Origin of the sequence: Pseudomonas sp. 3-2, assembly GCF_019710535.1 — a bacterium.
Taxonomy (GTDB): domain Bacteria; phylum Pseudomonadota; class Gammaproteobacteria; order Pseudomonadales; family Pseudomonadaceae; genus Aquipseudomonas; species Aquipseudomonas pharyngis.
In genome coordinates, this window is sequence record NZ_CP081200.1 from 2767501 (window position 1) to 2825171 (window position 57671).

At 61.3% G+C, this 57671-nt stretch carries 38 protein-coding genes, 2 rRNA genes and 1 pseudogene (1 of these 41 running past the window's edge); 23 read left to right on the top strand and 18 right to left on the bottom strand.

Features of this window, described 5'->3' with window-relative positions; genetic code table 11:
- Positions 1-44: 44 nt before the first annotated feature.
- The 4 genes from K3819_RS12515 to K3819_RS12530 all read left to right on the top strand — a co-directional run bounded on the left by K3819_RS12515 (position 45) and on the right by K3819_RS12530 (position 6678).
- Positions 45-2935: ribosomal RNA gene (locus K3819_RS12515) — 23S ribosomal RNA — on the top strand.
- Between the two features lie 157 nt (positions 2936-3092).
- Positions 3093-3208, top strand: a 5S ribosomal RNA gene (gene rrf, locus K3819_RS12520).
- Between the two features lie 214 nt (positions 3209-3422).
- Entirely contained in the window at positions 3423-4967 is a 1545-nt protein-coding gene (locus tag K3819_RS12525) for a class I SAM-dependent methyltransferase (RefSeq protein WP_221399423.1), read from the top strand.
- A gap of 178 nt (positions 4968-5145) precedes the next feature.
- The gene (locus K3819_RS12530; protein WP_085610180.1) at positions 5146-6678 is read left to right on the top strand and encodes a sensor domain-containing diguanylate cyclase; all 1533 of its coding nucleotides are present in this window, start codon (positions 5146-5148) and stop codon (positions 6676-6678) included.
- Here the strand turns inward: K3819_RS12530 and K3819_RS12535 are convergent.
- Entirely contained in the window at positions 6657-7781 is a 1125-nt protein-coding gene (locus K3819_RS12535) for an alkene reductase (protein WP_221399424.1), read from the bottom strand. The genes K3819_RS12530 and K3819_RS12535 overlap by 22 nt on opposite strands.
- A 116-nt stretch (positions 7782-7897) precedes the next feature.
- On the bottom strand, positions 7898-8575 hold the full coding sequence (locus K3819_RS12540) for a type 1 glutamine amidotransferase domain-containing protein (RefSeq protein ID WP_085610184.1): 678 nt from the start codon (positions 8573-8575) through the stop codon (positions 7898-7900).
- Between the two features lie 209 nt (positions 8576-8784).
- Between K3819_RS12540 and K3819_RS12545 the strand changes: the two genes are divergently transcribed.
- The gene (locus tag K3819_RS12545; RefSeq protein ID WP_221399425.1) at positions 8785-9369 is read left to right on the top strand and encodes a TetR/AcrR family transcriptional regulator; all 585 of its coding nucleotides are present in this window, start codon (positions 8785-8787) and stop codon (positions 9367-9369) included.
- Between the two features lie 144 nt (positions 9370-9513).
- Complete coding sequence (locus K3819_RS12550) at positions 9514-11640, top strand: TonB-dependent siderophore receptor (protein ID WP_221399426.1); 2127 nt, start codon at positions 9514-9516, stop codon at positions 11638-11640.
- Positions 11641-11692: 52 nt separating this feature from the next.
- Here the strand turns inward: K3819_RS12550 and K3819_RS12555 are convergent, their stop codons facing one another.
- The 4 genes from K3819_RS12555 to K3819_RS12570 form a co-directional block, all read right to left on the bottom strand.
- Entirely contained in the window at positions 11693-12649 is a 957-nt protein-coding gene (locus tag K3819_RS12555; RefSeq protein WP_221399427.1) for a 2-hydroxyacid dehydrogenase, read from the bottom strand.
- Between the two features lie 32 nt (positions 12650-12681).
- Positions 12682-13446, bottom strand: a complete 765-nt coding sequence (locus K3819_RS12560) for an SDR family oxidoreductase (RefSeq protein ID WP_085610192.1) — start codon at positions 13444-13446, stop codon at positions 12682-12684.
- Between the two features lie 39 nt (positions 13447-13485).
- Positions 13486-14178 (bottom strand): fumarylacetoacetate hydrolase family protein, encoded by a 693-nt coding sequence (locus K3819_RS12565; protein WP_039771001.1) that lies wholly within the window; start codon positions 14176-14178, stop codon positions 13486-13488.
- Between the two features lie 99 nt (positions 14179-14277).
- Entirely contained in the window at positions 14278-15627 is a 1350-nt protein-coding gene (locus K3819_RS12570) for an MFS transporter (protein WP_064595597.1), read from the bottom strand.
- Between the two features lie 588 nt (positions 15628-16215).
- Between K3819_RS12570 and K3819_RS12575 the strand changes: the two genes are divergently transcribed.
- Positions 16216-17148, top strand: a complete 933-nt coding sequence (locus K3819_RS12575; protein ID WP_221399428.1) for an AraC family transcriptional regulator — start codon at positions 16216-16218, stop codon at positions 17146-17148.
- Between the two features lie 4 nt (positions 17149-17152).
- Here the strand turns inward: K3819_RS12575 and K3819_RS12580 are convergent, their stop codons facing one another.
- Entirely contained in the window at positions 17153-18091 is a 939-nt protein-coding gene (locus tag K3819_RS12580) for an AraC family transcriptional regulator (protein WP_221399429.1), read from the bottom strand.
- Between the two features lie 21 nt (positions 18092-18112).
- Entirely contained in the window at positions 18113-18946 is an 834-nt protein-coding gene (locus K3819_RS12585) for an oxidoreductase (protein WP_221399430.1), read from the bottom strand.
- A 206-nt stretch (positions 18947-19152) separates the two neighbouring features.
- Between K3819_RS12585 and K3819_RS12590 the strand changes: the two genes are divergently transcribed.
- A complete protein-coding gene (locus tag K3819_RS12590) occupies positions 19153-20121 on the top strand; it encodes an alpha/beta hydrolase (protein WP_221399683.1) in 969 nt (322 codons plus the stop codon).
- Between the two features lie 11 nt (positions 20122-20132).
- Here the strand turns inward: K3819_RS12590 and K3819_RS12595 are convergent, their stop codons facing one another.
- The gene (locus K3819_RS12595; protein WP_064595608.1) at positions 20133-21011 is read right to left on the bottom strand and encodes a LysR substrate-binding domain-containing protein; all 879 of its coding nucleotides are present in this window, start codon (positions 21009-21011) and stop codon (positions 20133-20135) included.
- 104 nt (positions 21012-21115) lie between these two features.
- Between K3819_RS12595 and K3819_RS12600 the strand changes: the two genes are divergently transcribed.
- The 4 genes from K3819_RS12600 (at position 21116) to K3819_RS12615 (ending at position 24581) form a co-directional block, all read left to right on the top strand.
- Positions 21116-21541, top strand: coding sequence for a VOC family protein (locus K3819_RS12600; protein WP_011333668.1), 426 nt, complete (start codon positions 21116-21118; stop codon positions 21539-21541).
- A gap of 113 nt (positions 21542-21654) precedes the next feature.
- Positions 21655-22914, top strand: a complete 1260-nt coding sequence (locus K3819_RS12605; protein WP_221399431.1) for a cation:dicarboxylate symporter family transporter — start codon at positions 21655-21657, stop codon at positions 22912-22914.
- 109 nt (positions 22915-23023) lie between these two features.
- Positions 23024-24127, top strand: a complete 1104-nt coding sequence (locus K3819_RS12610; protein WP_085649170.1) for an alkene reductase — start codon at positions 23024-23026, stop codon at positions 24125-24127.
- 73 nt (positions 24128-24200) lie between these two features.
- Entirely contained in the window at positions 24201-24581 is a 381-nt protein-coding gene (locus K3819_RS12615; protein ID WP_039771019.1) for a nuclear transport factor 2 family protein, read from the top strand.
- 40 nt (positions 24582-24621) lie between these two features.
- Here K3819_RS12615 and K3819_RS12620 read toward each other — a convergent pair whose 3' ends face one another.
- Positions 24622-26481, bottom strand: coding sequence for an ABC transporter ATP-binding protein (locus tag K3819_RS12620; protein ID WP_085610205.1), 1860 nt, complete (start codon positions 26479-26481; stop codon positions 24622-24624).
- Between the two features lie 195 nt (positions 26482-26676).
- Between K3819_RS12620 and K3819_RS12625 the strand changes: the two genes are divergently transcribed.
- The gene (locus tag K3819_RS12625; RefSeq protein ID WP_221399432.1) at positions 26677-29559 is read left to right on the top strand and encodes a winged helix-turn-helix domain-containing protein; all 2883 of its coding nucleotides are present in this window, start codon (positions 26677-26679) and stop codon (positions 29557-29559) included.
- Here the strand turns inward: K3819_RS12625 and K3819_RS12630 are convergent.
- The 3 genes from K3819_RS12630 to K3819_RS12640 all read right to left on the bottom strand — a co-directional run bounded on the left by K3819_RS12630 (position 29546) and on the right by K3819_RS12640 (position 32571).
- Positions 29546-30160: a response regulator transcription factor gene (locus K3819_RS12630; protein WP_085610207.1), complete on the bottom strand. Its 615-nt coding sequence runs from the start codon at positions 30158-30160 to the stop codon at positions 29546-29548. The genes K3819_RS12625 and K3819_RS12630 overlap by 14 nt on opposite strands.
- A gap of 78 nt (positions 30161-30238) precedes the next feature.
- On the bottom strand, positions 30239-30610 hold the full coding sequence (locus K3819_RS12635) for a response regulator (protein ID WP_039771030.1): 372 nt from the start codon (positions 30608-30610) through the stop codon (positions 30239-30241).
- The gene (locus K3819_RS12640) at positions 30610-32571 is read right to left on the bottom strand and encodes a PAS domain-containing sensor histidine kinase (protein WP_235375911.1); all 1962 of its coding nucleotides are present in this window, start codon (positions 32569-32571) and stop codon (positions 30610-30612) included. The genes K3819_RS12635 and K3819_RS12640 overlap by 1 nt, the downstream gene beginning before the upstream one ends.
- Before the next feature lie 338 nt (positions 32572-32909).
- Between K3819_RS12640 and K3819_RS12645 the strand changes: the two genes are divergently transcribed.
- Positions 32910-33875 (top strand): quinone oxidoreductase, encoded by a 966-nt coding sequence (locus K3819_RS12645; protein WP_260329053.1) that lies wholly within the window; start codon positions 32910-32912, stop codon positions 33873-33875.
- Here the strand turns inward: K3819_RS12645 and K3819_RS12650 are convergent.
- On the bottom strand, positions 33862-35091 hold the full coding sequence (locus K3819_RS12650) for an MFS transporter (RefSeq protein ID WP_221399434.1): 1230 nt from the start codon (positions 35089-35091) through the stop codon (positions 33862-33864). The two genes, K3819_RS12645 and K3819_RS12650, sit on opposite strands and share 14 nt — an antisense overlap.
- Positions 35092-35307: 216 nt before the next feature.
- Between K3819_RS12650 and K3819_RS12655 the strand changes: the two genes are divergently transcribed.
- From K3819_RS12655 to K3819_RS12670, 4 genes are all read left to right on the top strand, one after another.
- A complete protein-coding gene (locus K3819_RS12655) occupies positions 35308-36654 on the top strand; it encodes an epoxide hydrolase family protein (protein WP_221399435.1) in 1347 nt (448 codons plus the stop codon).
- A gap of 86 nt (positions 36655-36740) precedes the next feature.
- On the top strand, positions 36741-37784 hold the full coding sequence (locus tag K3819_RS12660; RefSeq protein WP_221399436.1) for an alpha/beta fold hydrolase: 1044 nt from the start codon (positions 36741-36743) through the stop codon (positions 37782-37784).
- Between the two features lie 24 nt (positions 37785-37808).
- Entirely contained in the window at positions 37809-38318 is a 510-nt protein-coding gene (locus K3819_RS12665; protein WP_221399437.1) for a cytochrome P460 family protein, read from the top strand.
- 24 nt (positions 38319-38342) lie between these two features.
- On the top strand, positions 38343-39119 hold the full coding sequence (locus K3819_RS12670) for an alpha/beta fold hydrolase (RefSeq protein ID WP_064382021.1): 777 nt from the start codon (positions 38343-38345) through the stop codon (positions 39117-39119).
- A 46-nt stretch (positions 39120-39165) separates the two neighbouring features.
- On the opposite strand, the gene K3819_RS12675 is transcribed toward K3819_RS12670, so the two are convergent.
- Positions 39166-40380, bottom strand: coding sequence for a CynX/NimT family MFS transporter (locus K3819_RS12675; protein WP_221399438.1), 1215 nt, complete (start codon positions 40378-40380; stop codon positions 39166-39168).
- 133 nt (positions 40381-40513) lie between these two features.
- Between K3819_RS12675 and K3819_RS12680 the strand changes: the two genes are divergently transcribed.
- The 3 genes and pseudogenes from K3819_RS12680 (at position 40514) to K3819_RS12690 (ending at position 43698) form a co-directional block, all read left to right on the top strand.
- The gene (locus tag K3819_RS12680; RefSeq protein WP_064595641.1) at positions 40514-41329 is read left to right on the top strand and encodes a helix-turn-helix transcriptional regulator; all 816 of its coding nucleotides are present in this window, start codon (positions 40514-40516) and stop codon (positions 41327-41329) included.
- Between the two features lie 134 nt (positions 41330-41463).
- A pseudogene (locus tag K3819_RS12685) lies at positions 41464-42214 on the top strand (creatininase family protein).
- 65 nt (positions 42215-42279) lie between these two features.
- Complete coding sequence (locus K3819_RS12690; RefSeq protein WP_221399439.1) at positions 42280-43698, top strand: aldehyde dehydrogenase family protein; 1419 nt, start codon at positions 42280-42282, stop codon at positions 43696-43698.
- Between the two features lie 57 nt (positions 43699-43755).
- On the opposite strand, the gene K3819_RS12695 is transcribed toward K3819_RS12690, so the two are convergent.
- The 3 genes from K3819_RS12695 to K3819_RS12705 form a co-directional block, all read right to left on the bottom strand.
- Positions 43756-45189, bottom strand: a complete 1434-nt coding sequence (locus K3819_RS12695) for a catalase (RefSeq protein WP_221399440.1) — start codon at positions 45187-45189, stop codon at positions 43756-43758.
- A 136-nt stretch (positions 45190-45325) separates the two neighbouring features.
- A complete protein-coding gene (locus K3819_RS12700) occupies positions 45326-45742 on the bottom strand; it encodes an organic hydroperoxide resistance protein (RefSeq protein WP_085610216.1) in 417 nt (138 codons plus the stop codon).
- Positions 45743-45782: 40 nt separating this feature from the next.
- Positions 45783-46187, bottom strand: coding sequence for a hypothetical protein (locus tag K3819_RS12705; protein ID WP_221399441.1), 405 nt, complete (start codon positions 46185-46187; stop codon positions 45783-45785).
- 812 nt (positions 46188-46999) lie between these two features.
- On the opposite strand from K3819_RS12705, the gene K3819_RS12710 reads away from it, so the two are divergent.
- Together K3819_RS12710 and K3819_RS12715 are read left to right on the top strand one after the other, a co-directional pair.
- Positions 47000-56005 (top strand): non-ribosomal peptide synthetase, encoded by a 9006-nt coding sequence (locus K3819_RS12710; RefSeq protein WP_221399442.1) that lies wholly within the window; start codon positions 47000-47002, stop codon positions 56003-56005.
- On the top strand, positions 56002-57671 hold the beginning of the coding sequence (locus tag K3819_RS12715) for a non-ribosomal peptide synthetase (RefSeq protein WP_221399443.1). It continues 2443 nt past the right edge of the window; only the first 1670 of its 4113 coding nucleotides appear in the window; it begins with the start codon at positions 56002-56004; the stop codon falls past the right edge of the window. The genes K3819_RS12710 and K3819_RS12715 overlap by 4 nt, the downstream gene beginning before the upstream one ends.

Below are 57671 nucleotides of genomic sequence, written 5' to 3' on the forward strand. Positions count from 1 at the left end.
CGAATGTCGTCTTCACAGTATAACCAGATTGCTTGGGGTTATATGGTCAAGTGAAGAAGCGCATACGGTGGATGCCTTGGCAGTCAGAGGCGATGAAAGACGTGGTAGCCTGCGAAAAGCTTCGGGGAGTCGGCAAACAGACTTTGATCCGGAGATGTCTGAATGGGGGAACCCAGCCATCACAAGATGGTTATCTTGTACTGAATACATAGGTGCAAGAGGCGAACCAGGGGAACTGAAACATCTAAGTACCCTGAGGAAAAGAAATCAACCGAGATTCCCTTAGTAGTGGCGAGCGAACGGGGACTAGCCCTTAAGTGGCTTTGAGATTAGCGGAACGCTCTGGAAAGTGCGGCCATAGTGGGTGATAGCCCTGTACGCGAAAGTCTCTTAGTCATGAAATCGAGTAGGACGGAGCACGAGAAACTTTGTCTGAATATGGGGGGACCATCCTCCAAGGCTAAATACTACTGACTGACCGATAGTGAACTAGTACCGTGAGGGAAAGGCGAAAAGAACCCCGGAGAGGGGAGTGAAATAGATCCTGAAACCGTATGCGTACAAGCAGTGGGAGCAGACTTTGTTCTGTGACTGCGTACCTTTTGTATAATGGGTCAGCGACTTATTTTCAGTGGCGAGCTTAACCGAATAGGGGAGGCGTAGCGAAAGCGAGTCTTAATAGGGCGTCTAGTCGCTGGGAATAGACCCGAAACCGGGCGATCTATCCATGGGCAGGTTGAAGGTTAGGTAACACTGACTGGAGGACCGAACCGACTACCGTTGAAAAGTTAGCGGATGACCTGTGGATCGGAGTGAAAGGCTAATCAAGCTCGGAGATAGCTGGTTCTCCTCGAAAGCTATTTAGGTAGCGCCTCATGTATCACTGTAGGGGGTAGAGCACTGTTTCGGCTAGGGGGTCATCCCGACTTACCAAACCGATGCAAACTCCGAATACCTACAAGTGCCGAGCATGGGAGACACACGGCGGGTGCTAACGTCCGTCGTGAAAAGGGAAACAACCCAGACCGTCAGCTAAGGTCCCAAAGTTATGGTTAAGTGGGAAACGATGTGGGAAGGCTTAGACAGCTAGGAGGTTGGCTTAGAAGCAGCCACCCTTTAAAGAAAGCGTAATAGCTCACTAGTCGAGTCGGCCTGCGCGGAAGATGTAACGGGGCTCAAACCATACACCGAAGCTACGGGTATCACGCAAGTGATGCGGTAGAGGAGCGTTCTGTAAGCCTGTGAAGGTGAGTTGAGAAGCTTGCTGGAGGTATCAGAAGTGCGAATGCTGACATGAGTAACGACAATGGGTGTGAAAAACACCCACGCCGAAAGACCAAGGTTTCCTGCGCAACGTTAATCGACGCAGGGTTAGTCGGTCCCTAAGGCGAGGCTGAAAAGCGTAGTCGATGGAAAACAGGTTAATATTCCTGTACTTCTGGTTATTGCGATGGAGGGACGGAGAAGGCTAGGCCAGCTTGGCGTTGGTTGTCCAAGTTTAAGGTGGTAGGCTGAAATCTTAGGTAAATCCGGGGTTTCAAGGCCGAGAGCTGATGACGAGTTGCCTTTAGGCGACGAAGTGGTTGATGCCATGCTTCCAAGAAAAGCTTCTAAGCTTCAGATAACCAGGAACCGTACCCCAAACCGACACAGGTGGTTGGGTAGAGAATACCAAGGCGCTTGAGAGAACTCGGGTGAAGGAACTAGGCAAAATGGCACCGTAACTTCGGGAGAAGGTGCGCCGGTGAGGGTGAAGCACTTGCTGCGTAAGCCCACGCCGGTCGAAGATACCAGGCCGCTGCGACTGTTTATTAAAAACACAGCACTCTGCAAACACGAAAGTGGACGTATAGGGTGTGACGCCTGCCCGGTGCCGGAAGGTTAATTGATGGGGTTAGCTAACGCGAAGCTCTTGATCGAAGCCCCGGTAAACGGCGGCCGTAACTATAACGGTCCTAAGGTAGCGAAATTCCTTGTCGGGTAAGTTCCGACCTGCACGAATGGCGTAACGATGGCGGCGCTGTCTCCACCCGAGACTCAGTGAAATTGAAATCGCTGTGAAGATGCAGTGTATCCGCGGCTAGACGGAAAGACCCCGTGAACCTTTACTATAGCTTTGCACTGGACTTTGAATTTGCTTGTGTAGGATAGGTGGGAGGCTTTGAAGCGTGGACGCCAGTTCGCGTGGAGCCATCCTTGAAATACCACCCTGGCAACTTTGAGGTTCTAACTCAGGTCCGTTATCCGGATCGAGGACAGTGTATGGTGGGTAGTTTGACTGGGGCGGTCTCCTCCTAAAGAGTAACGGAGGAGTACGAAGGTGCGCTCAGACCGGTCGGAAATCGGTCGTAGAGTATAAAGGCAAAAGCGCGCTTGACTGCGAGACAGACACGTCGAGCAGGTACGAAAGTAGGTCTTAGTGATCCGGTGGTTCTGTATGGAAGGGCCATCGCTCAACGGATAAAAGGTACTCCGGGGATAACAGGCTGATACCGCCCAAGAGTTCATATCGACGGCGGTGTTTGGCACCTCGATGTCGGCTCATCACATCCTGGGGCTGAAGCCGGTCCCAAGGGTATGGCTGTTCGCCATTTAAAGTGGTACGCGAGCTGGGTTTAGAACGTCGTGAGACAGTTCGGTCCCTATCTGCCGTGGACGTTTGAGATTTGAGAGGGGCTGCTCCTAGTACGAGAGGACCGGAGTGGACGAACCTCTGGTGTTCCGGTTGTCACGCCAGTGGCATTGCCGGGTAGCTATGTTCGGGAAAGATAACCGCTGAAAGCATCTAAGCGGGAAACTTGCCTCAAGATGAGATCTCACTGGAACCTTGAGTTCCCTGAAGGGCCGTCGAAGACTACGACGTTGATAGGTTGGGTGTGTAAGCGCTGTGAGGCGTTGAGCTAACCAATACTAATTGCCCGTGAGGCTTGACCATATAACACCCAAGCAATCTGTAGACTCGAAAGAGACCAGATTGCGGTGTGTGAAGACGAAAATGAACCGAAAGTTCGACGCTCACAAAACACCGACAGCTGTCACATACCCAATTTGCTGAAGCGAGACCATCCGGTCACGAGTCAGTACCCGAATTTCTTGACGACCATAGAGCGTTGGAACCACCTGATCCCATCCCGAACTCAGAAGTGAAACGATGCATCGCCGATGGTAGTGTGGGGTTTCCCCATGTGAGAGTAGGTCATCGTCAAGATTAAATTCCGAAACCCCAATTGCGAAAGCAGTTGGGGTTTTGTTTTGCCTGCAGGAAAAGGCTCGGCCATTTCTCGATTTAGATTCTTGAGGAAGCGACGCTGCAGGTGTTTATCCAGGAGGGCGTTTGCCTGATCACTTTCCTCTTGTGATACGCCATGGCTACCCCGTATAAGAGCGACTTTCACTTCCGATATAAGAAAAAGGGTGCACGCATGAGCAATGCTTGGAACGAGGGATATTTCACGGACGAAGGCTACACCTACAGTTATAGCCGGGAAATCAATCCGGTTTTCCAGCGTTATTGTCTGCTGTTGCGCGGATTCGCCACGCTGGAGAGTAGCGACGGCTACCACTGTGAGCTTGGTTTTGGTCAGGGTGTTTCGATCAACATCCATGCGGCGGGTAATCCGGGCTCTTATGTCGGCACCGACTTTCACCCAGGCCAGGCGTCCCATGCCATTGCTCTGGCCAGCGACTGGGGCAGCGATGCGCGACTGTATGACGACAGCTTCGAGCAGTTGCTAGCCCGTCATGATTTGCCTCAGTTCGACAGTATCAGCCTGCATGGCATCTGGACTTGGGTCAGCCGCGATAACCACAAGTTGATCGTCGAATTCGCCCGTCGTCATCTCAAGCCTGGTGGCCTGCTGTACGTCAGCTACAACTGCTTCCCGGGCTGGTCGCCCCAGGCACCCTTGCGCCAACTGTTCAGTCTGCACGACCGTTTCGCCAGCCAGGCCTCTGCACGTCCTGATCAACGTATCGACGCTGCGCTGCAGTTTTCCGAAGCGCTGCTGGCTGCAAATCCTAAATATGCCAACTCGGCGCCAGGGTTGGACGCCAAGCTGCAGAGCATCAAGGGCCAGGATCGCCAGTACGTCGCCCATGAGTACTTCAACCGCGATTGGAACTGCATGTATTTCACCGACGTGGTGGATGCCCTGGCCCCCGCCAAGCTTGATTACGTTACGACAGCCGTGCCGCTGGACTCCGTCGATCCGCTCAACCTGACCGCCGAAGGCATGGACTTTCTGGAAGGCATTGAGCACCCGGTCATGCGTGAGCAGGCGCGCGACTATTTTGTGAACCAGAGTTTCCGCCGGGACCTTTATGTGCGCGGCGCCAACAGACTATCTGCTACCGAGCACCGCGAGCGTATGCTCAGCACGCGCTTCGTCCTGTTGCAGGCAGCCGACAGCGTGCCGGCCAACGTCACCGGTCCGGCAGGCGCAGCGACGCTGCAGGCAGAGATTTATGGCCCGGTACTCGCAGCACTGGCGGATGACGCCTATGTGCCGAAGACCTTGCGGCATTTGCTGGATCTTTTGACCTCGCTGGCTTATGGCGATGTGGAACAGGCTCTCAACGTATTGATCGGCATGGGGGCCGTGGCGCCGTGTCAGAGCGAAGCAGCCGAAAAACTGGTGCAGGCCCGCTGCAATACCCTCAACCTGCAGCTTTGCAAGCGTTCGTTGTATGGCCACAAGATTCAGACCCTGGCGAGTCCGGTGACCGGAGGTGGGGTGACGGTCAGTCGCTTCCAGCAGCTGTTTCTGATATCGATCAAGCAGGGCAAAAAGCACCCGGCTGAATGGGCGCAGTTGGCATGGGGCATCATCGGCGGCCAGGGCGAAGGTCTCCTCAAGGACGGCAGGGCCCTGACCACCGCGGAAGAAAACCTTGCCGAATTGACCGCGCAGGCTCAAGCGTTTGCCGAGAGTACGCTGGTGATTCTCAAGGCTTTGAAAATCGTCTAGAGACGAGGGACGGCAAGACACCCTCGCGTTGCCTGCCGTCGTCCGGGGCATTTCGGATTCTTGCGCAAAACCAGAGCGACAGCACCGCGGCTGACGTGCTGACAAGGACGCGCGGTCGATGTAATGCCCCGATCAAATAATAGCGGTGACGGAAACCGGACTTTCCATAGGTACTGAAGTGAAGCGTGATACTCACCTTGTAATGCTCTTGCTGTTGGTAATCGGCTGTTCCCTGGCATCGCTGACCATCTGGAAGATACTGGGCTCTCGGGATCGAGCACTGGATGAAGTCAATGTCCACGGGTTGAACCTGACGCAGGCACTTGCGACGTATTCCGAGGGCATTGTCCGGCAGAGCTCGCTGCTTCTGCTCGGACTCGTCGAACGTCTGGAAACCGAAGGCAGTGGCCCAGCGCAAATCGAACGGCTCAAGACTTTGATCAACCGGCAGCGACCGCTGATGCCGCAGCTCAGTGGCATCACTATTTACGACAACAAAGGTCACTGGTTGATGTCATCCAACCGGCCGATTCCTGTCGGTGCCAACAGCAGTGACCGAGCCTATTTCATTCATCACCGTGACGATCCATCTCGCGAGCCCTTCATCGGCCCGCCCATCCGCAGTCGTTCGAATCAGGAGTGGGTGATCACGATCAGCCGGCGTTTCAATGACGATCGCGGAGAGTTTGCCGGTGTGGTGTCGGTCACCCTTGGGGTGGAAAACTTTCTGCGTCTGTTCGGCCAGCTCGATATAGGGCAGGAGGGCGCCATTGGCTTGTCCTACACCGATGGCACGCTGCTGGTCCGTTACCCTTTCCGTGAACAGGACATGGGGCGCAACTTCTCCAATTCGCCGATCTATGCGAAGTACCTGGTGGACAAATCGGTTGGCACTGCATCCTTCACGTCCAGTCTCGACGGCGTGGAACGGCTCTATGCCTTTCGCAAGAGTGAAACGCTGCCGCTGATCACTACGGTTGCGCTCGGTAAGCGCGAAGCCCTGGCGGCGTGGCGATTTGAAGCGCTGTTGTCGATCGGTGTGGTTACCACATTGCTGGGTCTCACCGGTGTTATCGGCTGGTTTTTGATTCTGGATATTCGTCGCCGGACGCAGGTGGAAGGTGAGTTGCGCGATACTCAACAACAGCTGCTCGGCACGAACCGGCAACTTGAGCTGTTGGCAATGAAGGATGCGCTGACAGGCCTGGCCAATCGGCGATGTTTCGATCAGACCCTGGCGATGGAAGCGCGCCGGGCGAAGCGTGACGCAACTTCGTTGGCGTTGCTGATGATTGATCTCGACTATTTCAAACTGTTCAACGACGCCGAAGGGCACATTGCCGGCGATGCCTGTCTGCAGCAGGTGGCCAAGGTGCTTGAGACCTGCGTGCGCAGACCATCGGACCTGGTGGCGCGTTACGGGGGGGAAGAAATGGCGGTGATCATGCCCGATACCGACAGTGACGGCGCAGCGGTCGTGGCGCAAATGATCCTGAAACGCTTGGCGCAAGAGCCTATCGCTCACCGGACCAGTCCATTCGGCCGAGTGAGTGTGAGTATCGGCATCGCGGCCGCCACCGGATCGCAACTGGACACGGTACAAGGCCTGATCGCTGCGGCAGATCAGGCGCTGTATCAAGCCAAAGGGGCGGGCCGCAATCAGCTCGCCAAAAGTGTCGCCAGCGAGAGCTACTCTCCGTACACCGGGTAATCCACATAGCCTTCGGCATGGCCGCCATACACCGTGGCCGGGTTCAGCGAATTCAGCGGCCAGCCATTGGCGATCCGCGCGGGCAGGTCCGGGTTGGCCATGAACGGGCGACCGAAAGCCACGAGGTCCGCCAGTCCGGATTCAAGCAACCGCGCACCGCTTTCGGCGTTGTAGCGGCCCGCGTAGATGATCGCGCCGCTGAAGGTGTCGCGTACTGCTCGACGGAAGGTTTCCGGCATCACTGGCGCGTCGTCCCAGTCGGCTTCGGCGATGGACAGGTAGGCGATGCCGACGTCTTGCAGCACCTTGATCGCTTCGATGTAGGTGGTGTGAGGGTCTTCCTCGACCATACCCAGATAAGTCCGCGCTTCATCGGTGGTGGTGAACAGCGGCGCGAAGCGCACGCCGACCTTTTCCTTGCCGATGCATTCGGCGACGCCGCCCACCACTTCGCGCAGAAAGCGCAGACGGTTATGCAGCGAACCGCCGTATTGATCGGTGCGCAGGTTGCTGTGGGCGGAGATGAACTGGTTCACCAAGTAGCCATTGGCGCAGTGCAACTCGATACCGTCGAAACCGGCATCCATGGCATTGCGCGCCGCCCGGATGTACAGCTGAACCAGTTCCTGGACTTCATCGGTGGTCAGCGCTCGAGGCGCGGACGGCGGAACCAGAGCGCCCACACCGGGCGCGGTTTCGATGAACACACTGACCCGGTCGGTGGCGATGGCGGAGGCCGACACCGGGGCGTCGCCATTGGGTTGCAGGGCATTATGGGAGACGCGACCGACATGCCATAACTGCGCGAAAATCACGCCGTCACTGGCGTGGACAGCCTCGGTGACCTTGCGCCAACCGGCAATTTGCTCAGGTGTATGAATGCCCGGGGTCCAGGCGTAACCCTGGCCACGGGGTTCGATCTGGGTGCCTTCAGTCACCAGCAAACCGGCACCGGCACGTTGCTGGTAATACTCGGCCATCAATTCATTGGCGACATTGCCCGGTTGGGTGCTGCGCTGGCGGGTGAGGGGCGGCAGGACTATGCGGTTTTTCAGAGTGTGGTGGCCAAGGGTGGCCGGGGTGAAGAAACGGCTGTTGTTCATGGATGCATCCTGTCCACGGGTTTATTAGACCAGTCGACTATTTGGTGGGCGAAAAAAAGAACACCGTGCAACACGCACACGGTGTTCGAATCAAGCTGAAGGAGCGGAGTGACGCCTCAGCCGAGCAGTTTCAACAGTTGTTCGGCGACAGCCGCCGAGCTGGCAGGATTCTGGCCGGTGACCAGTTTTCCATCAGTCACCACATGAACCTGCCAATCCGCAACTTTGGAATAGCGACCGCCAAGACGCTGGAACTCGTCTTCGATCAGGAACGGCACTACGTCCGTCAAACCGACGGCTGCTTCTTCGGAATTGGTGAAACCGGTCACTTCGCGGTGCTGGATCAGCGGTTTACCTTCTGCGTCGACGACATGACGCAGCACCCCCGGCGCATGGCAGACGAAGCCATGGGGCTTGTTGCTGCGCGCGAAGGCTTCGATCAGGGCAATCGAATGCTTGTCTTCGGCCAGGTCCCAGAGCGGGCCATGGCCACCTGGATAAAACACGGCATCGAAATCTTCGGCGCGGACATCGGCCAAGCGGCCGGTGTTCGCCAGTGCCTGCTGGGCCGCAGGATCCTGGCGGAAGCGATCGGTTTCAGCCGTCTGAGCATCGGGCTCGTCGCTCTTCGGATCCAGCGGTGGCTGACCGCCGGCGGGCGAAACCAGGGTGACGTCGGCGCCGGCGTCCTTGAAGGCGTAGTAGGGGGCGGCGAACTCTTCGAGCCAGAAGCCGGTTTTCTTGCCGGTGTTGCCGAGTTGATCGTGGGAAGTCAAAACCATCAAGATTTTCATAGAGCACCCTGGGTAGGTCTGGCGGCGTTCATGAGCAAGGGATTCGCGCAGGATCGACACCGGGAAAAGGTTTGTCGGGGCGCAGCATAGTTTCCAATTAGACCAGTCGTCTAGTAATTTTTTCTCTAAAGCTTTTTCATGGACAGGTGTGGCAAACTCGCGTTCCTTTGAGATAAACGACTGGTCTATTGCCTGGTAATTCGTGCCCCATGAAACCGACCTACGACGACACCCGCCAACATTTGCTCGACACCGGCCACCGGATGATGGCCGAGAAAGGCTTCACCAGTGTTGGCCTGAACGAGATCCTGCAGACCGCCGGCGTGCCCAAGGGCTCGTTCTATCACTACTTCAAATCCAAGGAACTGTACGGCCAGGCCTTGCTCGAGGATTACTTCGTCAACTATCTGGCCGACATGGAGCGACGCCTGACGCTGCCCGGCCTGAGCGCCCACGAACGGCTGATGGATTACTGGCAGGGCTGGCAGGATCGCTGCACCCTGGAAGGCCATGGCGACGAATGCCTGGTGGTGAAACTCAGTGCCGAGGTGGCTGACCTTTCCGAAACCATGCGCCTGACCTTGCGTGATGGTGCCGAGCGAGTGGTGGCGCGCATCACCGAGTGCATCGAACAGGGCCAGGTCGAAAAAAGCCTGCCACAGGGCGATGCCCGACAACTGGCCGAAACGCTGTATCAGCTGTGGCTGGGGGCCAGTTTGCTGAACAAACTGCAACGCACAGGACAGTCGTTGAGTACGTCGATGGCGACTACGAAACGCCTGTTGAGCGTGTGAGAAAGCAATAGACGCAAGCGGTCGAGAGTCAGTTGCACAAACGAATGGGAATGCCTATCAATTGCGCGGCGGGTGGTATACCATCCGCCGCGTTTTGCTGGCAGTTATCCCCTTCGTTCTGGCCTATCTGTAAGGTTCTCCCCCATGCGTCGAACTCTGCTGTCCATCTGTGTGTTGCAAACGTTGTCTCCCTTTGCGTGGGCCGAGCCATCCGATTCAACGGCGTCAGTGCTGGAGCTGGAGGCAACCGATGTGGTCGGTACCGCGGATTACGAAAGAGCGGACGGCCCGGTACACGGATATCGCGCGACCCGTTCGGCCAGTGCCACGCGGACCGATACCTCGATCCATGAAACCCCGCAGTCGATCAGTGTCGTCACCAAAGATGCGGTCGAAGACATCGGCGCCACTCGGCTGCAGGACGCACTGGATTACGCGGGCGGAGTAGGGCGAGCCAACAATTTCGGCGGCCAGGGACTGACCACGTTCACCGTGCGCGGATTCACCACCGGCGAGTTCTACCGCAATGGTTTCCCGATCAACCGCGGTTATCCGAACATGCCGGATGCCAACACCATCGAGCGTCTTGAGGTCCTGCGCGGGCCGGCGACCATGCTCTACGGTCGTGGCGATCCGGGCGGGACCTTCAATGTCGTTTCCAAACAACCGTTGCCCGAGCGCACGGTCACACTCGGCAGCCAGTTGAATGACCAAGGCATGCGGCGGGGTACGCTGGATGCTTCCGGCCCGCTTGATGAAGAGGGGCGTCTGGCCTATCGCCTGAACGTGGTGGGCGAGGGCGGCGATACCTTCCGCGATCACGTCGAAACCGAACGCTACGGCGTGACCCCGGTACTGACCTGGCAAGCCAGCGATGACACCCGAGTGATCTTCGAGGGTGACTTCATGCGCAACAACCATCCGCTGGACCGGGGCGCGACGCGTTATCCACGGCAGATCGGCACCGCCTCCCGCGACACCTTTTTCGGTGAACCGGACGCTGGCAAGTTGCACAACGACAACAACATGGCGCAATTGCGCTTCGAGCATGTGCTCAATGAAGACTGGACGCTTGGCGGTGGCTTCCAGTGGCTCGACGGAACCTTGCAGGGCAATGCCATCGAAGCCAACGGCATTGCCGCCGACGGCCGGACCCTGGGACGAAATTTCAACTACCGCAAGCTGGAGTGGACGGACAAGGACACCCAACTCAACCTGACCGGTCACTTCTCCACGGGCGGCCTGCAGCACACATTGCTGACCGGTATCGAATACGAGGACTACGACTACCAGTCGATCATCCAGCGCTCCAGCGGCGCGGTAAGTGCGTATCCGATCGACATCTTCAATCCGGTCTATGGGCAGCCTCGTCCGGCACTGACGCGCACCCCGACCCACGACAAGGAAAATCTCAAGACCTACGCCGCGTTCGTACAGGACCAGGTGGCCCTGACCGATCGGCTGAAAGTTCTGGCCGGCGCACGTTTCGAACGCTTCGAACACGACTACGAAACCTACGTGCCCGGCGGCAAGAACTGGCAGGCCAGTGACAATGCCGTCACGCCCCGCGTCGGTGTGACCTACGACCTGACCGACGCCCTCGCGGTCTACGCGGACACCGCGCGTTCTTTCAAACCCAATACCGGCGCGAGTCGCCAGGGTGGCGGCTTTGAACCGGAGAAAGGCAAATCCTGGGAGATGGGGATCAAATGGGAGGCGCTGGATCATCAGTTGAGCGTCGACGCGGCGATCTATCAGATTGAAAAGCGCAATGTCCTGACCACTGACCCGGTGGACTCGACTTTCAGCGTGGCTGCCGGGGAAGTGCGCAGCCGAGGATTTGACCTCAATGTCGCCGGCAACCTGACCCCCGAGTGGCGTGTCATCGGGGGGTACGCCTACGTCGATGCCGAGGTGACCAAGGACAACGTGATCCGCTCCGGCACGCGACTGATGAACATCCCGAAAAACAGCTTCAGCCTGCTCAATGTCTATGAGTTCCAGGACGGTGCCCTCAGTGGTCTGGGTCTGGGAACAGGCCTCAAATATGTCGATGAGCGCGCGGGGCAAACGGCGAACACCGCGTTCTCGATGGGGAGCTATACCGTTGTCGACCTGCTGAGCTACTACAAGGTCAATGACAAGGTACGTGTCAATCTCGACCTGAAGAACCTCTTTGACCGGGACTACGACGAGGGCGCATTCGGTAACGTCTACGCCTATCCGGGGGCACCGAGAACGGTGCAGGTCGGCATTTCTTACACGTTGTAGTTGGGGGCTGGAATCTGTCATCGGGGGCTGCGGCCCCCGATGACTGTAAGGCTCAGCCGGTCACACACCCTTGCGGAGTCTTTCCGGCAAAACTGTCCACCAGGCTCGCCACGACCATCTCGCCCATGCGGGTGCGGGTCTGCAGGGTCGCGCTGGCGCGATGCGGTTGCAGCACCACTTGTTCCTGGGCAAACAAGGCTTCAGGCACGTTGGGCTCGTCGACGAAAACATCCAGTGCCGCACCCGCGATCTCACCGGCCGTCAGGGCCGCCACCAGATCGGTTTCGTTGACCAGTTTTCCTCGGGCGACGTTGATCAGGTAGCCGCCCTTGCCCAGGGCCTGCAGCACGGAGGCATCGATGATGGCTTCGGCCTTGTCGGCGGCCGCCGCGAGAATCAGCGCATCACTGTTGCGGGCCAGTTGCTTGAGGTCGGCGATGAAGGTGTGGCTGACATCGCTCATCGGTTGCAGATCGGTGTAGCTGATCGGACAGCCAAACGCGGCCGCCCGGGTGGCGACCGCTCGGCCGACCCGACCCATGCCCACGATGCCGATCCGCATGCCGGACACCTGCCGCGCCAAAGGCAGCGGGGCCAGTGGCGTCGGGCTCTGCGGCCACTGGCCCGAGCGCACGTAACGGTCACTGGTACACAGCCCACGGCACACAGCGATCAGCAAGCCGATGGCCAGGTCGGCCACGTCTTCGGTCAGTGCGCCGATGGTCGCGGTCACGCGGATTCCGCGATCCCTGGCGTAGGCCAGATCAACCGCATCGGTGCCGACACCGTTGACCGCCACCACTTCCAGTTTGGGTAATTGCGCCATCAACGCCTGGCTGATGCCCGTGTGCCCACCCGTGATGACGCCGCGAATGTTGGCGCCGTGTTCCTGCAAATACGCCGCTTTGTCGGCCTGCTCGAAATAACGCCTGATCGTGAACAGTTCGCCGAGACGGGCATTGATTTGCGGAATCAGGATCGGGCTCAGCTGCAAGACTTCTGGCTTCATGTAAACCTCACTTACGCAATAAAAAAGCCGGCTTAACCGCGGCCGGCAAACGGCATGGCAGTGGCCATGACGGTCATGTTCAGGACGTTGGCCGACAGGGGCAGCCCGGCGATGTAGCGCACGGCGTCGGCGACATGCTTGACGTCGACCATCGGCTCCACGGCGATGCTGCCATTGGCCTGGCGCACGCCTTTGGTCATGCGCACCGACATTTCGGTCAAGGCATTGCCGATATCGATCTGGCTGCAGGCGATATTGAATTCCCGACCATCCAGCGCCAGTGATTTGGTCAATCCCAATACCGCGTGTTTGCTGGCGGTGTATGCGCTGCTGAAAGGACGCGGGGTGTGTGCCGAAATCGAACCGTTGTTGATGATGCGTCCGCCTTGGGGCTGTTGCCGGCGCATGAGCCCGAACGCGCCACGGGCGCAGAGAAAAACCCCGTTGAGGTTGGTGTCGATCACGTTTCGCCACTGCTCGAACGTCAGTTCATCCAGCGGCACGGCAGGGGCATTGACCCCGGCGTTGTTGAAGACCACGTCCAGGCGTCCGTAGACTTCGGCAATGGTTGCAAACAGCTGATCGACACTGGCGGGGTCGCGTACATCGGTGGGAACCGCCAGCGCTTCGCGGCCTTCGCTGGCCGCCAGATCAACCAAGGCCTGCAAGGGTTCGGGCCGGCGCCCGGCCAGCACCAGGGTGTATCCGTCGGCCAGCAGGCCCAGGGCTACGGAACGGCCGATCCCGCTGCCGGCGCCGGTCACCAGGGCAACTTTCAAAGATTGAGTGTCAGACATCTTGTTGTTCTCCTTTTTTCCAATCACTTAAGGACAGACTCAAGGCCGTGGGCCGACGCGCATTTCGAGTTGGCCAATGCCGTCGATCCCGGCGCTGATGACGTCGCCGGGTTGCAAGACATCGACGCCGGCGGGGCTGCCGGTCATGATCAGGTCGCCGGCCTTGAGTGTTACGGATTGCGAGATACGGCTGATGACTTCACTCACCGACCAGATCTGGCTGTCGAGACGATCGCGCTGGCGTTCTTCACCGTTCACGCTCAACCATAATTCCCCTTCGAGCCGACCGGTCCGGGTGACCGGCACAATGGCGGTCATCGGTGCGGCGCCGTCAAACACCTTGGCACCTTCCCATGGCAAGCCGTCGCGCTTGGCCAGGCGCTGTACGTCACGACGGGTCAGGTCCAGTCCGGCGGCGTAGCCCCAGACATAGGCCAGCGCCTGGCTCTCTGGGATCTGCGCGCCGCCTTCGCCGATGGCCACGACCAGCTCGATTTCATGGGCAAACTCTTCGGTCAGTGACGGGAAGATCACTTCGCCGGCAGCGTCCACCACGCTGCTTGCCGGTTTCATGAAGAACACCGGTGGCTGGCGCGGCTGGCCCAGGGTGTCCGGCCACGGGTAGTTGCGGCCGACGCAGAACACGCGTCCGACGGGAAAGCGTTGCTCGCTGCCGACAATCGGCAAGGTCACTGGCAGATCCGGGGTAAAGACGTATTCGGTCATGTTCATCCTGCTGGAAGTCCTGTGTGAGAGTGCAGCGTACGGCGGCAATCGCTGGCGAAGTTGGACGAAAGCCGCCTCCAATTGGAGAAAACAGTTGTTCTGGCTTCAGCGCGTTTTCAACTCGATGCGGTACAGGCGACCGAGCAGCAATGAGTAGGAGAGAGTGCCGATCAGCGCCACGGCACCGATGAACCAGAACGCCCAGGCGAACGAGCCGGTGGCGTGGACGATGGCGCCGATCACGATCGGGGTCACAATGCCGCCGATGTTGGCGGCCAGGCTGGTGATCCCGCCGGTCAGCCCGATCAGTTCCTTGGGCGCCACCTCCGACACCGCCGCCCACGAAGACGACGCGATGCCCTGAGCGAAAAAGGCAATGGTCAGCACGGCGATGCAGATGACGTTCGAGTCAGTGAAGTTCACCAGCACGATCGACATGCCCAGCATCGACCCGACCACCAGCGGCAATTTCCGGGCGAAAGACATTGAATAACCACGACGGATCAACAGGTCGGACACGATGCCGGCGAGCAGGATGCCGACCGTTGCGCCCACGAAGGGCATCACGGCAAAGATCCCGGCCTTGATCGTGGTCAGATGGCGTTCTTCAATCAGATAGGTCGGGAACCAGGTGAGGAAGAAGTACAGCGCCGAGGTGCTGGCGAACTTGCCGATGCAAATGGCCCAGACCTGGCGATAGCTGAACAGCTCGGCGATCTGCCGCCAGTTGAAACGGGTGCGTTCCTGGCTGCTCTTGACCAGCCCGCCGCCGGCCTCGATGTATTTCAACTCTTCTTTGCTGACCTTCTTGCAGTTCAGCGGATCGCGATACAGATACAGCCACAGCACACCAAAGACGATGCCAAGCGCGCCGGTGCTGTAGAAGACATGGCGCCAGTCAAAGGTTGTGGCCAGCCACAGCAGGGCACCGGTAAACAGTGCCGTGCCCAGGTACTGCCCGCAGACGTAAATGCTGCTGGCCAGGCCCCGTTCCCGCGCCGGGAACCACACAGTCACCGCACGGCTGTTGGCCGGAAATGCCGGCGCTTCCATCGCCCCGACGGCCAGGCGCAGGCCGAACAGCGAAGCGAATCCCGTGGCGAAGCCTTGAAACACCGTGACGGTCGACCAACTGATCAGTGAAACCCCATAGGTGAAGCGTGAGCCGAAGCGGTCGGCGATAAATCCGGCCGGCACCAGAGCGAGTGCGTAGGTCCAGGCAAAGGCAGAGAAGATCAGCCCCATTTCAATCTTGTCCAGGCCCAGGTCCTTGGCCATGAACGGGGCGGCGATCGAGATGTTCACCCGGTCGATGTAATTGATGATCGTCGCAATCAGCAGCAGCGAGAGCATGAACCAGCGTCGCCGCGTCGGCAGTCGCCGGGATGACACGGCGTCCCTGTCGGCGGCAATCAAAGGGGGCGCGGTGGTTTGAGAGGTGTGCGAATTCGACATGAGTGGACCTCGTTATTGTTAGAAGTGTCGAGTTGTTTTCGGACAGCCGACGCCGTTGCCCGCTGTCCGCAGGCAAGGCAATCGAAAGTTGAAACGAATGGCACAAAACGGCCAGGGTCAGACGTTCAGGGACGTCTTCCGGCTGGCATCGTCGGTAAAGGCTGGGGAGGGGCGGCGGGGAGCAATAGCGGATTCATGACGTGCGCACCTTCTGTTGTTTTTGAAAGAGGTTGGGCGTGGGAAATACAGTGGTCGTACAACCTCTCGAAATCAATCAAGGTGTTAGATCATTTTTTCCGGAGAAGGGCGCGTCGGATAAACCTGTCCAAAAAAATCCACACAGTGAATTTTCCAGATGCTCTCTGGTTTGCCTTCTATCCGACTGTTTTTAAACGGAAAAAACAATGACTTTGCGGTCGCGTTTTTTGGACAGGGATCATTGGCAGTGGCGGTGTAGAAAAAACACTGAGTCTGGTGTCATCGTATGACTGCTTGAAGGGCCGGCGCCGAACCTTCAAGATGGACCTCGCCGATAACTCGGTAACGCCAGGAAAACCTGCCCAAGTACCTGTCGAGGATGCTCAACAAATGACGTCACAATGCCGTGTGCCCACCTACGTCATGCAGCAACGCAGCGAGATGATGGATTTCTACATTCGTGACAAAAAAGGTCGCCGCGCCGAGACTGGCCCGCACCGACACGAATACTTCCAGATCCAGATCAACCTCGGTGGCGACACGGTGCAGCACATTGGCAACGCGGTTCGTCCGTTTCCGCGTAACGCACTGGCATTCATCCTGCCGCACCGTGTGCACGTGATCCCGCATCCGGTGGACAGCAATTTCATGGTGATCAACTTTTCCCAGACCTTTCTGTTGCCGCATTTGCAGTGCGACCCGATGGATCTGGAGGAGGTATCGATTCTCCTGGCGCCAGAACTGTCGCCGTTCCGCTTTCAGGAACATCTGGATTTCATTCTGGGGAGTGAGGATTTCAACGAGGTCTGTGACTTGATCGAACAGATGCGCAGACTGGACGAGAATCGTCAGTTCGGTACACGCGAAGTGCTCAAGGGATTGCTGCTGCAACTGGTGGGCAAGGTGTGCGTCCTGTATGCCGAACCGCTCAAGCGCCTGGCGGAAGAAAACGCAGCACAGGCCAGTCGACGGGATGCACTGAGCCGGATGTTCGAGTATCTGCGCAAGAACATTGCCGACCCCGATCTCAATCTGATCAAGGTGGCGGCGGCGACCTTTCTGTCACCGACCTATCTCACGCACTGGCTGCGCAAGGAAATCGGCAAGACCTTCACCGAGCTGGTGCTGGAACGCAGAATGCACGCGGCGCGCAATTACCTGCTCAATGGAACCCGGCCAGTGGGCGAGGTGGCGAGGCTGTGTGGTTTTGCGGATGAAGCTTACTTCTCCCGGCGTTTTCGCCAGATTCACGGCCAGCCACCTGGACAGTTCCGCCGTCGGCAACTGGACCCCGACAGCCCGCAGTCACCTGTAGAGGCTTGATCGGCTAATGCGACGAAACATAATCCGAGGCCGACGTCGGCGCAGGCAACGCATACGTTGCCTTCATCCACTCGATCTCTGCTTGCGGCGTTCGGCCGAAAAAACGTTTGAACTCGCGGCTGAACTGCGAAGCGCTTTCATAGCCGACACTGAACGCCGCCGCTGACGCAGTCATGGCGTGGCGCAACATCAGCAGACGCGCCTGATGCAGGCGCGTCGACTTCAGGTATTGCATGGGCGAGGCGTCCGTCACGCTGCGAAAATGCAGGTGAAAACTGGGCACGCTCATGCTCGCTTCGCGGGCCAGTTGCTCGACGTCAAGACGCTCCTGATAGCTGCTGTGGATCTTGCGGATCGCCCGCGTCACCTTGCCGAAGTGCCCTTGCCGATTGAGTGCGGCGCGCATCGAGCCGCCTTGTTCGCCGGTCAGGATGCGGTAGTAGATTTCCCGCAACAGCGACGGCCCCAATATCTGCGCCTCACCCGCAATACTCATGGCTTCGAGAAAGCGCAGTGTCGATGCGCGCAGGCGGTCGCCCATCGGCGAGGCGAACATGCCTTTTGGTTGAGCATCGCTCGGGCCGTGAACCTCATCCACTTGCTGCATCAACTCGCTGGCCACCTGGAAATCGAGTTGCATATAAATCGCGAGCATCGGTTCGGCTTCCGAGGCATCGGTCTCCATGGTGAAGGGAATCGGAACCGACACCACCAGGTAGTGCTGGGCGTCATAGACGTAGATGTCATCGCCCAGATACCCGCGTTTCTGTCCCTGACAGAGAATCACGATGCCGGGGTCGTACAGCACCGGCGTGCGGGTCAGTGGTCGGTTCGAGCGCAGGAAGCGCACGCCCTCCAACGCACTGAGGTTATAGCCTTCGACCGGTGCCAGCGTCTCCATGAGCTGCACCATGCGCGACGTGCCTGGGTCGGCCTGTTTCATCGGGTTCTCTCTGTGGGCCGTTCAATGGTCGGTGGAGCGGCTCAGCGTTTCCCATTGATTGATCTCGCTGGCGGCACGTTTCAGCTTGTCGCGCACCAGGTTCAATGCATCGCTGCCCAGCAACAGATGCGCTGGCGGAGCAGGGCTGGCGATGATCTGCAACATCGCCAGCGCCGCTTTGCGCGGATCACCGAGTTGCTTGCCGCTTTTGTCTTCGCGGGCCTTGCGCACCGGATCGAAACTGGCGTCATAGTCGGCGATGCTGCGCGGCGTGCGCTGCATCGAACGACCGGCCCAGTCGGTCCGAAATGAACCCGGTGCGACGGCGGTCACGAAGATATTGAACGGCGCCAGTTCCTTGCTCAGGGTATCGGAGATGCCTTCGAGCGCAAACTTGCTGCCGCAGTAGTACGCGATACCCGGCATGGTGATTGTGCCGCCCATCGACGTGATATTGAGAATATGGCCCGCCCGCCGCTGGCGAAAGAACGGCACAAACGCCTTGGTCACCGCGACCGCGCCGAACACATTCACGTCGAACTGGCGGCGCATGTCCTCCAGTGGCGACTCCTCGAAAATGCCTTCGTGGCCGTAGCCGGCGTTGTTGATCAGCACATCGACCGGACCGTGGGTCGCTTCCACAGTCGCCACGACACCCTCAATCCGGTCGAAGTCCGTGACATCCAGCAGCACGCCGTACGCGTTGCCGCTGGACAGCGCCTGAAAGGCTTGCAGGTCGGCTTCGTTGCGCACGGTGCCGATGACGCGGTGGCCGGCAGCCAGCGCTTCCTTGGCCAGCGCGTGGCCGAAGCCGCTGCTGACGCCGGTGATGAAGAGGGTTTTGGTGGTGGTCATGACGGGCTCCAGTGAATGCGGTTTCAGCTCATGGTATCCATCGAAGAAACACTCACCTATGTCGGTTTGTCTTTGATCATTGCCTATTCCTATCAACAGGGCGAGATGACGGCCGATGAACTTTTTGCGTAGCTCCAGGCATCCAGGCTGGAACAGACTGCAACCGCTGATATCCTGCGCAACAACCGCCGATGAGCCAGGACGAAATGAAGACATCAACCCGTTGGCCCGCAGACGATAACGAGTTGGCGCAATTGCGCGCGTTCAACCGCAAGCTTGCCCGGCTGCCGCGATTTCGCATCCGCAATCGCATCACGCCACGGGCGATTCAGTTGCTGTTGCGCCTAAGCCAATTGGGCGGCGCAAGAAAGTTGCTCAAGCACGGGCTCGAGGCCGAACGAAAAGTGGTGGGTGTCGACGGCGCATCAGTGCCGGTGCGGATTATTCGGCCAAAGACAAAGGCCAAAGGCGTAGTGCTGGATTTCCATGGCGGCGGCTGGGTCATCGGCAACGCGCAGATGAACGACCCCCTCAATATCGCCATGGTGAAAGCCTGCGACGTGGCAGTGGTCTCGGTCGATTATCGGCTTGTGGTCTCGACTCCGATCGAGGGCGTCATGCAGGACTGCCTCACGGCGGCCCGCTGGCTGCTGAGCGATGACTGCCGCGAGTTTGCGAACCTGCCCGTCATCGTCGTGGGCGAGTCGGCAGGCGGCCACCTCGCCGCCGCGACCCTGCTGCAACTCAAACAGTGGCCGGACCTGCTCGAACGGGTGAGCGGGGCGCTGCTGTATTACGGCGTCTACGACCTGAGCGGAACCCCCAGCGTACGCAACGCCGGGCCCGATACCTTGCTGCTGGACGGGCCGGGGATGGTTGAAGCGCTGCAAATGCTCACTCCGGGATTGAACGATGAAGAACGCCGGCAGGCGCCGTTGTCACCGCTGTACGGTGACTTCACCGGTTTTCCGCCAGCGTTGATGTTTGCTGCGCAACTGGATCCGCTCAGGGATGACACGCTTGAGTTGGCTGAGCGTTGGGGCAGGGCGGCGGAAGTGGAGGTGCATCTGTTGCCGGAAACCGCACATGGGGTGATTCATTTTCCGCTGGGGTTGGCGGGGAAAGTGCTTGGGTATAGTCGTGCGTGGGTTGCGGGGCGGGTTGTTGAGGGGTGAGCCATCGACCCTCACTCAGCCGCCACCTTGAATTGCTCGAGAATAAGTTCAGCCAATGTCCTGACAGGCTCGGTGAAACTTCGCCGAGGCCTGTGCACCAGTCCGATATCACGATGGAAGGTGTGTTGGCCGAGATCAAGCGCCCGCACACCTGACGGCCATTGCTGATGGGTGGCCGTCTGCGGCACGAGCGCGACCCCTACGCCATTTTCCACCAGCCTGATGATGGCCTCCAGCTCATCCAGCTCAGAGACTTCACGCAAAGTGAAATGCATCTGTCGCAGGAAACGATCGACCTGCCTGCCGCCGAAGGAGGAGCGGTCATAGCGAATGAACGGCAGGCTTGAGAGCAGTTCGATCCAGTCTTCTCCCGGTACGTCCTTGGGCACGATCAGACGGTAGGGCTCAAGCGCCAGCGTGGTCCAGCGCAGATCGCTTTGAAGCGAGAAGGGCGGCCGAATGATCGCCGCCATGTCGATTTCGCCAGTATCCACCAGGTTCACCAGCTCCATGGAAAGACCGGGCACGACACGCGTTCGGCATTCCGGGCACTGCTGGTGAAACCTGGCGAGTGCGTCCGGGAGAAACGATCGCTGGACTGAGGCGATTGCGCCGACGTTGACCAGAATGCTGGTGGAAAGACCGACGGTGGTCGATCCCAGGTTGTCGTAAAGACGAAGCAGCTCCTGCGCCTGAAGCAGGACTTGCTGGCCCATCCTGTTGAGGTGGGCCGAACGTCCTTTTCTGTCGAATATTTCAAAGCCAAGTTCGGCTTCCAGACGTTGAATCTGGGCACTCACCGCTGCCTGGGTGAGGCCGATCCGGTTGCCGGCCGCAGCGAAAGTGCCTTCCCGGGCGACGGCAATAAGGGTCTTGAGTTCTTTGATCATTCACAAATATTAGTTGTGTTTCTGAGAAATATATATTGATTTTTTTGCTGTCAGTGTCGCCCTACGATGTGCTCATCAACCACAAAAAACGTATCGGAGTCCTGATGAGCCTTTCACCCTTTCACCTCGCCATCCCCGTTTACAACCTGGCCGCAGCCCGCACTTTTTACGGTGAAGTCTTCGGCCTGGAAGAGGGGCGTTCCAGCAACCAGTGGGTCGACTTCAACTTTTACGGGCACCAACTGGTGATTCACGAGCACCCGAAAACCGCGTCTCAGGAAAGCGTTCACAGCAACCCGGTCGACGGGCACGACGTTCCTGTTCCTCACTTCGGCATCATCCTGGGATGGGAAGAGTGGGAAGCGCTGGCAGAGCGCCTCAAGTCTTTCGGTACCGAATTTGTGATCGAACCTTACATTCGATTCAAAGGACAGGTTGGCGAGCAAGCCACCATGTTCCTGTTCGACCCTTGCGGCAATGCCCTCGAATTCAAGGCCTTCAAAGATATGAGTCAGCTCTTCGCCAAGTAAGAAACGCAATGGCACAACGGCGTTGTGCCATTTGATCTCAAGTGAGCTGGAAGCTCATGACTCTAGCAACTGCCGATTGATGCAGTCCTTTCATTCCAACAAGAAGGCTAGACATGAAACGTATTCCCCTGGTGTGGCAAATCGTTGCCGGGCTGTTGCTTGGCGTGCTCGTTGGTTGGTACTTCAATACCCATCCGCAGTATCAGTCGTGGGTCAGCACGGAGATCCTGAAACCGCTTGGCGATATCTTCATCAAGATGATGAAGATGGTGGTCGTGCCTATCGTGTTCTGTTGCATGATCCTGGGTATCGCCGGAGGCGGGGATAACAAGTCGTTCGGCCGGATGGGCATCAAGTCGCTGGGCTATTTCTTTGCGATCACCGGTCTGGCCATCGTGATCGGCCTGTGTTTCGCGAACCTTTTCGAACCCGGTACGGGCACCGATATTTCGGGCATCGCACACGGTGCTGCCGCCATCACGATGGAGCCTTCGAAGGGCGCGCTCGTGATTATGCAAAACATCGTTCCGGATAACGTTCTGGTGGCGATGTCCGAGGCGAAGTTGCTTTCGGTGCTGTTCTTCGCGGTGTTGTTCGGTGTCGCGCTCAACGCATTGCCCAGGGAGAAAAGTGCACCTGTGGTTGCGCTGGTCCAAGGCATTTCAGATGCGATGTTCAGGATCGTCTCGATCGTCATGGCCTATGCCCCGATAGGGGTGTTCGGCATGATCGGTGCGACCGTCGCGACCTTCGGCTTTGCCTCTTTGCTGCCCTTGCTCAAGTTGATTGGAGTGGTCTATCTGGCGCTGATCGTCTTTGCATTGGTGGTACTCGGAGGAATCAGTTACCTGATCGGCGAGAACATCTTCAAGTTGATCAGGTATTTCCGCGACGAGTTGATTCTTGCGTTCTCCAGTGCTGCCTCTGCAGCGGTCATGCCGCAGTTGATGAGCAAGCTGGAGAACTACGGCGTACCACGGCGCATTGTCAGTTTTGTGGTGCCAGTGGGGTACGCGTTCAACCTCGATGGCGCGTCGATCTTCCTCGGCGTGGCGACAATTTTCATCGCCCAGCTTTATGGAATCGATCTGTCGCTTTCTCAGGAAATTCTGCTGGTGGTGACCATGGTGCTGACCTCTAAAGGTGCTGCCGGGGTGCCTGGATTCGCCATCGTCATCCTGTCGGCCACGTTGGCGTCTGCCGGTCTCCCGCTGGAGGGCGTGGCACTGATCGCCGGTATCTTCAGGATTATCGACAGCGGCACCACCACCCTGAATGTGTTGGGCAATGCGATTGCGCCCCTGGTGATCGCCAAGTGGGAGAGGGTGACTCTTGAGCCTTCGCGTACCCGCCCGGACGTACAAAAGGCCTGACGATCACAAGGAGCACTGACGGCGCTGCACGAGTAAACGCCTGCTGATGTACAGGCGATTTTTTTCATCAAGTTACTAGACGACCGGTCTGATATTGAAGGTATGCAACATGATTGATAACAGTCGCAACACGGATCTTTTTTCTCCCATGCAAATGGGCGCCCTGCAATTGGCCAACCGGATTGTCATGGCGCCCGTGACTCGCAGCCGGATGGCTGAAGACGGTGTTCCGAACGAACTGCACGCTACTTACTACGCACAGCGCGCGAGTGCCGGCTTGATCATTGCCGAAGCTACAAACATTTCGGCGCAGGGGCGCGGCTACGCCATGACGCCGGGGATCTGGTCGGACGCGCAGGTGGCGGGCTGGAGAAAAGTCACGGACGCCGTCCATGCCGCAGGTGGCAGGATTGTCAGCCAGTTGTGGCACGTGGGGCGTTTTTCCAGCGTCGAGTTACAGCCCGACGGTGCCGCTCCCGTTGCGCCCTCGGCAATCAAGGCAGAAGGCAGCACCTACACCGAGAACGGCTTTGTCGAAGTGTCGACGCCCCGGGCGCTGGAGACTTCGGAGATTCCCGGCATCATTGAGCAATACAAGCGCGCCGCTGAAAATGCCAGGCGTGCCGGTTTCGATGGCGTGGAGGTTCATTCGGCGAACAGCTATCTGCTCGACCAGTTTCTGCGTGACTCGACCAATCAGCGCACTGACCGGTACGGCGGCACCATTGAGAACCGCGCCCGACTGACCCTTGAAGTCACTGAAGCGGTGATTTCGATCTGGGGCAGCGACCGCGTCGGCATTCGTCTTTCGCCGGTCACGCCCGATGCCGGAAACACGCCTCCCGACAGCAATGTCATGGCGACTTACGGATATCTGATTCAGCAGCTCAACCGACTCAATCTGGCCTATCTGCACTTCGTCGAAGGCGCCACCGCGACCTCGCGTACGGTTCCTGATGGCGTTGATCTGGATGCATTGAGCGCGCAGTTCGAAGGCCCCTTCATAGGCAATAACAACTACGACCTCGAGATGGCATTGAAGCGCCGGGCGCAGGGCCGGATTGACGCGGTGGCGTTCGGGCGCCTGTTCATTTCCAACCCCGACCTCGTGGAGCGCCTGCGTCGGGGCACCGAACTGACCATCGCGCCACGCGAGAGCTACTACGGCGGCGGCGCCAAGGGCTACACCGACTGGCCAACGGCTGACCATTGATTTGTGCGCCCTGAACCGGATCGGCGCAGGGCGGATTGATTGAAAAAACATTCACAGCAAACAGGAGTTCATCATGAGTCATCCAACTTACGTGCAGGAATACAACGCAATCGTCGAAGTGCTCAGCCAGTACAACGAAGGTGGAGCAAAGGCTGACAGCGCCTTGATGAAGCCCGCGTTCAATGCGCAGGCGACCATGTTCGGGGTTGACGACGGCAAGCTCGTCGGCGGCGCGATCCAGAATCTGTATGACGTCATCGACAGCGCGTTCCGTCCATCCCCCGAAGCCGAAGCCGCCATCGTTCGCATCGATATCGTCGGCACGGCTGCGAGTGCCCGGGTCGATACCGACAACGTGTCGGGGTTCCGTTTCACCGACTTCTTCAACCTGCTGAAGGTAGACGGTAAGTGGACGATCGTCAGCAAGATCTACCACACCCACCCGAGCGCCTGAGCCCTCGTCTTCTGCCCCGGCAGTACCGGGGCAGCACCGTTTACGCCTGATCCATCGCCTCGGTCAGCCCCTGATCCTCACCCAGAAACCCGCCACTCTGATGCTGCCAAAGTCGCGCATAGGTGCCGTTTTTGGCCAGCAGTTCGGTGTGGGTGCCTTGCTCGATGATGCGCCCTTCATCCATGACAATCAGTCGATCCATCGCCGCAATCGTCGACAGTCGATGGGCGATGGCGATGACAGTCTTGCCCTGCATCATTTCATCGAGGCTTTCCTGAATGGCGACTTCGACTTCGGAATCCAGGGCGCTTGTCGCTTCGTCCAGTAGAAGGATCGGCGCGTTTTTGAGCATCACCCGGGCGATGGCGATGCGTTGGCGCTGACCACCGGAAAGCTTGATGCCGCGTTCGCCCACCAGCGTGTCATAGCCGGTGTGGCCCTGGCGGTCGCTGAGCTGGTTGATGAAGCCGGCGGCCTGGGCGTTCGACGCAGCACGCTGGATCTGTTCGTCGGTCGCGTCCGGTCGGCCGTAGGCGATGTTGTCGCGGATGGAGCGATGCAGCAGGGACGTGTCCTGAGTGACCATGCCGATCGCGCTGCGCAGACTGTCCTGGGTTACTTGCGCGATGTTCTGGCCGTCGATGCGAATCTCGCCGCGATCCACGTCATAGAAGCGCAGCAGCAGGTTGATCAGCGTGGATTTACCGGCACCGGAACGGCCCACCAGACCGATTTTTTCCCCCGGTCGGATGCTCAGGCTCAAGCCGTCGAGCACCTGGCGTTCGCCGTTGTAGTTGAAGCTAACGTTGTCGAATTCCACGGCACCGCCGGAAGGTACCAGCACCCCGGCGTCCGGCGCATCCTGCACCTTGGGGCCACGGGTCAGGGTGCCCATGCCGTCCTGCACCGTGCCGATGTTTTCGAACAGCGACGTCATCTGCCACATGATCCAGTGCGACATGCCGTTGATGCGCAGCGCCATGGCCGTGATCGCCGCCACGGCCCCGGTGCCGACTTCGCCCTGATGCCACAGCCACAAGGCGTAGCCGCCGGCGCCCATGATCAGCCCGACCACCAGCGCCTGATTGACGATCTCGAACTGGCTGACCAGACGCATCTGGCGGAAACCGGTCTGCTTGAAATCCTCCATCGCCGCCCGCGCAAAGTGCGCTTCACGTTTGGAGTGGGAGAACAGTTTGACGGTGGTGATGTTGGTGTAGGCGTCCGAAACCCGGCCCGTCATCGACGACCGCGCATGGGCCTGCTCTTGTCCGACCTGGCCCAGGCGCGGTACGAAATACAGCATCGCCAGCCCGAACAGCGCGACCCAGGCAATGAACGGCAGCATGAGTTTCAGGGCGAAACCGCCGGCCAGGGCGATGATCGCAATGAAATAGACGCCAATGCCCGGTGCGATCTCGATGACGGTGAACAGCACTTCGCGCACCGCCAGTGCGGTCTGCATCACCTTGGTCGTGACCCGGCCGGAAAACTCGTCGGAAAAGAATGAAAGGCTCTGCCGCAGCATCAGCCGATGAAAATCCCAGCGCAGACGCAACGGCAAATTGATCGCCAAGACCTGATGCTGAACCATGGTGCGCAGCGCCACCAGCCCGACACTGGTCAGCAGCACGAGGCCGATGCCCCACAGCACGCGGCTCTCCTGGCCATTTGCATCGCCGCCGGCCTGCCAGGTCGAGAGCAGATCCACGACCTGACCCAGAAAGGAAAACAACCAGGCTTCGTAGATCGACACACCGGCACTGAGCAGCGCCAGCGCGAGGATATAACCGCGAGCGCCGCGGGTGCAGGCCCACAGGAACCGCGCCAGACCGACCGGCGGTGGCGGCGCTTCGTCGGGCGGGAAGGGGTCGAGCCGTTGTTCAAACAGGCGAAGCATTGGGGGTCTCCGAATTCATCAGTTGCGGGGATTCTGCCACTTATCGATCACATTGAGGGGCTGCAGGTTCAGGTCAATCACCGAGCGCCGCTCATCGCGCTTGAACGACCATGCAAAACTCCTATCATGCAAAGGGCCTGCGTCGGTGGCTTGTAACCGGCGCCGCCCCCTACGTTTTTAGAGAGATCGATCCTCGTGGAGTCTTTTCCGGACGCATTGCACGAATCCCTCACGACCCAATTCATTTTCGGTCCGTTCTGTGTCGTTCCAGGCAAACGGCTGCTGACCCGCAACGGGGTGGCGGTCGAGATCGGCGGGCGGGCGCTGGATCTGCTGATCGCCTTGCTCGAGCAACCGGGGCGGGTGCTGTCCAAGTACGACCTGATCGACAAGGTTTGGCCCGACAGCGTGGTGGCCGAAGGCAGCCTGCGCTTTCACATGACCGGCCTGCGGCGGATTCTCGGCGATGGCGAGGAACAGGCGCGTTACATCGCGACCCAGGTGGGCGTGGGTTATGCCTTCGTCGCGCCGCTGGAAAGAAAACAGACTGCTGTGCCACCGGCGCCCATCGCGACCCGAACTGCCGAGGGCGTCTGCAGTCTGCCGCCCCGGGCGAAACTGATCGGCCGCGAGACCGACCTGCAACTGGTCATCGACCATATGCAGCAACCGAGGCTGTTCACCATCGTCGGCCCCGGCGGCGTCGGCAAGACCAGCCTGGCCATCGAAGTGGCGCACCGCATCGCCGCCCAGGGCTATGAGCGCGTCAGTTTCGTCGATCTGGCGCAAGTGGAAGACTGCGCGCTGGTACCGTCGGCGCTGGCCCGATCGCTGGACATCCCGGTGCAGGCGGAAGACCCGCTGTTTGTCCTGCTCGCGCATTTGCGTGAGCAGCGGCTGATGCTGGTGATCGACAACTGCGAACACCTGATCGACGCGGTGTCGACCCTCCTGGAGCAGATCAGCGACACCGCGCCGGAGGTCGGGGTTCTGGCCACCAGTCGCGAGCCGCTGCGGGTGCGTGGCGAATACGTGCACTGGCTCAATCCGCTGGAATTTCCCCGTGAGCCGCAACACCTCTCGGTTGCGGAGTTGCTGGCATTCCCGGCCATCAAGCTGTTTGTCGAACGCGCGTCGTCGAGCAATGCCGCGCTCTTGCTGGAAGCGGGCGGAGGGCAAATGATTGCGGACATTTGCCAGCGGCTGGAGGGCATGGCGCTGCCGATCGAACTGGCGGCGATGCGGGTCGCCAGCCACGGATTGAAGGCCACCCACGCGCTGCTTGGCGAGCGCTTCTCGCTGGGCTGGTCGGGGCGCAGAACTGCCGTGCCACGGCATCAGACCCTGCGCGCCATGCTCGACTGGAGCTATGACCTGCTGTCGCCGCAGGAGCGTCTGGCGCTGGAGCGGTTTTCGGTCTTCGTCGGGCCGTTTTCCCAGGAAGCCGCCGCTCAGGTGGTGGCCGAATCGCAACACGAGAGCGCAGCGGCGGCTGCGATTCTCGATGATCTGGTGTGCAAGGGGCTGGTCACGGTCGATCACAGCGACTCGACGGATTCGTATCGCTTGCTGGAGATGACGCGTGCCTACGCCCGGGAAAAACTGGCGGCTCGGGGAGAAGCCGAGGTCAATGCGCTGGCGTTCCGGCACGCGGCGTTTTACATGGATTTGCTCGGCCATCTGGGGACTGCGCCCGACGAAATTTTCCGCCACTCGGCGCGTCTGGCCAGCCAGTTGGGCAACGTTCGCGGTGCGCTGGAATGGAGCTTCGGCCCCCACGGCGATCCGGGACTGGCGTTGCCGCTGGCGGCTGCGAGCGCGCCGTTGTTCCTGCATTTTTCCTTGCTGGTCGAGTGCCGCACCTGGTGTTCCCGGGCGGTGGAACTGCTGGAGCTGGGGTACTACGGCACGCCCACCGAAATGGAACTGCAAGCCGCGCTCGGTCTGGTGCTGATGTTCACCCGAGGCAACAGTGAAGCCGCGGAAAAAGCCTTGCTCCGAGCCCAAGACATTGCAGTCGCGTTGAACGACTACGGCTCACAATTGCGGCTGCTGGGCCGCTTGCAGATTTTCTACGAGCGCATCGGTGATTTCCCGTCGTCGCTGGCCTGGGCGGAGCAGGCCGCGGTGGTCGGCAACATCCTCAACGAGCCCGCCGCCATCGCGATTGCCGCATCGCTGACCGGCATCTCCCATCATCTGCTCGGCAATCAGCGTCTGGCCCGCCAGGAACTGGAAAGTTCGTTGCGCAACAGTTTGCCGTCCCATCCCAGCAACACGATTTATTACGGCTTCGATCACCGTAATCGCACGGGGCTGGCGCTGGCGCGGTCACTCTGGCTGCAGGGCTATCCCGATCAGGCCCGGCGCTTGGCCGAGCAGATCGAGGCCGAAGCATTCGCGCTGCAGCATCCGGTCACTTACTGCATCGCCATGGTCTGGATCTTGTGCATCTATATCTGGACCGGCGATCTTGCCAAGGCAACTGCCAGTCTCGAACGGTTCAGTGCTGTCGCCGAAACCAACGCACTGGGCCCCTACATTGCCGCCTGCCACGGGTTGCGCGCGGCGATCGCCATCCGCGCCGAGGAGCCCGGCGAAGCAGTTGCCATGCTGGAGGAAAGTCTGGCGCGGTTGCGGGGCATGCGTTACGAGCTGCTGACGACCTCATTTGAAATCGCACTGGCCGAAGGCCTGATGCTGGTGGGTCAACACCCAAAGGCACTGACCCTGGTCGACGGCACCATCGATCACTGCCGCCGAAGCGGTGATGCCTTTGCGCTGCCGGAGTTGTTGCGAATCAAGGCCGGTATTCTCAAGGTTATCCAGGCCGATGATGAGCAGGCCATGTTGGCGGTTCTTGAGGATTCCATTGCGCTGAGTCGCGAGCAGGGCGCCTGGGCGTGGGAGTTGCGGTCATCGATGGATCTGGCCCGGTTCTGGCTTGAACAGGGTCAACCGGATCAGGCCCGGGCGTTGCTCGGTGCCTGCCGCGAGCGGGCGTCGGAAGGCTTCGACAGCCTTGATCTGCGTCGGCTGGAAAGCTTCTGGCAGAGCCTGCCCGCTACTCCGGCGTAATGAGCGCGGCCATTTTCACCAGATCCGCCAGCGAGCGGGCCTTCATTTTGCGCATGACCTTGCCGCGATGGGCCTTGACGGTGATTTCGCTGATGTTGAGGTCGGCGGCAATCAGTTTGTTCAGCCGCCCGCTGACCACCGAAGCCATGATCTCCTGCTCGCGCGGCGTCAGGGTCTTGTAGGCCGCGAGCAGTGCGCGCAGATTCTTTTCCCCCTCAAGCGCCACACGGCTGCTTTGCAGCGCATCGGCCATGGCGCTGAGGATCACCTCGTCGTTGAACGGCTTGGTCAGAAACTCCACCGCACCGGCCTTCAGGGCCCGCACCGTGCGCGGAATATCGCCGTAGCCGGTGATGAAGATGATCGGCATGTTGTGGCGCTCATCGGCCAGCGCGGTCTGCAGATCCAGGCCGTTCAGGTCGGGCAGGTTGATGTCCAGCACCAGACAACTGGGCACCAGCGCCCGGGGCGCGTCGAGAAAATCCTGCGCGGACTCGAACAGCCGTGGCTGCCAACCGGCGAAGCGGATCATCAGCTCCAGCGACTCGCGCACGGAAATGTCGTCATCGACAACGAATACGACGGGCGTGACATCACTCATCGGTAATGCTCCACGGGAAGGGGCGATTGCGTTGTTCGCGTTCAACATGTCGTTTCCTTGTTCTGTTCGGCTTCACGCTCAATCGAGGGGCAGGGCGGCACTCAGGGCCTTGAGCAATTGGGCTTCGCTGAACGGTTTGAACAGGCACTCCACGGCGCCACTGTTCAGCAGCTTCGCCTGTTCGCTGGCATCGCCGTGCGCGGTGATGAAAATCACCGGAATGCGATAGTCACGCCGAAGCAGCTCCCGTTGCAGATCAGGTCCCGACATGCCGGGCATGGCCACGTCGAGAATCAGGCAATGGGTCAGGTCCAGATAGGGCGATGCCAGAAACGCCTGCGCCGAGGCAAACGCCTGGACGGCGAAGCCGAACTCCTTGATCAGGTCAGGTAGTGATTCACGAACCGATTCGTCGTCATCGACCACCGATACGAGCAAATGCGTACCCATCAATCATTCTCCACGGTGCGATCGGCGAGGTCGCGGTTATCGGTTTGCGGCAAGTCCGTCGAATGCGGGATGGCAAAGGTAAACGTCGTACCCGGGCCGTCGTTGGCGCTGGCCCACAGCTTCCCATCGTGGCGCTCGATGATCGAGCGACTGATGGACAGACCGACCCCCATGCCCGAGCTTTTGGTGGTGTAGAACGCATTGAAAATGCGCTCGATGTCCTGCGGATCGACGCCGTTGCCGCTGTCCTTCACCGCCAGGTAAACGCTCTCGTCCGAGCCCAGACCGGTGCTGACGATCAATTGCCGGGGCCGGCCGTGGATCGCACTCATGGCCTCGGCGGCATTCATGATCAGGTTAAGGATCACCTGTTGAAGCTGAACCCGATCACCTCTGACCAGCGGCAGGGCCTCGGCAAATTGCGGATGCAGCACCACGCCGTTGCGTTGCAGCTCGCCCAGCAGCATGGCGATGACTTCCCGTGCCGCGTCATTCAGATTGACGTTTTCAAGGGTGATGCTTTTTTTCGAGAACAACGCCCGCAGTCGATTGATCACATCGGCCGCACGGTTGCCGTCGCGAATGGTGCGGCGCGCGGTTTCCCTGGCGCCGTCGACATTCGGCGGATCCGCACCGAGCATGCGCAGGCAGGTGCTGGCGTTGGTGATGATGCCGGCCAGCGGTTGATTGACCTCGTGGGCAATCGACGCCGTGACCGCGCCAAGGCTGGCGACCCTGGCCAGGTGCGTCAGTTCCGAGCGCGCCTTGCTCAGGACCTCTTCGGCGAGCCGGCGCTGGGTGATGTCCTGCAGGGCGGCGATGTATTCGAAGCCGTCCGGCGCATGGGCGATCGAGTGCGCCACCAGCCGCACGTATTTCACCGTGCCGTCGGGCATCAGCAGTCGATGTTCGTGTTCGAAGTCACGCCCCTTGCGGCGTTGGCGCTTGATCATTTCCCGATGGCTGGAGATGTCGTCCGGATGCACGCGGCGATAGATCGCCTCGAAGCCGGGCGGCGTGTCCGGGTCCAGTTCGAGGATGCGGTAGACCTCGTCCGACCAGGTGATCTCGTCGGTGCTCACCCGCCAGGAAAACGTACCGGTGGCGCTCAGGCGTTGGGCCTTGGCCAAAAAGACTTCCGCCCGTTTGCGGTCTTCGATGTCGGTGTTTTCGCCATACCAGCGCACGATCCGCCCCGTGTCATCACGCTGGGGCACGGCGCGGATCAGGAACCAGCGGTAAACGCCATCGAAGCGCTTCAGTCGGGCCTCGTACTCGCCAGCGCTGCCCGATTGCAGAATCCCTTGCCAATAAACCGCCAGGCCCGGCGCGTCGTCGGGGTGGATGGACGCCGTCCAGCCGTCACCGCAGGCTTGTTCGACGGACATGCCGGTGTAGTCGCACCAGCGCTGATTGACGAAGCCGACGTTGCCTTCCGGCGAGGCGCTCCAGACAAAACCGGGGACGGCGTCGATGATCCCGCGCAGACGTTCTTCCGACGCGCTGACTTCAGCCAGGGCACTGGCGATCAAGGCCTTGTCCCGGCGGCGCTCATCGATATCGACCTGCAGCACGCACCAGCGGGTGATGGTGCCTTCGCTGTCTCTGATCGGCAGGCCGCGCACATGGAACCAGCGATAGACACCGTCGGCGCGGCGAATCCGGTGCTCGTTCTCATAGGGCGTGCCGGTACTGACCGAGTGCATCCAGGCAGCGATGACCGAGGGCAGGTCGTCCGGGTGCACGGTCTCGCTGGCCTGCCAGTTTTTCAGTTCATGCAGCGGGGCGCCGATGTACTCCATGATTTGCCGGTTCACCTGTTCCAGCTCACCGGACGGCGTCATGAAGGCGACCATGGCCGGGATGCTGTCGATGATCGAGTCGATCCCCGGCGCCGGCATGACCGCGTCACCCGCGCGGCCTGGACCGTCCTCGATGACGCGCTCCTGCTCGTTCGTCATACCGATTCTCATTGTGTGCAGTCACCGTTGAACAAAGATGCGCCTTCGGATGGCACTCGCCCATCATACTTTGGTGTCGCCCGTGGCGAATATCGGCCGACATTGCACACTGCGATGGGCATCACAGTGGCGCTTTTGTAAGCCACTGTATCTACGGCCCCTCTAGCCATACAAGCATGCACAGCGCCGGGTTGGCGAAACCGCCGGGATACATCCGCCGCGCAGCCTTGGCCCTGGTTTCAACGTCCTTCGACGTTGAGTGAAAGCAACGTGACGTCCGCGCTCCTGCCACCCGAAAGGCAGCAGGACCGGTCGTCCCGATGACAGGGCAGAACATTATGAGAGCAGTGGTTATACAGGCCTTTGGCGGGCCCGAAGTGTTGACGGTGCAGGACATTCAACTGGGAGAACCGGGGCCCGGACAAGTCCTGGTCAAGGTCATGGCGGCGGGTATCAATTTCATGGACACCGGTGCCCGACGCGGGCTCGGCGCTGCCTGGGAGCTACCGCTGACGCTGGGTGCAGAAGGCGCCGGCGTCGTCCTGGCCAGTGGCCCGCAGGTGACGGAATTCGCTGTCGGTGACCGCGTGGCCTGGCATTACGTACCGGGCAGCTACGCCGAACAGGTGATCGCCCCGGTCAGCCAGTTGGTGCCGCTGCCGGACGATATCGACTTCGCCACCGCCGCCAGCCTGATGATGCAGGGCCTGACCGCCAGCAATCTGGTGGACAAGGTGCATGCGATCCAGCCGGGCGACGTAGCCTTGGTGCATGCGGCGGCCGGGGGCGTGGGGCTGATGCTGACCCAGTTGATCAAGCTGCTGGGCGGCAAGGTCATTGGCCGGGTGTCTCATGCCGACAAGGTCGAGGCGGTGCTCGCGGCGGGGGCGGACTATGTGGTGATCGGGCGAGCGCAAAACATTGCCGCCCAGGTCATGCGTCTGACCGACGGGCAGCGGGTGAATGTGGTGTACGACGGCACGGGCGCGGAGGGGTTTGCCGACTCGCTGGAGCTGCTGGATTATTTCGGCACCCTGGCCTTGTACGGACCGTTCATGAACCCGACCCCGCCGATCGATATCTTCAGCATGCCGCGCAGCATCAAGCTGACGTATCCCTCGGTCATGCACTACGTGCGCAACCGCGAGGTGCTGCTGGAAAAATCCCGGCAACTGTTCGCATGGGTCAGTGCCGGCAAACTGAAAGCCGTGATCGGCAAGCGTTATTCACTGGGTGATGCGCAACAGGCCCATCGCGATATCGAGTCGCGCAACACGACGGGCAAGCTGATCATCGTCCCTTGACGCCACGCCAGATCAGCAGGGCCGCCAACACCTGGCTACCGGCGAAAAACGTGAACAGGTGTTGTGCGGTCCATCCGGCATCCAACAGAAACCCGGCGACCACCGGCGAAATGATTGCCCCCAGACGCCCCGTCGCCAGCACCACGCCAACGCCGGTCGTACGGACCGACGTGCAGAACGCTTGAGGGGCCAGAACATACACAGCCGCGACTGCACCATTGAGCATCAGCCCCAGCGTGACCGCCACGAGTGTCGCCAGACCGGGGACGCGAGTAGCCGGCAGCATCAATGGCAACAGAGCGACGTTGAGCAGCAGGAAACCCGACAACAATCGTCGGCAGCCGAAACGATTGGCTGCCAGTCCCAGCAGCAGGGCACCGAGCATGCCACCCAGCGCCAACAGCATCCCGATCCGGGCGCCTTGTTGGTCGGTAAAGCCATTGTCGACCAACAGGGCCGGGGTCCAGCTCATCACGAAGTAAAAGCAGAACATCAACAGAAAGAGTGCCAGTGCCAGCGATAGAGTCTGTTGCCACTGACCGGGCGAAAACGGCCGGTTAGCGATGTCCGGCGACAGTGGAGAAATAGGCGCGCGGTGTTCAAGTGCCAGAAATGACGGCGATTCTCGCAGCCAGAAGACACCGACCAACGCCGCCGCCAGCGTGATGCAACCCCCGGCCAGAAAGACATACCGCCAGCCCATCAAATCATTGAGTACATGCGCCAGCACACCGCCCAGACTGGCACCCATGGCGAAGGCGAGGGATTGCAGGGCGATGGCCAGGTTGCGTCGCTGCGGGCTGGCGTGTTCGAACGTCAGCACGTTCGCCCCCACCAGCACCGCCCCCGTGCCGATACCGGTCAGCAGTCGCAAAAGCATCAACACGTGATGATCCGGGCTCCAGAACGACAGCAACATGCTCAGGCCGCTGAGCAGCAGGCCAGCGAGCAATAAAGGCCTGCGCCCGAAGCGGTCGGCCCTGGGCGCGGCCAGCAGCGAACCGAGCGCCATCCCGACCAGGCTTGCGCTCAACAACAGGCCCAGTTGCGCGCCGCTCAACGCCCATTCGGCCGCAACCCGGCTGGCGGTGAAGGCCATGGCCATCACGTCGAGTCCGTCAATCACGTTGAACAGCATGCACAGCCCGATCACCCACCACGGCGAAGTGGTCGATGGCGTACTGCTCAGGCGTTCGAGCGCTGTTTCCCCACGCATCCGCAATCCTTGTTCAGGTCTGTCATTCAATTGGGCCGTTTCCCCGCCGCATTCTGCCCGTTAACCGCTGCTGAGTTCGAGCGCGTTTTTGCGCGCCGGGCCAACGCGTCATACCAAGGTATCGACCGACACCATCGTGTAATCGCCCCGGTGCCAGCGCAGTGGTCTGATCCGATTGGCGATGCCTTTCGAATAATGACTACAAGGAGATCCATCATGGTTGCGGTTTCGTCCGGTCTTACCTGGCGCCATTGCCTGGCGTCATCCATCAGGGGCGGCGTGCTCGGCCTTGCCGTACTCGCGGGCAGCAGCGGCGTCTGGGCCGCGACCCCGGCAGCGGATCCGGCGCAAGCCATTCGCCCGTACACCATCCATGTGGACGAAGCGAAATTGAGCGACTTGCGCAAACGCATCGCCGACACTCGCTGGCCGGACAAGGAAACGGTCGGCGACGTGTCCCAGGGAGTGCAACTGGCGCAGGTCCAGGCGTTGGTGAAGTATTGGGGCGACGGCTATGACTGGCGCAAGGCTGAAGCGAAGCTCAACGCCTTGCCGGAGTTTGTGACCACCATCGACGGCGTCGACATCCAGTTCATCCACGTGCGTTCGCGCAATCCCAATGCGATGCCGCTGATCCTCACCCACGGCTGGCCGGGTTCGCAGTTCGAATTCCTCAAGACCATCGGCCCGCTGACCGATCCCGTGGCCTATGGCGGCAAGGTCGAGGACTCGTTCGATGTGGTGATCCCGTCGATTCCCGGCCATGGTTTTTCCGGCAAACCGACCGAGCTCGGCTGGGGCCCTGACCGGGTGGCGAAGGCCTGGGATGTATTGATGAAGCGTCTGGGCTACAGCCATTACGTGTCCCAGGGCGGCGATCATGGTTCGGTGATTTCCGACGCACTGGGTCGTCTGGCGCCGCCCGGTTTGCTGGGCATCCACCTGAACATGCCGGCCACCGTGCCGCCGGAGCTGGTCAAGCCGATCAACAGCGGCGACCCGGCCCCGGCGGGGCTGACCGCGCCGGAGGTGACGGCCTTCAACTCGCTCAGCCAGTTCTTCGGTCGCAACGCCGCTTATGGCGCAATGATGGTGACCCGGCCGCAGACCATCGGTTATCTGCTGGCCGATTCGCCTGCCGGCACGGCAGCGTGGATGTATGAAAAATTCGCCGCGTGGACCGACAGCGACGGTCAGCCCGAGAAAGTCCTGAGCCGCGATGAAATGCTCGATGACATCAGCTTGTATTGGCTGACCGACAGCGGGGCGTCGTCCTCCCGTTTCTATTGGGAGAACAACAACAATAACTTCAGCGCCGCCGCGCAGAAGACTGCCGACATCAAGGTGCCGGTGGCGATCACCGTGTTCCCCCACGAAATCTACCGGGCGCCGAAAGTCTGGTCGCAGCGCGCCTATCCGTCGCTGGCCTACTTCAGTGAAGTCAGCAAGGGCGGTCACTTCGCGGCATGGGAGCAACCGCAACTGTTCAGCGAAGAACTGCGCGAAGCCTTCCGGCCACTGCGCGCCGCCGCGCAGAAAACCGCTGCGCAGGCAGCCCGCTAGCCCTGCAATCCGCAAGCACTTTAACCCTAAGCCCTTGACCAAAAAGCCCGGAACCGCCGCCCGGCGGTTCACGAGGGAGACCCGGCATGACTGACTCTAACGCTGTAACCCCATCCCGGCGCGTGCTCGCCGGTTCGATCCTGGCGCTTGCGCTGGGCATCGCTTCGGCATACGCCAGCGCCGCCGAAGTGCCCGCCGGCAAGATTGACGCCATTACCGCCGGCACGAATGTTTCGTTCGGCGCGCTGAAACACGTCAAGGCCGGACTGCTGGACGTGTCCTACGCCGAAGTCGGTCCGGCCGACGGCCCGGTGGTCATCCTGCTGCACGGCTGGCCCTACGACATTCACAGCTACACTGACGTGGCGCCGGCACTGGCGCAGAAAGGCTATCGGGTGCTGATCCCCTACGCGCGCGGTTATGGCGACACGCGTTTCCTGTCTGCCAAAACCGTGCGCAACGGCCAGCCGGCGGCATTGGCCAAAGATCTGATCGACTTCATGGACGCCCTGAAGATCAAGCAGGCCGTGCTTGGCGGCTATGACTGGGGCGCGCGTACTGCCGACATCGTTGCAGCACTCTGGCCCGAGCGGGTGAAAGCGCTGGTGGCGGTGAGCGGTTACCTGATCGGCAGCCAGGAGGCGGGCAAGACGCCGCTGCCGCCGGCGGCGGAGTTGCAGTGGTGGTATCAGTTCTACTTTGCGACCGAGCGTGGCCGTCTGGGCTACGAAAAGAACACCCACGACTTCGCCAAACTGATCTGGCAGCTGGCCTCGCCGAAGTGGACCTTCGACGACGCGACTTACGAACGCAGCGTCGCCGCGTTGCAGAACCCGGATCACGTCGCGGTGTCGATCTTCAACTACCGCTGGCGCCTGGGACTGATCAAAGGGGAAGCGCAATACGATTCGCTGGAGAAAAAACTCGCGGCATTCCCCTCGATCAGCGTGCCGACCATCACTCTGGAGGGCGACGCCAATGGTGCGCCGCACCCACCGGCCGAGGCCTACGCCAAACGCTTTATCGGCAAGTACGAGTACCGGCTGATCAGCGGCGGCATCGGCCACAACCTGCCGCAGGAAGCGCCGCAAGCGTTCGCCCAGGCGGTGATCGATGCCGATCATCTCTGATTGCCGGCCGAAGGGGATCCGACCATGAAATTCAACCATTGGGCCGTGTTGCCAGCGGCCATTGCGCTCGCGGCACTGGCGGCCACCGGTGTCGCGTTGGGCGAGGCCGATGACGGCGATGCCTCGCCGATCTACGGCGTGAAGCTGCCGAAAAACTATCGGCAGTGGGCGCTGATTGCCCCGGCCCAGGAAGCCGCGCCGTTGGATGAACTGCGCGCGGTGCTGGGCAACGACCGGGCGATCAAGGCTTATCAGAGTGCCAAGCTGCCGTTTCCCGACGGCACGGTGCTGGTGAAGCTGGCGTGGAAGCACGTGCAGTCCCCGGAATTCGAGCCGGCCTCGATTCCGGGGGCGGCCACCACCGTTCAGGTGATGGTCAAGGACTCGCGCAAATACGCCTCGACCGGTGGCTGGGGATTCGGCCGTTTCATTAACGGCAAACCCGCCGACGAAGCCCAGCACCAGACCTGCTTTGCCTGCCATCAGGCGCGGGTGCAGAACCACGATTTTGTCTTCACTCGATACGCTCCCTGAATCCGTCATACGAGGAACATCCAGATGAAAAAAACACTGATTGCACTGAGCATCGCTGCGGGCCTGTGCCTGGGCGCCAATGCCTTCGCCCAAACCGCCAAACCCACGGTGGTGCTGGTGCACGGCGCATTTGCCGACGCGTCGAGCTGGAACGGCGTGGCGAAGATTCTCGAGAAGGATGGCTACACGGTGATCGCCGCCGCCAATCCGCTGCGCGGCGTCAAGAGCGATGGCGCAGCGGTATCGGCGTTGCTCAGCAGCATCCAGTCGCCGGTGGTGCTGGTCGGTCACTCCTATGGCGGCAACGTCATCAGTGATGCGGCCAACGATCATGCCAATGTCAAAGCGCTGGTCTACGTCAGCGCCTTTGCCCCCGAGGCCGGTGAAACCGTTGCCGGGCTGGCCGGCAAGTTTCCCGGCAGCACCCTCGGACCAACGCTGGCGCCACCCGTTGCGCTGGCCGACGGCGGCAAGGACCTGTACATCCAGCAGAGCAAGTTCCACGACCAGTTCGCCGCCGATGTCCCGGCTGCACAAGCGGCGCTGATGGCCGCGACCCAGCGCCCGGTCACCGAAGCGGCGCTGAACGAGCAGGCCGGAACGCCGGCCTGGAAGCACATTCCGTCGTGGTACATCTACGGCGACAAGGACAAGAACATCCCGCCCCAGGCGATGGCGTTCATGGCCAAGCGTGCAGATGCCAAGGCCGTTGAGGTGGTGAAGGGCGCCTCGCACGTGGTGATGGTGTCGAATCCGGCACCGGTGGCGCGGCTGATTGAAAAAGCCGCGGCGGCCAACTGAAACCCTGCGACGTGCCGAGGCGCGTCGCAGGTCTGTCACCCCCCGCTCAGGCAACGGACACCTGCGGCGAAGTTGCCGGTGCCAGTCTGAGCAGGGGCGTGATGCCGAGCATCAACAGCAGTACCGCGAACAGCAAGGTGTACGCCGGGCCATAGTGTCCGGTGTATTCGCGCAGGGCACCGAACAGCAGCGGCCCGAGCGCGGCGATCAGGTAACCGATGAACAACATGAACACCGTCCACAATCCGGCCTGTTCGCTGGTGCGGGCGTGATCCAGCGGCAAGGTCATGGCCACGGTAAAGCCCATGCCCAGCCCGATGGCCGCGAGCACCACATACAGCATCGGCCAGTACGCCGGCAGGAACGCCATGCCGCCCACCCCGAGCAGGGCCAGCAACGCCGACCACCCGAGCAAACCGCGCCGGTCGTGGGCCTTGCCCGGAATCAGGCCCGCACCCACGCTGGCCACGGCGAACACTGCAGTAAAAATGCCCAGCAGGACGCCCGGGGAAACACTGGATGTGGCCGCTTCCACCGACGCTGGTGCCATCCAGGCGAAGAGGGCGTAGACCACGAATTGCCCGGCCCCGAAATTCAACGCGATCAGCCACGCCTGCGGATTGCGCCAGGGCAGGCGTTTGCTCGGGCTCGATGGCGATTTCACGGTGGGCGCCGGTGTCGCAAAACGGCGTGCCATCCACACCCAACTGGCGATGGCGGTGAGGCACAGCACGCTCCAGACTCCGGCGCTGACTCGCCAGTCTTGCGCCAGCTCGGCAATCGGTGCGCTGAGCACCGCCGCGAGGGTCGCGCCCAGACTCAAGCCGCCGGCATAGATGCCCATGAACAGCGCCGGGCGTTGCGCAAAGTGAGTCTTGATCCACGCGCCGGTCATCGCGCCGGCAACCGCGATGCCGATGCTGGCAAAGAACGTACTGCCGAGCAGGAAGAATGCATTCGGCGAGATTGCCCGCAACAAGGTCGAGGCACCCAACAACGTCAGGGCGACAACCACGCTGCGATCGATCCCGAAGCGTCTGGCCAGGCTCGGAACCACCAGCGCGAAAACGCCCATGCAGATGTCGGGAATCGAAGTCAGCAGCGCGGCCTGGGTGTAGCTCAGCTGAAAGTGCTGCTGGATCAACAGCAGAATCGGCCCCACCGAAATGATCGGCGGCCGCAGGGCGATGGACAGGATCAGCAGGCCGATCACCGCCGTGACGCTCTGCTGGTGGCCGGAGAGATTGCGGGTGATTGCCATGGGAAAGGCCTCATTGATGAACAATGAGCGCAAGGCTAACAATGGGCCGGCCATGGCAAATGCCAGGGTTTGTCGCCAAAGTGACAATCGCCGCTTTAACACGATCAAGGTCTGTTTTCAGGAGACTCCAGCGATGAAACAGGAGGTGCGCAAGATCATCGCCCAGCGTGATTCCGCGCCGCGCAGCGAACGTTATCCCGATTATCAGGACGTGCCGCGAGTGATGACCGTGCTGGTCCGCGATCAGGCCACCGGCGAATACAACGAGCCGCACGTGCATCGGCACGGGCAGTTGCTGTATGCCTCGAACGGCGTGATGCGGGTAGCCACCGAGCGCGGTTTGTGGATCCTGCCGCCGAAGCGCGCGCTGTGGATTCCGCCCGGAATGATCCACGACCAGTTGATGCTCAGCGCGGTCAAGATGCGCTCGATCTACATCGAGCCGCAGGTCTGCGCAGGGCTGGGCCATCACTGCAAAGTACTGGAGATCCCCGGACTGCTGCGTGAGTTGATTCTGGCCCTGGCCGAGCAGCCGATCGAATACCCGCAGGAAGGCCGCAACGCGCACATCGTGGCGTTGATACTCAGTGAATTGCAGGCGGCGCGGACGTTGCCGATCGAAGTGCCATGGCCGGTCGACCGGCGACTGGTCACGGTGTGCGAGGCGATTCTGCAAGACCCCGGACAAGACCATTCGATCGGCTATTGGGCAGACCGGGTCGGTGCCAGTTCGCGCACGCTGATACGTCTGTTCGTCAATGAAACCGGCCTGAATTTCCGCCACTGGCTGCAGCAGGTGCGGCTGGCGACCGCCATCGACCGGCTCGACAAGGGGCAATCCGTCGGGGTGATTGCCCGGGATCTGGGCTACGCCAGCCAGAGTGCCTTCAGTGCCATGTTCAGACGGGTGATGGGCGAATCGCCCCGTGAATTTCTCGTCCGCGATTAGCGCGTTCCGGCGATTCCGATACCTTCGTATTCTGTCGTCGAAGGGAGGCGGGTGGTATCAATGACACTGCTGTTGCAGGTGCACTGAACACCCAGCCTCGTTCCGCGAGGAACCTTCGAAGAGTGAGAATCCTGATGCTTTTATACCTATCGACCTGGTCCGAAATCGCCCAATTCCTCGAACGCAGCCGCACCATCGTCATCCCGATCGGTTCCAACGAACAGCACGGGCCGACCGGCCTGCTGGGCACCGACTGGATGTGCCCGGAAATCATCGCCCATGAAGCGCAGAAAAACGCCGACATCCTGATTGCCCCGACCTTCAACATCGGCATGGCGCAACATCACCTCGGCTTCCCCGGCACCATCTCGCTCAGGCCCTCGACGTTCATCGCCGCCATCGCCGACTGGACCCGTTCGCTGGCCGCCCACGGCTTTGAAAAAGATCTTTTTCCTCAATGGCCACGGCGGCAACATCGCGTCAATCGAAGCGGCGTTTTCGGAGCTGTACGCCGAAGCGAGTTTCGCCCGACGCAAGGCCGGGTTCGCCCTGAAGCTGTGCAACTGGTGGGACCTGGAAGGGGTGAACGAGCTGGCGCGCGAGCAGTTCCCGACCGGCCACGGCATTCATGCCACGCCTTCGGAAATCGCCGTGACCCAATGGGCCTACCCCGATTCCATCAAGTCGGCCGACTACTCGCCGCAGATCGCCAATTGGGGGCCGATCCGGGAAGCGGCGGATTTCCGCGCCCGTCATCCAGACGGCCGCATGGGCTCGGACCCGGCGCAGGCTTCGCCGGAAAAGGGTCGGCAACTGGTGGAAATGGCCGCTCGCGGTCTGGTGCAGGAGGTGCAAGCCTTCAGCCGCGAATCACTACCTGACTGAGCCGTCGCCCTGACCAACGCCCGGATGTTCCGGGCGTTGCTGTTTCAACCCTTGGGAAAATCGCCATGTGGACTATCAAGCACAGCTACATCGATGGCGCGTTCGTGCCCGTTCAGGGCCGCGAAACGATCGAATGCATCAACCCGGCGACGGAGTCCGTCATCGGAACGGTCACCCTGGCCAATCGCGACGATGCCAGGCAAGCCATCGCCGCCGCCCAGCGTGCGCAAGTCACGATGGGCCGCACCTCGAAAGCCGAGCGCATCGACATGCTCAAGCGCCTGCAGGCGGCGGTGCTGGAGAGCACCGAGGAGATACGCGACACCGCCATCGAGGAATACGGCGCACCGTTGGCCCGTGCGCAATGGGTCAGCCAGTACGCCTCGCAATCCTTCGCCAACGCGGCGCAGATTCTCGAAAACTACGAGCTGGTGCGGCCTGTGGGTCGTGCAAGCGTCGTGATGGAACCGGTTGGGGTATCGGCATTGTTCGCGCCCTGGAACAGCACCGCCGGTACGGTGTGCAGCAAACTGGCGGCGGCGATTGCCGGCGGCTGCGCCTCGGTCATCAAGCCGAGCGAACTCAGCCCGTTACAGACCCAGGTGCTCGCGCTCGCCTTGCATCGTGCGGAACTGCCAAACGGGGTGATCAATATTGTCTCGGGCCGTGGCGGCGAAGTGGGCGACGAGATCAGCACCAGCCCGCACATCGCGAAGATTTCGTTCACCGGTTCCACCGCCACCGGAAAACTCATTGCCCGCGCGGGTATCGAGACCATGAAGCGGGTGAGCCTGTCGCTCACCGGCAAGTCGGCGTCCATCGTGCTCGACGACGCGGATCTCGAAGCGGCCATCCCCATGGCCCTGAATGCCGCCTTCATGAATAACGGTCAGGCCTGTGTCGCCGGCACGCGGCTGTTGGTGCCGCGCGCGTTCTTGCCGCAGGTGATCGAGCGGGTAAGAGCCTTGGTCGACGCCATAGTGGTCGGTAATCCCCATGATCCGGCGACCGCCATCGGCCCGTTGTTCAACCAGGCGCAGTTTGATCGCGTGCAGGGTTTTATCCGGCGCGGGCTGGAGCAGGGCGCGCGATTGATCGTCGGCGGGGAGGGCCGGCCTGTCGGGCTGAGCCAGGGCTATTTCGTCAAGCCCACGGTGTTTGCCGACGTCAGCAATGACATGGACATTGCCCGGGAAGAGATCTTCGGCCCGGTGCTGTCGATCATCGCCTATGACGATGAAGAACACGCCATCCGCATCGCCAATGCCAGCGTCTACGGTTTGCAGGCGTATGTGTTCACCCGCGAGGCGGGACGGGGCCGACGCATCGCTGCGCGCCTGGAGGCCGGTTCGGTGTTGATCAACCGGATCGCACCGGAACTGCTGGCGCCGTTTGGCGGGGTCAAGCAGTCGGGGATCGGCAGGGAATTCGGGGTGTCGGGGCTGGAAGCGTTTCTTGAGGCGAAAAGCATCGTCGAGGACTGACCACGGCAGCAGGGCAAACAGGATCAATCCTGCTTGCCCTGCTCAAGTCATTGCGGATCAGCCCAGTGCTTCGATGGCCTGTGCAACACCCGCACCGTACGCCGGATCGGCCTGGGTGCAGTTATCGATGTGGCGTTGCCGGGTCTGGGCGCTGGCGCCATGGATCGAGCGCGCGGTGTTGTCGAACAAAACCTGTTGCTGGGCGGGCGACATGGCCCGGAACAGCGCGCCTGGTTGCGAGAAGTAGTCGTCGTCCTCGCGGTGGTTCCAGTGCCCGGCGCTGCCTTTCAGGGCCAGCGGTGGTTCGCTGAAATCCGGTTGCTCGGCCCACTCGCCATAGCTGTTGGGCTCGTAGCCGATTGTGCTGCCCGCGTTCGCATCGGTGCGCATCTGGCCATCCCGGTGATAGCTGTTGACCGGGCAGCGCGGCGCGTTCACCGGAATCTGGTGATGATTGACGCCAACGCGATAGCGCTGGGCATCGCCATAGGAGAACAGCCGGGCCTGGAGCATTTTGTCCGGTGAGAAGCTGATGCCGGGCACCACGTTGGCCGGGTTGAAGGCCGCCTGTTCGACGTCGGCGAAGTAGTTGTCCGGGTTGCGGTTGAGTTCGAGCACGCCGACTTCGATCAGCGGGTAATCCGCGTGAGGCCAGACTTTGGTCAGGTCGAACGGATTGATCGGGTAGGTCTCGGCGTCCAGCTCCGGCATCACTTGTACGTAGAGCTTCCATTGCGGGAAGTGGCCTTCTTCGATGGCGTTGTACAGGTCGCGCTGGGCGCTTTCGCGGTCATCGCCGATCAGTGTTGCGGCTTGTTGATCGGTCAGGTTCTCGATGCCTTGTTGGGTTTTCCAGGTGAACTTCACCCAGAAACGTTCGTTCGCCGGGCTGATGAAACTGAAGGTGTGGCTGCCGAAACCGTGCATGTGGCGGTAGGTGCGCGGCAGGCCACGATCGCTCATGACAATCGTGACCTGATGCAGCGCTTCCGGCAGTAACGTCCAGAAATCCCAGTTGTTGCGCGCGCTGCGCATATTGGTGCGCGGGTCGCGTTTGACCGCATGGTTGAGGTCGGGGAATTTCAACGGATCGCGCAGAAAGAACACCGGCGTGTTGTTGCCCACCAGATCCCAGTTGCCTTGCTCGGTGTAGAACTTGATGGCGAATCCACGGATATCGCGCTCGGCATCTGCCGCGCCACGCTCACCGGCCACGGTCGAGAAGCGGACGAACACATCGGTGGTCTTGCCCACGCTGGAAAACAGTCTGGCCTTGGTGAAACGGCTGATGTCGTGGGTGACGGTGAAGGTGCCAAACGCACCGGAACCCTTGGCGTGCATGCGCCGCTCCGGAATGACCTCCCGATCGAAGTGCGCCAGTTTTTCCAGCAACCATACGTCCTGCAACAGCATCGGGCCTCTGGGGCCGGCGGTCTGTACGTTGTTGTTATCAACCACGGGCGCGCCCGCGGCAGTCGTCAGCTTGTTCATGCGCAACTCCTGGCTTTTGTCGGTTTCCCGCCATCACATCAAAAGCCCCGGGCGCGATCTATTGCACCATGGTGTCGCCGGATAGTACGAAGGTGTGGTTGGAAGACGGTGCGTTCTGGTGTCGGCGGGGGACAGATCAGGCGAGGGTGATGCTGACCTTGATGTTGTTGCGCGTGGCCTTGGAGTAGGGGCAGTTCTGGTGTGCCGCGTCGATCAGTTGCTGCGCCACTTGCGGTTCGATCTCCGGCAGTGACACCGCCAGTTTCGCTTGCAGGAAGAACCCGTGCTCGCCGTGGACCAGGTCGATTTGAGCATCCACCCCGGCCATGGCCGGAAAAACGATCTTGCGCGCATTGCAGGCGTGGCGCAGTGAGCCGAGGAAACAGGCTGACCAGCACACGGCGAACAATTGCTCGGGGTTGGTTCCGGAGCCGGGCGCACCCGGGGGCGACAGCTTGAGATCCAGTCGGCCATCGTCACTGCGTCCTGTGCCCTCGCGGCCGCCTGTGGTGCAGGTATGCGCGGAGTAGAGGGTTTTTTCGATATCGATCATGGGCATTCCCTGAAAAGCATTTCACAGCGTGGAGGGCGGTTCATGTGGCCCGCGTGGGTTCATGACATTCGCGTGCAGATGCACCCGCCAGCCCGTCGGCCGTGGGCACGACTTCAGCGCCGCGATGGCCAAGATTGTTGAGCAGGGTCGAGCGGGCGATCTCGATCAGCCAGGCGCGAAACGGAAAGCTCGGGTCATGGGCGGCCTGTTCCTGATAGAGCGCCCTGAAGGCTTGCTGAACGAGGTTGCCGGTGTCTTCGCGACGGACCCGCCCGGCCTGCACCTGACCTTCGTAGAAGGCGATGAGCAACGGTGTCACCGTCGCGAACAGCTGTTGCGCCTCACCCCGGCCATGCCGGACGGCGCCCGCGACCAAGGCATACAGTTCGTCGTTGCCGAGCCGGTCTGACTCGCACAGGCAAGTGTGGCGATAACCTTCAGCCATGGTCGAATCCCTCGCAAAACCATCGTTCGACTGAGCGCGGCTGCCGAAAAGATTTGCAGGTGGGCCGGCGTTCAGCGGTGAGGTTCAAGCCTGCCTTCACAGCCGAATGACTGCCAGTTATGCGTTGTTAGCGCTTGTTAGCGCCCGTCTGTTGCAGTGCTTGAAAGGGTGGTTTTTCCGCTGGCCGATCAAGGCTCTGCGCGGGTTTTTCATGCCCTTTGCCTGGAAGAAATGGCGGGGCGGTGTACGAGCATTTTTGACATCCCTGTCTCTTTGCCACCGTCACAATGACGTAGGAAACAGCTGATATTTATTTCACCGAATTCCTACATTTTGTTTGCCTCCCTAACAAAAAACGTGGTTATTATCCGCCGGCGCTTCGGGTCACAAACCCGGCGCCAGAAGATTGCCGTGTGTCTACAGACCCGGCAGTCGCAGCCGATCGGGACCACCCTGGCGCTGTCATCCCCGCGCAGGTTGTTCCTCGTCGTTGACCCTCAAATGGAAGTCGAGGTTTCAATTGGTCACGCGGTTTGCAATCGTCGATGCAATGAACGGGGCGACGTCTGTCGCCAACGATCCGGCCCACTTTCCAGTTGCCTGCGCCGACCGCGCGGCGGCGTTTTTCTCCAGCCTGTCTCCCCCCGAATTTCTCCGTGTGCCCGCGTTCAACGCGAGTCTGCACGCGCGCGCCGCGCCATCCTCCTGAATTCGAATGACCGTGCCGGCATCTGATGCCGGGGCCTGACTGGCGGGGCATTTCTGTCCCGGCCTGATCACAAAAATAAAGTAGTCATGGACGGTAGCCTCCGATGCTCGATAACACTTCCTTGCGTGGGACGAATCCCGCGCAGCCCGACGTTTGCTCCTTGAAACCGTTCGATGCAGACCTGTGCGTGCACGGCCTGTTTGAGGCGCAGGTGCTGCGCAACCCCGACGCCATCGCCGCACGCTGGCAGCAGGAGGCGCTCAGTTATCGTGAACTGAACACCCGCGCCAACCGGTTGGCCCATCAGCTGCGCAAACTCGGGGTCGGGCCAGACGTGCGGGTCGGGCTGTGTCTGGAGCGTTCGCTGGAGATGCTCATCGGCGTACTCGCGGTGCTCAAGGCCGGCGGCGCCTATGTGCCGCTGGACCCGGCATACCCGCAGGCGCGGCTGGCGCACATGCTGGCCGACAGCGCACCGCCGGTGGTGCTGACCCACGGCCAGGCGCGCGGTGTTTTGCGGGCAGCGCTCGAACAGTCGGCGACCACCCCGACGCTGCTGGATCTGGCCGACGCCAGTGATTGGGCTTCGCTCCCGGCTGACAACCCCGACCCTCAGGCGATTGGCCTGACACCCCGTCACCTGGCTTACGTGATCTACACCTCCGGTTCCACCGGCACCCCGAAAGGCGTGATGGTCGAGCATCGCGGGCTGGTTGCGGTGAGCGCTGACTGGGCGCAACTCTATGAGTTGGGCGAGCCGATCAACCACCTGCAAATGGCCGGTTTTTCCTTCGACGTGTTCAGCGCCGACCTGATCCGTGCACTGGGTTTTGGCGGCACGCTGGTGCTGTGTCCACGGGATACTTTGATGGACCCGCCGGCCCTGTATCGCCTGATGCATGACGCGCGCATCGGCTTTGCCGACTTCGTCCCGGCGCTGCTCAATCCACTGTTGGCGTGGGTCGAAGAGACCGGCCACGACCTGTCGTTCCTGCGCACCGTGGTCTGCGGCTCCGACATCTGGACCGCCCACAGCGCCCGGCAACTGCGCAAGCTCTGCGGCAGTCAGGTGCAAATCGTCCAGGCCTATGGCGTGACTGAAGCGAGCATCGACAGCACCTGTTTTGAATTCACCGAAAACAGCCAGATCGACGCGGTGTTGCCTATTGGCCGGGCACTGCCCAACACCCGGATTTACCTGCTTGACGCTGACGGCGTACCGGTTGCTGACGGGGGCGCCGGTGAGCTGTACATCGGTGGCGTCGGCGTGGCGCGCGGTTATCTGAACCTGCCGCAACTGACCGCCGAGCGTTTCATCGACAGCCCGTTCGTGGCGGGCGAGCGTCTGTATCGCACCGGCGATCTGGCGCGTTACCGGGCCGACGGCCAACTGGAATTCCTCGGCCGCAATGATTCCCAGGCCAAATTGCGCGGCTTGCGTCTGGAACTGGGGGAAATCGAAACCCGGTTGGCAGACATCCCGGGCATTCGCGAAAGTGTGGTGTTGCTGCGCCAGGACAGTCCCGGTGAACCGCGATTGGTCGCCTACTACTGCGAAAAACCAGAATCAACGCTGAGCCCGCGCGCGCTGCGTGAACAGCTGCAAAGCAGTCTGCCGGACTACATGGTGCCGACCGCTTTCGTGCGTCTCGATGCACTGCCGCTGACTGCCAACGGCAAGGTCGATCGCCCAAATCTGCCAGCGCCGGACGTCGAGGCGTTCGATCAGCAGGAATACCAGGCACCCGAAGGCTCGCTGGAAACCGCACTCGCCGCAATCTGGGCCGACGTCCTCGGCGTCGAGCAGGTCGGGCGCCAGGATCAGTTCTTCGCCCTCGGCGGTCACTCGCTGCTGGTGATGCGCGTGCTGGCGCAGGTTCGTCATGCGCTGGGGCTGGAAGTGGCGCCCTCGGCGCTGTTTGCCGCACCGGTTCTGGCGGCGTTCGCCGAACGGCTGCAAGCCAGTCAGGCGGCGGCTCGCCCGGCCATCACGGCCCTTGAACGCGCGGGCGCGCAAACGTTGTCGTCTGCTCAGCAGCGCCTGTGGTTTCTGGCACAAATGGAGGGTGGCAACGCTGCCTATCACATGCCGTTGAACCTGCGTTTGCGCGGTTCGCTGGACGTGCCGGCACTGGAACGCAGCTTCAATCAACTGGTGGCGCGTCATGCGGCGCTACGCACGACGTTCATTGCCGTTGAAGGGGAAGGGCGGCAATGGGTTTCGCCGCCTGCGCACAGTGTCCGGCTGACGGTGACTGACGTGCAGGGGCTCGATGCGCAAGAACGCCTGAGCCGCTTGATCGACGAGGAAGGCGCCAGACCCTTCGACCTGAGCCGGGGCCCGTTGATGCGGGTCAGCCTGCTGCGGCTGGCAGCGGACGACCATGTGTTGCTGCTGACCCAGCACCACATCATCTCTGACGGCTGGTCGATGGGCGTGCTCACCCGCGAGCTCGGTCAGCTGTACGCAGCGGCGTTGCTGGATCGCGACGATCCGCTACCGCCCTTGCCCGTGCAGTACGTGGATTACGCCGTGTGGCAAAAGCAGTGGCTGTCCGGCGACGTGCTGGAGCAGCAAAGCCGTTACTGGCGCGAAACCCTCAGCGGCGCGCCGGTGCTGCTGGAGTTGCCGACCGATCACAAGCGCCCGCCCGTGCAGAATTACCTCGGCGGCTTCGTCCCGCTGGTCTTCGACGCCGCTCTGACCGCACGCCTGAAAGCCCTGGGCATGCAGCAAGGCACCACGCTGTTCATGAATCTGCTGGCCGGTTTTTCACTGCTGCTGTCGCGTCTTTCCGGGCAAAGCGACGTGGTGATCGGCGTGCCGTCGGCCAACCGTCCACAGCAGGAACTGGAAGGGCTGATCGGTTTCTTCGTCAACACCCTCGCGCTGCGCATGACTCAGTCCGGGACGCCGTCCGTGGCGCAATGGCTGCAACAGGCGCGGCGAGTGGCGCTGGAGGCTCAGGAACATCAGGACCTGCCGTTCGAGCAAGTGGTGGAATTGCTCAACCCGCCGCGCAGCCTGGCCCACAGTCCGCTGTTCCAGGTGCTGTTTGCCTGGGAGCAGGATCAGGATTCCGATCTGCTGCTGACCGGGCTCGACGTTACGCCGGTCGAGAGCAGCCACCACGTGGCCAAGTTCGATCTGCAACTGGCACTCAGTGAGCGTGACGGGCAGATCGTCGGTGGCCTGGAATATGCCTCGGGGCTGTTCGAGCGCGGCACCGTCGAGCAGTTCGGCGAGTACCTGCGTCGGGTGCTGACGCAGATGGTCGAGGACAGCGAGCAGTCGCTGGCCGCGATCAAGCTGCTGAACGCCGAGCAACACCAGCAGATCGTTCACGACTGGAACCGTACCGCGCGCGATACCGCGTCACTGCCCGGTTGCGTGGCGCGCTTTAAAACCCTCGCCCGGGAAAATCCGGACGCCGTTGCGCTGCTCGCCGACCGTGAGCAAATGAGTTACGGCGAACTGAATCGCGCGGCCAACCGCCTAACGCATTACCTGATCGAACAAGGTGTCGGCCCCGAACATCGCGTCGGCCTGTGCCTGGAACGCTCGCCACAAATGGTCATCGGCCTGCTGGCGATCCTCAAGGCCGGCGCTGCGTACGTGCCGTTTGACCCGGCTTACCCGAGCGAGCGTCTGGCGTTCATGTTCAGCGATGCGGCGCCGACCTTGCTGCTGACGCAATCGAGCCTGATGGCCGGGCTGCCGGCCAACGAGGCGAAAATCTGCTGTCTGGACACCGACGCAGCGCAATGGGCACAACACCCGACGGATGATCCGCAGGTCACGGTGAGCCCGGACCACCTCGGCTACGTGCTCTACACCTCCGGCTCCACCGGACGCCCGAAAGGCGTGGCCCACAACCGTCGCGCGTTGGACAACCTGATCGCCTGGCAACTCGATCAGGGCATCGCACCGCAGCGCGTACTGCAATTCGCCTCGCTGAACTTCGACGTCTCGTTCCAGGAAATCTGCAGCACGCTGTGTCAGGGCGGCAGCCTGTTGCTGATGACCGAAGACAGCCGCAAGGACCTCGCCGCGTTGCGCCCGACCCTGGTGGCCGAAGGCGTGCAGCGGGCATTCCTGCCGTTCGCCGTGTTGCAGCAACTCGCCGGCCTGACCGAGGCCGATGCACCGATGCCGGCCGGTGGTTGCGAAATCATCACCGCCGGTGAAGCCCTGCAAATCAATGACGAGCTGCGTGGTTTTGTCCGTGGGCTCGGTGGCGCGCAACTGCACAATCAGTACGGGCCGACCGAAACCCATGTGGTCAGCCAGTTCAGCCTCGATTGCAACGAGGCCGAATCCTGGCCGGACGCGCCGCCCATCGGCCGTCCCATCGCCAACGCGCGGCTGTATGTGCTGGACGAATATCTGAATCCGGTGCCGGTCGGCGTGGCGGGTGAGTTGTACATCGCCGGCGCCTGCCTGGCCCGGGGCTACCTGAACCGCCCGGACCTGACCGCCGAACGCTTCCTGCCGGACCCGTTCAGTGCCGAGCCGGGCGCACGGATGTACCGCAGCGGCGACCTCGCGAAATTCCAGGCCGACGGCAACGTGCAATACGTGGGACGCATCGACCAACAGGTGAAATTGCGCGGCTTCCGCATCGAACTCGGCGAGATCGACAGCCTGTTGCATCAACAACCCGGTGTGCAGGAAGCCGCCGTGTTGCTGCGCGAAGACGTGGTCGGGGACAAGCGTCTGGTGGCCTATGTGGTCGGCACCGCGACCCCTGAATGCCTGCGTGCCGAACTGCAACGCCAGTTGCCCGAACACATGATCCCGAGTGCCTGGGTTCGCCTGTCGCAATTGCCGCTGACCCGCAACGGCAAGCTCGACCGCCAGGCGCTGCCGGCACCGGAACGCAGCGCCGGCGCGACTTACGAAGCGCCGCGCAACGACATTGAACGGCAAATGGCCGAGATCTGGGCCGAAGTGCTCAAGTGCGAGCGGGTTGGCATCCACGACAACTTCTTCGACCTCGGCGGCCATTCGCTGCTGGCGACGCGGATGATCTACGCGATCAACCAGCGCATGGGCGCGCAACTGTCCCTGAGCAGTCTGTTCCAGACTCCGGTGTTGCTGGATCTGGCGGCGCAGGTGTCGCGTGAAGAGCAAAGCGTTGAACCGGCATTTATCCAGATCGAGCCGGATCGCAGTAATCGACATGAACCGTTCCCTCTGACCGATATCCAGCAAGCCTACTGGTTCGGGCGCGAGGCCACGGTCAGCCTCGGTGGCGTCAGCGCTCACGGCTACGAAGAACTGCGCATTCCCGAGTTCGACGCCGAACGTTTCGAACACGCCTTGAATCGCATGATCCAGCGCCACGACATGCTGCGCGTGGTGTTCCTCAGCGACGGCACGCAACAAGTGCTGGCGCAGGTGCCGACCTATCGCATGCCTCGCAGCGATCTGCGCGGTTTACCCGCCGAAGAGGCGCAGCGCACGCTGGAAGCGACCCGCGAACGCCAGTCCCATCAGGTGCTGGATGCCAGTCGCTGGCCGCTGTTCGAGTTCAGCCTGTCGTTGCTCGATGACGGCATCACCCATTTGCACATCAGCCTCGACGCGCTGATCGTCGACGCCGCGAGCACGCAGATTCTCGCCCGCGAACTGATGGCGTTCTACGTCGATCCGAACCTGGAACTGGCGGCACCTGGCCTGACTTTCCGCGACTATGTGCTGGCCGAACAACAGCTGCGCAATGGCCGCCGTTACGAGCAGGCGCTGGGCTACTGGCGTGAGCGGGTGACCACTCTGGCCCCGGCGCCGGACCTGCCGCTGGTACGCCAGCCGGAAAGCATCGCCAACCCGCACTTCACCCGCCGCGACCGCGACATGTCGGCGGCGCAGTGGACGCGGCTCAAAGCCGTGGCCAAACAGTTTGCCGTGACGCCATCGGTGATGCTGCTGACCGCGTTCAGCGAAGTGCTGGCGCTGTGGAGCCGCACCCCACGTTTCACCCTGAGCCTGCCGCTGTTCAACCGCATGCCGCTGCACCCGGATGTCGATGAAATCATTGGCGACTTCACCTCGCTGGTGCTGCTGGAGGTCGGTATCGACGGTTCGCAGAGTTTCACCGACAAGGCCCGCGCGGTGCAGGCGCAACTGTGGCGCGACATCGACCATTCGGTGGTCAGCGGTGTGCGGGTACTGCGCGAATTGTCCCAGGCCCGGGGCGTGCAGCAGACGGCGATGCCGATCGTGTTCAACAGCACGCTCTCGGAGGCGGCGCCGGAGCTGGCCGAATTCAACCTCGCCGACGCGTTGAACGCCCGGCACATGCACAGCATCACCCAGACCCCGCAAGTGTGGCTCGACCACACGTTGCTGGAGCTGGAAGGGCGCCTGCTGTTCAACTGGGACAGCATCGACGAACTGTTCCCGCAAGGCATGATCGAGCAGATGTTCGTCGCCTATAACACCCTGCTCGACAGCCTCTGCGAGCCGGCAGCCTGGGGCGCAAACACGCCGCAACTGCTGCCGCAGGCACGCTTGCCGGCACCGGTCGACAATCAGCAAACCCTGCCGCTGATGCACGAACTGTTCGAACGTCAGGCCCTCGCCACACCGGATGCACTGGCGGTGATTGGTACGCGGCAACTGACGTACGCCCAGCTTCGTTTTGAGGCCCGACAACTCGGCGCCCGACTGCAAGCGCAGGGCGTGCTGCCGAACCGCTTGGTCGCGGTGGTGATGGAGCGCGGCTGGGAGCAGGTGGTCGCAACGCTGGCGATTCTGTATGCCGGCGGCGCTTACCTGCCTATCGAGCCGACGCAACCGGCGGAACGGCTGCGGCATATTCTGGAACGGGCCGAGGCGAGTCTGGCCCTGACCCAACCGGCGCTGCTCGAAAAAATCGAATGGCCGGCGCAAGTCACGACCATTGCCGTGACCGATGAAGTTTCAAACGATGGACTGCTGCAACCGGTGCAGGTGAGCGAAAGCGACCTCGCTTACGTGATCTACACCTCGGGCTCCACCGGCCAGCCGAAAGGCGTGGTGATCGACCATCGCGGTGCGGTCAACACTTTGCTCGACATCAATCGGCGCTTTGCCGTAGGCCCGACTGACCGGGTATTGGCGATCTCGTCGCTGAGTTTCGACCTGTCGGTCTACGACTTCTTCGGCACGTTGGCGGTGGGCGCGGCGGTGGTCATCCTCGAACCGCAACTGTCACTCGATCCGGCGCACTGGCTCGAATTGATCAAGCGTCATCAGGTCAGCCTGTGGAACTCGGTGCCGGCGCTGCTCGGCATGCTGGTCGAGTACGTAGAGGGCGAGGGCGGCACGTTGCCCGCCAGCCTGCGGGTGGTGATGCTGTCCGGTGACTGGATTCCATTGACCCTGCCCGAGCGGGCCTGGGCCTTGCAGCCGGATTTGCAACTGATCAGCTTGGGCGGTGCCACCGAAGCGTCGATCTGGTCGATCTGTTACCCGGTACAGCACGTCGACCCGGCGTGGCGCAGCATTCCCTACGGCAAGGCCCTCGATCATCAGCGTTTCTATGTGCTGGACGAAGCGCTGCAAGTGCGCCCGACCTGGGTCGCGGGGCAGCTGTACATCGGCGGTATCGGCCTGGCGAAAGGTTACTGGCGCGATGAAAAACTCAGCGCCGGCAGTTTCTTCGATCATCCACTGACCGGCGAGCGGCTGTATCGCACGGGCGACCTGGGACGCTTGCTGCCGGACGGCAACATCGAATTCCTCGGTCGCGAAGACAATCAGGTCAAGGTCCAGGGCTATCGCATCGAGCTGGGCGAGATCGAAGCCGCGCTCAATCGCCATCCCGGCGTGCAGAGCGCGGTGGTGCGGATTCTGGGCAGCACGCTGGGCGAGAAGCGCCTGGCGGGTTATGTGCTCAAGGCCGATCCGGCGTTGCAGGCCAGCGATTTCAGCGCGTACCTGAGCGACAAACTGCCGGCCTACATGATTCCGCCGTCGTTCACCTTTGTTGAAGCGTGGCCGTTGTCGTCCAACGGCAAGGTCGACAAGAAACGCCTGCCGGAACCGGAGCAGATCGAGGAACAAGGGCCGGCGCTCGAAGTCGAGGGCCCGCAGGAACAGCGGCTGGTGGAGATCGTGCAGGACGTGCTCAAGCGCGATTCCATTGCCGCCAACGCCAATCTGCTGAACCTCGGCGCAACGTCGATCGATATCGTCAGGATCAGCAACGCGTTGTCCGGCGCCTTGCAGTTCCGCCCGCACGTGGCGCAATTGCTGGCCCAACCGACGCTGCTGCATTTGCTTGGCATGTACCGCCAGAACCGGGCGCGGCAGGATCTGCTCGGCAACGTGCAGCAGGCTCCGGAGCCCGCGCAGGACATGATCGAAGATCCCCAGCAGCGGGCGCAGTTCAAGGCTGAACAGCGCGGACGCCGCGACTTCGCTCAGACCCTGCCGGCGCTGGCGCTGGACCTGCCGCAAGACCCGGCCTTCGCCCGACGTTTGAGCGATTACCGCTCGGTGCGTCAATACGATCGGCAACCGATCGCCACCCAGGCCTTCGCGCACGTACTGGCAGCGCTGGCCCAGGGGCAACTCGACGGCGAAGTGAAATACCAGTTCCCGTCGGCGGGCGGGCTGTACCCGATTCAGGCCTACCTCTACATCAAAGCGGATCGCGTGCTCGGCGTGCCCGGCGGCGCGTATTACTACGATCCCCGCCAGCATCGTCTGCTGGCGCTCCAGAGCGGAGCGCTCGACCCGGACACTTACGACTATTTCGTCAACCGTCCGGTGTACGAGAACGCCGCGTTCTCGCTGTTTTTCATCGCCGACATGGCGGCGATTCGTCCGTTGTACGGCGAGCGCAGCCGCGACTTCTGCCACATCGAAAGCGGCGCCATGGCCCAGTTGCTGAGCATGACCGCCGTCGAGCACGGCCTGGGCCTGTGCGGCATCGGTTCGGTCGAGGAACAACAACTGAAGACGCTGTTCGACCTCGGGCCGAGCCATGAATTGATCTACTCGATGATCGGCGGCCTGCGCACGGCCGATGAACAACACCGCGCGCCAGTCGAGGTGTTTGCCAGCGAGCCTGCGACCGCCAGCCTGGACGATGAAGACATGGAGGAGTTCGAAGTATGAATGCCGATCAATTGCTGGCGTTGTTCGCTCGCCATGGCGTGGTGCTCGAGGTGGACGGTGACAGGCTGCGCTGCAAGGCGCCGCGCGGGTTTCTCACCGAAGAACTGACCCTGGCGCTCAAACGTCACAAACAGGAACTGATCGCCTTGCTCGGCGGGCACGATGACGCGGCGATTCCCCGCCGATCCGGCACGCACACGTCCTGGCCGTTGTCCTTCTCGCAGCGGCAACTGTGGTTTCTCGATCAACTGGAACCCGGCAGCCCGTTCTACAACGTGCCGACGGCGGTAACGCTGAAAGGGCAGTTGGACGTCGTGCAGCTGGAGCGGGCGCTGAACCAACTGGTGGCCCGCCACGAAGTCCTGCGCACGACGTTTTGCCGCGTCGACGGTGAACCGCGTCAGGTGGTGCACCCGTCGATGCCGCTGTCGTTGTCGGTGACGGATCTGCGCCAATTGCCTGCCGACGAGCGTGAGCAACAGGTGCGATTCGCCGTCGAACAGGATGCCCGGGCGCCGTTCGATCTGGCCAGCGGGCCGCTGCTGCGGGCGTCGTTACTGCGCGTGGCCGACGATGAATACCTGTGGCTTTACAGCGTGCATCACATCATCGCCGACGGCTGGTCGATGGGCGTGATCCTGCACGAAGTCGCCACGCTGTACGGCGATTATCTGCGTGGCGAAACCCCGACGCTTGCGCCGTTGCCGGTGCAATACGCTGACTACGCCTGTTGGCAGCAACAGCGCGTCGGCGGTGCGGCGCTGGACGCTCAGCTCGATTACTGGCGCCGTAACCTGGACGACGCGCCGCTGTTGTCGACCTTACCCGCCGACCGGCCGCGACCGCTGGTGCAGCGTTATGTCGGCGCCACGTTCAGTTCCTCGGTCGATGGCGGCACCTTGCGTGAACTCACGGCGCTGGCCCGGCAGACCCAGGGCACTCTGTTCAACGTGCTGCTGGGCGCATTGGCGGTGCTGCTGTGGCGCCACAGCGGTCAGCAGGACCTGTGCATCGGCACGCCGTTCGCCAACCGCAATCGCCCGGAAGTCGAGCCGCTGATCGGTCATTTCGTCAATACGCTGGTGCTGCGTCAGCGCCTGAATCCGCAGCAGACCTTCGCCGAGCTGTTGCGTGAAGTCCGGGGCCAGATGCTCGACGTCCACGCCCATCAGGACGTGCCGTTCGACAGCGTGGTCGAGGCAGTCAACCCGCCGCGCGATCCCGGTCATTCGCCGTTGTTCCAGGTGATGCTGGTGCTGCAGAACACCCCGGGCAACGCAGTGCAGATGCCTGGCCTGGAACTGGCGCCGTACGGCACCAGCAGTGCCACGGCCAAGTTCGATCTGGCATTCGAATGGGTCGAGCGGGATGGGCGGCTGGACCTGCTGGTGGAATACAACACCGACCTCTACGACGTTGCGACCATTCAACGCCTGAGCGGGCACTACCGTCACTTGCTCGAGCAGATCGCCGCCGACGCCAAGCAACCGATCAATGCCTTGCCGTTGATGAACGAGGCTGAGCGCCAGCAGGTGCTGGTGGACTTCAACCGCGCCGCACCGCTGACGCAAGCGACGCCCTGCGTGCATCAACTGGTTGAAGCGCAGGCCGCGAGCAACCCTCAGGCCTGCGCAGTGGTCTTCGAGGGCGAATCCCTGAGCTACGC

Excerpts from the sequence above, each read along its gene's own strand:
- K3819_RS12525 (WP_221399423.1), top strand. The coding sequence starts at position 3,423 with ATGAGCAATGCTTGGAACGAGGGATATTTCACGGACGAAGGCTACACC.
- K3819_RS12535 (WP_221399424.1), bottom strand. The coding sequence starts at position 7,781 with ATGAACAACAGCCGTTTCTTCACCCCGGCCACCCTTGGCCACCACACT.
- K3819_RS12540 (WP_085610184.1), bottom strand. The coding sequence starts at position 8,575 with ATGAAAATCTTGATGGTTTTGACTTCCCACGATCAACTCGGCAACACC.
- K3819_RS12545 (WP_221399425.1), top strand. The coding sequence starts at position 8,785 with ATGAAACCGACCTACGACGACACCCGCCAACATTTGCTCGACACCGGC.
- K3819_RS12550 (WP_221399426.1), top strand. The coding sequence starts at position 9,514 with ATGCGTCGAACTCTGCTGTCCATCTGTGTGTTGCAAACGTTGTCTCCC.
- K3819_RS12555 (WP_221399427.1), bottom strand. The coding sequence starts at position 12,649 with ATGAAGCCAGAAGTCTTGCAGCTGAGCCCGATCCTGATTCCGCAAATC.
- K3819_RS12560 (WP_085610192.1), bottom strand. The coding sequence starts at position 13,446 with ATGTCTGACACTCAATCTTTGAAAGTTGCCCTGGTGACCGGCGCCGGC.
- K3819_RS12565 (WP_039771001.1), bottom strand. The coding sequence starts at position 14,178 with ATGAACATGACCGAATACGTCTTTACCCCGGATCTGCCAGTGACCTTG.
- K3819_RS12570 (WP_064595597.1), bottom strand. The coding sequence starts at position 15,627 with ATGTCGAATTCGCACACCTCTCAAACCACCGCGCCCCCTTTGATTGCC.
- K3819_RS12575 (WP_221399428.1), top strand. The coding sequence starts at position 16,216 with ATGACGTCACAATGCCGTGTGCCCACCTACGTCATGCAGCAACGCAGC.
- K3819_RS12580 (WP_221399429.1), bottom strand. The coding sequence starts at position 18,091 with ATGAAACAGGCCGACCCAGGCACGTCGCGCATGGTGCAGCTCATGGAG.
- K3819_RS12585 (WP_221399430.1), bottom strand. The coding sequence starts at position 18,946 with ATGACCACCACCAAAACCCTCTTCATCACCGGCGTCAGCAGCGGCTTC.
- K3819_RS12590 (WP_221399683.1), top strand. The coding sequence starts at position 19,153 with ATGAAGACATCAACCCGTTGGCCCGCAGACGATAACGAGTTGGCGCAA.
- K3819_RS12595 (WP_064595608.1), bottom strand. The coding sequence starts at position 21,011 with ATGATCAAAGAACTCAAGACCCTTATTGCCGTCGCCCGGGAAGGCACT.
- K3819_RS12600 (WP_011333668.1), top strand. The coding sequence starts at position 21,116 with ATGAGCCTTTCACCCTTTCACCTCGCCATCCCCGTTTACAACCTGGCC.
- K3819_RS12605 (WP_221399431.1), top strand. The coding sequence starts at position 21,655 with ATGAAACGTATTCCCCTGGTGTGGCAAATCGTTGCCGGGCTGTTGCTT.
- K3819_RS12610 (WP_085649170.1), top strand. The coding sequence starts at position 23,024 with ATGATTGATAACAGTCGCAACACGGATCTTTTTTCTCCCATGCAAATG.
- K3819_RS12615 (WP_039771019.1), top strand. The coding sequence starts at position 24,201 with ATGAGTCATCCAACTTACGTGCAGGAATACAACGCAATCGTCGAAGTG.
- K3819_RS12620 (WP_085610205.1), bottom strand. The coding sequence starts at position 26,481 with ATGCTTCGCCTGTTTGAACAACGGCTCGACCCCTTCCCGCCCGACGAA.
- K3819_RS12630 (WP_085610207.1), bottom strand. The coding sequence starts at position 30,160 with ATGAGTGATGTCACGCCCGTCGTATTCGTTGTCGATGACGACATTTCC.
- K3819_RS12635 (WP_039771030.1), bottom strand. The coding sequence starts at position 30,610 with ATGGGTACGCATTTGCTCGTATCGGTGGTCGATGACGACGAATCGGTT.
- K3819_RS12640 (WP_235375911.1), bottom strand. The coding sequence starts at position 32,571 with ATGACGAACGAGCAGGAGCGCGTCATCGAGGACGGTCCAGGCCGCGCG.
- K3819_RS12645 (WP_260329053.1), top strand. The coding sequence starts at position 32,910 with ATGAGAGCAGTGGTTATACAGGCCTTTGGCGGGCCCGAAGTGTTGACG.
- K3819_RS12650 (WP_221399434.1), bottom strand. The coding sequence starts at position 35,091 with ATGCGTGGGGAAACAGCGCTCGAACGCCTGAGCAGTACGCCATCGACC.
- K3819_RS12655 (WP_221399435.1), top strand. The coding sequence starts at position 35,308 with ATGGTTGCGGTTTCGTCCGGTCTTACCTGGCGCCATTGCCTGGCGTCA.
- K3819_RS12660 (WP_221399436.1), top strand. The coding sequence starts at position 36,741 with ATGACTGACTCTAACGCTGTAACCCCATCCCGGCGCGTGCTCGCCGGT.
- K3819_RS12665 (WP_221399437.1), top strand. The coding sequence starts at position 37,809 with ATGAAATTCAACCATTGGGCCGTGTTGCCAGCGGCCATTGCGCTCGCG.
- K3819_RS12670 (WP_064382021.1), top strand. The coding sequence starts at position 38,343 with ATGAAAAAAACACTGATTGCACTGAGCATCGCTGCGGGCCTGTGCCTG.
- K3819_RS12675 (WP_221399438.1), bottom strand. The coding sequence starts at position 40,380 with ATGGCAATCACCCGCAATCTCTCCGGCCACCAGCAGAGCGTCACGGCG.
- K3819_RS12680 (WP_064595641.1), top strand. The coding sequence starts at position 40,514 with ATGAAACAGGAGGTGCGCAAGATCATCGCCCAGCGTGATTCCGCGCCG.
- K3819_RS12690 (WP_221399439.1), top strand. The coding sequence starts at position 42,280 with ATGTGGACTATCAAGCACAGCTACATCGATGGCGCGTTCGTGCCCGTT.
- K3819_RS12695 (WP_221399440.1), bottom strand. The coding sequence starts at position 45,189 with ATGAACAAGCTGACGACTGCCGCGGGCGCGCCCGTGGTTGATAACAAC.
- K3819_RS12700 (WP_085610216.1), bottom strand. The coding sequence starts at position 45,742 with ATGATCGATATCGAAAAAACCCTCTACTCCGCGCATACCTGCACCACA.
- K3819_RS12705 (WP_221399441.1), bottom strand. The coding sequence starts at position 46,187 with ATGGCTGAAGGTTATCGCCACACTTGCCTGTGCGAGTCAGACCGGCTC.
- K3819_RS12710 (WP_221399442.1), top strand. The coding sequence starts at position 47,000 with ATGCTCGATAACACTTCCTTGCGTGGGACGAATCCCGCGCAGCCCGAC.